This is a genomic window from Pseudomonas sp. 37 R 15, assembly GCF_900004865.1.
GTDB lineage: Bacteria > Pseudomonadota > Gammaproteobacteria > Pseudomonadales > Pseudomonadaceae > Aquipseudomonas > Aquipseudomonas fluorescens_AM.
This window is the reverse complement of the sequence record NZ_CVTV01000053.1, coordinates 4,871-62,541: the sequence shown is the minus strand read 5'-3', so window position 1 is coordinate 62,541 and position 57,671 is coordinate 4,871. Positions and strand designations below refer to the sequence as shown.

General features: G+C 60.2%; 42 protein-coding genes. 7 read left to right on the top strand and 35 right to left on the bottom strand.

Features of this window, described 5'->3' with window-relative positions; translation table 11 throughout:
- Positions 1-150: 150 nt before the first annotated feature.
- From BFQ04_RS28760 to BFQ04_RS19735, 24 genes are all read right to left on the bottom strand, one after another.
- On the bottom strand, positions 151-825 hold the full coding sequence (locus BFQ04_RS28760; RefSeq protein WP_083217924.1) for a hypothetical protein: 675 nt from the start codon (positions 823-825) through the stop codon (positions 151-153).
- A 161-nt stretch (positions 826-986) separates the two neighbouring features.
- Entirely contained in the window at positions 987-1,661 is a 675-nt protein-coding gene (locus BFQ04_RS19830; RefSeq protein WP_065949937.1) for a hypothetical protein, read from the bottom strand.
- Between the two features lie 497 nt (positions 1,662-2,158).
- Positions 2,159-2,872: a transposase gene (locus BFQ04_RS28755; RefSeq protein WP_083217923.1), complete on the bottom strand. Its 714-nt coding sequence runs from the start codon at positions 2,870-2,872 to the stop codon at positions 2,159-2,161.
- Between the two features lie 562 nt (positions 2,873-3,434).
- The gene (locus tag BFQ04_RS19825; RefSeq protein WP_055002011.1) at positions 3,435-3,665 is read right to left on the bottom strand and encodes a hypothetical protein; all 231 of its coding nucleotides are present in this window, start codon (positions 3,663-3,665) and stop codon (positions 3,435-3,437) included.
- A gap of 413 nt (positions 3,666-4,078) precedes the next feature.
- On the bottom strand, positions 4,079-4,435 hold the full coding sequence (locus BFQ04_RS28750; RefSeq protein WP_164420254.1) for a hypothetical protein: 357 nt from the start codon (positions 4,433-4,435) through the stop codon (positions 4,079-4,081).
- A gap of 956 nt (positions 4,436-5,391) precedes the next feature.
- Complete coding sequence (locus BFQ04_RS19820) at positions 5,392-5,916, bottom strand: hypothetical protein (protein ID WP_024673397.1); 525 nt, start codon at positions 5,914-5,916, stop codon at positions 5,392-5,394.
- The gene (locus BFQ04_RS29720; protein WP_218187753.1) at positions 5,916-6,473 is read right to left on the bottom strand and encodes a hypothetical protein; all 558 of its coding nucleotides are present in this window, start codon (positions 6,471-6,473) and stop codon (positions 5,916-5,918) included. The genes BFQ04_RS19820 and BFQ04_RS29720 overlap by 1 nt, the downstream gene beginning before the upstream one ends.
- Before the next feature lie 241 nt (positions 6,474-6,714).
- Positions 6,715-6,870, bottom strand: coding sequence for a hypothetical protein (locus BFQ04_RS29715; protein WP_175413251.1), 156 nt, complete (start codon positions 6,868-6,870; stop codon positions 6,715-6,717).
- Complete coding sequence (locus tag BFQ04_RS19810; RefSeq protein WP_065949936.1) at positions 6,867-7,142, bottom strand: hypothetical protein; 276 nt, start codon at positions 7,140-7,142, stop codon at positions 6,867-6,869. The genes BFQ04_RS29715 and BFQ04_RS19810 overlap by 4 nt, the downstream gene beginning before the upstream one ends.
- A gap of 65 nt (positions 7,143-7,207) precedes the next feature.
- Positions 7,208-8,074: a hypothetical protein gene (locus BFQ04_RS19805; RefSeq protein WP_065949935.1), complete on the bottom strand. Its 867-nt coding sequence runs from the start codon at positions 8,072-8,074 to the stop codon at positions 7,208-7,210.
- 18 nt (positions 8,075-8,092) lie between these two features.
- Positions 8,093-18,466 carry a hemagglutinin repeat-containing protein gene (locus tag BFQ04_RS19800; RefSeq protein WP_083217931.1) on the bottom strand — a complete coding sequence of 3,458 codons (10,374 nt, stop codon included), beginning with the start codon at positions 18,464-18,466 and terminating at the stop codon, positions 8,093-8,095.
- A 31-nt stretch (positions 18,467-18,497) separates the two neighbouring features.
- Positions 18,498-20,219, bottom strand: a complete 1,722-nt coding sequence (locus BFQ04_RS19795; protein ID WP_065949933.1) for a ShlB/FhaC/HecB family hemolysin secretion/activation protein — start codon at positions 20,217-20,219, stop codon at positions 18,498-18,500.
- A gap of 562 nt (positions 20,220-20,781) precedes the next feature.
- The gene (gene pgaD, locus BFQ04_RS19790) at positions 20,782-21,264 is read right to left on the bottom strand and encodes a poly-beta-1,6-N-acetyl-D-glucosamine biosynthesis protein PgaD (protein WP_065949932.1); all 483 of its coding nucleotides are present in this window, start codon (positions 21,262-21,264) and stop codon (positions 20,782-20,784) included.
- Positions 21,265-21,266: 2 nt separating this feature from the next.
- The gene (pgaC, locus tag BFQ04_RS19785) at positions 21,267-22,607 is read right to left on the bottom strand and encodes a poly-beta-1,6-N-acetyl-D-glucosamine synthase (RefSeq protein ID WP_065949931.1); all 1,341 of its coding nucleotides are present in this window, start codon (positions 22,605-22,607) and stop codon (positions 21,267-21,269) included.
- Between the two features lie 2 nt (positions 22,608-22,609).
- Complete coding sequence (gene pgaB / locus BFQ04_RS19780; RefSeq protein WP_065949930.1) at positions 22,610-24,613, bottom strand: poly-beta-1,6-N-acetyl-D-glucosamine N-deacetylase PgaB; 2,004 nt, start codon at positions 24,611-24,613, stop codon at positions 22,610-22,612.
- Between the two features lie 12 nt (positions 24,614-24,625).
- Entirely contained in the window at positions 24,626-27,106 is a 2,481-nt protein-coding gene (pgaA, locus tag BFQ04_RS19775) for a poly-beta-1,6 N-acetyl-D-glucosamine export porin PgaA (RefSeq protein WP_065949929.1), read from the bottom strand.
- 506 nt (positions 27,107-27,612) lie between these two features.
- The gene (locus tag BFQ04_RS19770) at positions 27,613-29,109 is read right to left on the bottom strand and encodes a YdgA family protein (protein WP_065949928.1); all 1,497 of its coding nucleotides are present in this window, start codon (positions 29,107-29,109) and stop codon (positions 27,613-27,615) included.
- Between the two features lie 253 nt (positions 29,110-29,362).
- A complete protein-coding gene (locus BFQ04_RS19765; protein WP_065949927.1) occupies positions 29,363-29,995 on the bottom strand; it encodes an NADH:ubiquinone oxidoreductase subunit N in 633 nt (210 codons plus the stop codon).
- An 81-nt stretch (positions 29,996-30,076) separates the two neighbouring features.
- Positions 30,077-31,519 carry an efflux transporter outer membrane subunit gene (locus BFQ04_RS19760; protein WP_065949926.1) on the bottom strand — a complete coding sequence of 481 codons (1,443 nt, stop codon included), beginning with the start codon at positions 31,517-31,519 and terminating at the stop codon, positions 30,077-30,079.
- Positions 31,516-32,406 (bottom strand): efflux RND transporter periplasmic adaptor subunit, encoded by an 891-nt coding sequence (locus BFQ04_RS19755; protein ID WP_065949925.1) that lies wholly within the window; start codon positions 32,404-32,406, stop codon positions 31,516-31,518. The genes BFQ04_RS19760 and BFQ04_RS19755 overlap by 4 nt, the downstream gene beginning before the upstream one ends.
- Complete coding sequence (locus tag BFQ04_RS19750; RefSeq protein WP_065876857.1) at positions 32,403-32,612, bottom strand: DUF1656 domain-containing protein; 210 nt, start codon at positions 32,610-32,612, stop codon at positions 32,403-32,405. Before BFQ04_RS19750 ends, BFQ04_RS19755 begins: the two co-directional genes overlap by 4 nt.
- Positions 32,609-34,687, bottom strand: coding sequence for an FUSC family protein (locus tag BFQ04_RS19745; RefSeq protein ID WP_065949924.1), 2,079 nt, complete (start codon positions 34,685-34,687; stop codon positions 32,609-32,611). Before BFQ04_RS19745 ends, BFQ04_RS19750 begins: the two co-directional genes overlap by 4 nt.
- Positions 34,684-35,103 (bottom strand): MarR family winged helix-turn-helix transcriptional regulator, encoded by a 420-nt coding sequence (locus BFQ04_RS19740; RefSeq protein WP_065949923.1) that lies wholly within the window; start codon positions 35,101-35,103, stop codon positions 34,684-34,686. Before BFQ04_RS19740 ends, BFQ04_RS19745 begins: the two co-directional genes overlap by 4 nt.
- A 260-nt stretch (positions 35,104-35,363) precedes the next feature.
- Complete coding sequence (locus BFQ04_RS19735; RefSeq protein WP_065949922.1) at positions 35,364-35,624, bottom strand: hypothetical protein; 261 nt, start codon at positions 35,622-35,624, stop codon at positions 35,364-35,366.
- Positions 35,625-36,003: 379 nt separating this feature from the next.
- On the opposite strand from BFQ04_RS19735, the gene BFQ04_RS19730 reads away from it, so the two are divergent.
- Positions 36,004-36,282, top strand: a complete 279-nt coding sequence (locus BFQ04_RS19730; RefSeq protein ID WP_032878500.1) for an antitoxin — start codon at positions 36,004-36,006, stop codon at positions 36,280-36,282.
- Positions 36,279-36,572, top strand: coding sequence for a type II toxin-antitoxin system RelE/ParE family toxin (locus BFQ04_RS28745; protein ID WP_083217921.1), 294 nt, complete (start codon positions 36,279-36,281; stop codon positions 36,570-36,572). The genes BFQ04_RS19730 and BFQ04_RS28745 overlap by 4 nt, the downstream gene beginning before the upstream one ends.
- Positions 36,573-36,576: 4 nt before the next feature.
- Here the strand turns inward: BFQ04_RS28745 and BFQ04_RS19725 are convergent, their stop codons facing one another.
- From BFQ04_RS19725 to BFQ04_RS19715, 3 genes are all read right to left on the bottom strand, one after another.
- The gene (locus BFQ04_RS19725; protein ID WP_065949921.1) at positions 36,577-38,073 is read right to left on the bottom strand and encodes a Fic family protein; all 1,497 of its coding nucleotides are present in this window, start codon (positions 38,071-38,073) and stop codon (positions 36,577-36,579) included.
- A 97-nt stretch (positions 38,074-38,170) separates the two neighbouring features.
- Positions 38,171-38,416, bottom strand: coding sequence for a DUF2789 domain-containing protein (locus BFQ04_RS19720; RefSeq protein WP_065949920.1), 246 nt, complete (start codon positions 38,414-38,416; stop codon positions 38,171-38,173).
- Positions 38,417-38,447: 31 nt separating this feature from the next.
- On the bottom strand, positions 38,448-40,028 hold the full coding sequence (locus BFQ04_RS19715) for a glycosyltransferase family 39 protein (RefSeq protein WP_065949919.1): 1,581 nt from the start codon (positions 40,026-40,028) through the stop codon (positions 38,448-38,450).
- Positions 40,029-40,219: 191 nt separating this feature from the next.
- On the opposite strand from BFQ04_RS19715, the gene BFQ04_RS19710 reads away from it, so the two are divergent.
- The 4 genes from BFQ04_RS19710 to BFQ04_RS19695 all read left to right on the top strand — a co-directional run bounded on the left by BFQ04_RS19710 (position 40,220) and on the right by BFQ04_RS19695 (position 44,772).
- On the top strand, positions 40,220-42,382 hold the full coding sequence (locus BFQ04_RS19710; RefSeq protein WP_065949918.1) for an outer membrane assembly lipoprotein YfiO: 2,163 nt from the start codon (positions 40,220-40,222) through the stop codon (positions 42,380-42,382).
- Positions 42,379-43,083 (top strand): DUF3142 domain-containing protein, encoded by a 705-nt coding sequence (locus BFQ04_RS19705; protein WP_065949917.1) that lies wholly within the window; start codon positions 42,379-42,381, stop codon positions 43,081-43,083. Before BFQ04_RS19710 ends, BFQ04_RS19705 begins: the two co-directional genes overlap by 4 nt.
- A gap of 98 nt (positions 43,084-43,181) precedes the next feature.
- Positions 43,182-43,541 carry a helix-turn-helix domain-containing protein gene (locus BFQ04_RS30480; RefSeq protein WP_065949916.1) on the top strand — a complete coding sequence of 120 codons (360 nt, stop codon included), beginning with the start codon at positions 43,182-43,184 and terminating at the stop codon, positions 43,539-43,541.
- Complete coding sequence (locus BFQ04_RS19695; protein WP_083217920.1) at positions 43,519-44,772, top strand: type II toxin-antitoxin system HipA family toxin; 1,254 nt, start codon at positions 43,519-43,521, stop codon at positions 44,770-44,772. The genes BFQ04_RS30480 and BFQ04_RS19695 overlap by 23 nt, the downstream gene beginning before the upstream one ends.
- A 57-nt stretch (positions 44,773-44,829) precedes the next feature.
- On the opposite strand, the gene BFQ04_RS19690 is transcribed toward BFQ04_RS19695, so the two are convergent.
- The 8 genes from BFQ04_RS19690 to BFQ04_RS19655 all read right to left on the bottom strand — a co-directional run bounded on the left by BFQ04_RS19690 (position 44,830) and on the right by BFQ04_RS19655 (position 56,088).
- Entirely contained in the window at positions 44,830-46,272 is a 1,443-nt protein-coding gene (locus BFQ04_RS19690; protein ID WP_065949915.1) for an efflux transporter outer membrane subunit, read from the bottom strand.
- On the bottom strand, positions 46,269-47,327 hold the full coding sequence (locus BFQ04_RS19685; protein ID WP_065949914.1) for an HlyD family secretion protein: 1,059 nt from the start codon (positions 47,325-47,327) through the stop codon (positions 46,269-46,271). The genes BFQ04_RS19690 and BFQ04_RS19685 overlap by 4 nt, the downstream gene beginning before the upstream one ends.
- A gap of 15 nt (positions 47,328-47,342) precedes the next feature.
- The gene (locus BFQ04_RS19680; protein WP_065949913.1) at positions 47,343-48,878 is read right to left on the bottom strand and encodes an MFS transporter; all 1,536 of its coding nucleotides are present in this window, start codon (positions 48,876-48,878) and stop codon (positions 47,343-47,345) included.
- A gap of 238 nt (positions 48,879-49,116) precedes the next feature.
- Positions 49,117-50,037, bottom strand: coding sequence for a LysR family transcriptional regulator (locus BFQ04_RS19675; protein ID WP_065949912.1), 921 nt, complete (start codon positions 50,035-50,037; stop codon positions 49,117-49,119).
- A 60-nt stretch (positions 50,038-50,097) separates the two neighbouring features.
- On the bottom strand, positions 50,098-50,964 hold the full coding sequence (locus BFQ04_RS19670) for a TauD/TfdA dioxygenase family protein (protein WP_065949911.1): 867 nt from the start codon (positions 50,962-50,964) through the stop codon (positions 50,098-50,100).
- 214 nt (positions 50,965-51,178) lie between these two features.
- Positions 51,179-52,543, bottom strand: coding sequence for an HlyD family type I secretion periplasmic adaptor subunit (locus BFQ04_RS19665; protein WP_065949910.1), 1,365 nt, complete (start codon positions 52,541-52,543; stop codon positions 51,179-51,181).
- Positions 52,533-54,689 carry a type I secretion system permease/ATPase gene (locus tag BFQ04_RS19660; RefSeq protein ID WP_065949909.1) on the bottom strand — a complete coding sequence of 719 codons (2,157 nt, stop codon included), beginning with the start codon at positions 54,687-54,689 and terminating at the stop codon, positions 52,533-52,535. Before BFQ04_RS19660 ends, BFQ04_RS19665 begins: the two co-directional genes overlap by 11 nt.
- A gap of 40 nt (positions 54,690-54,729) precedes the next feature.
- Positions 54,730-56,088 carry a TolC family outer membrane protein gene (locus BFQ04_RS19655; protein WP_065949908.1) on the bottom strand — a complete coding sequence of 453 codons (1,359 nt, stop codon included), beginning with the start codon at positions 56,086-56,088 and terminating at the stop codon, positions 54,730-54,732.
- 338 nt (positions 56,089-56,426) lie between these two features.
- On the opposite strand from BFQ04_RS19655, the gene BFQ04_RS30075 reads away from it, so the two are divergent.
- The coding region (locus BFQ04_RS30075) for a retention module-containing protein (protein ID WP_256544594.1) at positions 56,427-57,671 on the top strand (1,245 nt) is incomplete at its 3' end.

Below are 57,671 nucleotides of genomic sequence, written 5' to 3'. Positions count from 1 at the left end.
CTTGGAAATATTGGAGCGGGCTCTGCGTGATGAGGTGCGACATCAAGCGCAGAGCTAAGGGTGAATTTGTCGGGATCCCTCAGGGTCTGACCCCTATTCCCAAGAGCAAATTTTCTGAACTCTAAAAAATGCAAAAGCGTGGTACGCCCCCTATCTCGCCCCAACCAAAAGTTCTTTTAATCGCTCTCCAGTAGTAGTTATCTCGCTAGTTGACAGCAACGTATAGCTAACAACAATCAACACACCTCCAGCCAATTCCGAAGCATTCTCAACGTGCCCCTTGAGACACTTAATAATCTGTTGAGGGCTTTTCCCAAATGCGCGAAGGCATAATTTCTCATCAAAATAATTAGCCGCATTTATACGAAAAACGCCATCTCTCCCGTTAATGTCTCTTTTTGTAGCATCGCATGCAGCTAATACTGCCGGCCAGTCGCTTCTAGTGACAGACCAATCATGCAGTGAAGCTCTATAGGCACCAAAAGCCTCTACATACGCAGGGAAAATTTTTTTCAATAAGTCTAAATAATCAATTTCAGCATTCGAAAACTCAATGAATAGAGAGTCATCAAATTGAGCATCATCTTCTAGATATTTCTCACTTCTAAGAGAATATGCAATTCGGCCTTTTATCCCCTTTGGGAGAAACTTATCTAAAGAAACAGAAACAACAAGCTCGCCTTCAATATCGGGAACTTCTACAGCACCGGCCAAATCCCATGGCTTACCTAAGCCTGACAATTTTTCGAGAAAATTTTCGTGCCGCTTTTCAATAGGCTCTGAAAGTTTTGGCCTATGACGAAACTCAAGCTTATACGTAGTCATTAGGGTGCAACCCTCACCAGTGAAAAGGGACAGATTTGCTGGACTCTAAAAAACGCAACAACGTGGTCTGACCCCTATTTCCCCTTTCCAAACGCTATTCTGCGAGGACCGAATATCATCAGCCGCATGAAGTGTGGCACTGCCTCCCCCCTTTGCACCATTCAACTCCTCAATGCTGGCAACGACAACACTTCATCGTACTGTGGCCAGTCTTCCCTCGCGCGTTTGAGCACACCTTGCATCAACTCGTCCAACTCAGGCACCGGTTGCTCGGGCGGCAATTGGTCAAAGGGCGCGGCCAGCAGCGGATGATCAATCTTCTGCGGATTGGCTAAACCCTCCCACTGGCGCAGGCGCAGGATATAGAGAATTTCCACCGGCACGCGTTCCAAGTGCCAGTCCTGATTGAAGTCGTAGGAATTCTTCTGGCTCTCTTTGCCGGTTTGCCAGGTGTGGCGGTCACACGCGGCCAATAGGCAGGGCATCAGGTCGTCGGGGCTGGGAGTGCGCCACTTGGCCAACAAGGCTTCGTAGATGGGTTCGTCGTAAGCATAAGCAGGCCATTGATGCGAGACATCGCCCACCCAATCGGCAAACACACGCAGCATAAAAGCTTGGGCGCGGCGGTGTTGCTCTTCGTACTCAATCACTAATTGATGCCCACGGTTGAGAGCCGCATGGGTGAGATAGCCCTGATGGATGACGGCATCCTTCCAGCCTAGGATCGCCATGGCGGCCATCATATTGCTGGCGGTTTGGATGCTGTAGTTTTGGCGGCGTCGATCATTGCCTGCCGCTTTGGCAATAATGTCGAACTGACCCGCCCAGAAGAACAACTGCCAAATTCCTACTTGGTAATAGCGCAGCCAATGGGCCAATTCCAGAAGCCATTGCGGATTATCTGGTGCGGTTGCCAATACCTTATGGGCTCGTGTGACGGCCATCCATTCGGAGGTACTACGCGTAACGTTGTCACTATTCGGTACAGGCATTGATGGCTTCGCAAATGCATCGCCGCGCTCAACATATTCACGGATGCCATTCAACTCGTATTCATCTGAGACGTGTGGCCCCTTGGCTATGCGCCCCAGCACACTTTTGTAGGAGGGCCATTTCGGGTTTACGCCCGAGCGCTCGAACTGAATTACTTCTTGGTCCATGGTTCCACCTTAAATTCTGCTACACCTGTTTTACTGGGGGCGGGGACACCGACTTTGACTGTTACACCTTGAACCTTGGCTTTTCCTGAATCCAAAGCCGCTTGCAAAGCATCGCGTAAAGCAGGATCGGAGTCGGCAATTGATTTATTACCCGGGAAATAGGGAAATAGGGGTCAGACCACTATTCTTCTATTTTTTAACTCAAACTTTTTCGGGCGTCCTGACACACCCGGTGAAACTCTTTTACCTAATACCTGCGCAATCTCTGATGCGAACTTCTGATCCCCCAAAACGTAATTACCGTTCGTAGAAGATCGAATTTGTTCTATCAATTCAGGTGAAAGCCGATCCATGAATATAGACCGGTAAGCTTCGGCTCGTTGCGCGGCGCCGCTACCTAACTCGCTATAGACTGCATGCGGGCTTATAAAGCCTGATAACTTGCCCTGTGCGTTTGCCGTATAGCTGGTCCAGCGATAGTCGCCCGGATGAGCAACCATACCCGCTCTGACCGGGTTCATTTCGATATATCGATAGCAAGCTAAAACATAGTTTTCTTGTTGAACCAAACAGGAGCGGAAACGACCTTCCCACAACGTGCCCGTTCGCTGATATGTTCGATTGACATATTGAACGTAGCGCTGCCCCAGCCCCTTCATAAGTAGGCCAGCCCCCGCGCAGCAGGTGGGAGTCAACAATAAATGAACATGATTTGTCATCAAGCACAATGCGTGAACTTTACAACCGTACAGCTCAGCAAGCACGGCTAATGTATCAATGTAAAAAATATAGTCTTTATCTGAATAAAAACACGCAGCCCGATTGTTTCCCCGCTGAATAATATGCAACGGGATATCCGGCAGTAAAACCCTGGGACGGCGAGCCATATAAACCCCTAATTGGATAAGAGCTTACAGTTTAGCCGTCGATCACTAGGCCGACAAAATAAAATAATTACAAAAAAACAAATCATGCTTTAAAAGAGCAACTCTACCAAACTCTAAAAACGCAAAACCGTGGTTTACCCTATTTCCCCAAAAAATAAACTATATTTTTAAAGAGCAACTTCACTGAACTCTAAAAAACGCAAAACGTGGTCTGACCCCTAGTCCCAAGTGTATAGCAGCACCTAGAAGACCGAAACCGGATAACTAATTGATACATATAGAAAATACCCACCTCGCGAGAGGTGCGTGTTGTGTATTGAGATTTTGCTCCTGTTAAGGAGCGAAAATTCATGCTGAAAAAGGGCGTATTGAGCAGGTAGACCGTAGGTCGTCAGGTTGGTAGACAAAAAGGAGACAAAAGGACTACAAAAAGGGTACAGCTTGAGTACAAGAAGACTACAGGATGAGTGCAGGAAGGCGGCAAAAAGGGTGCACATAGGGTGCAAAACACCGGCGCAAGGCCGGTGTCGATAGTGCCTGATCAAGTTGGGTATATTGGAAACTACATCTGTCGAATATCAGATAAAAAATCATAAAATTCTTTTTCTGTCATCTCAAACTCTGGCCCTTCGACCATTGCCATTAGTGACAACAACGCAATGTCTAAATCTTTTGTGAGAGAAAGGTTTGGATCTTGGTAAATATCAAGTGCCTCTTTTGATATTTTAAAAATATCAAATCCATCAGCAACCACTCTTCCAAGTCTGTCAGCCACTATGTCTTCCATGCTCATTGCTGCCCCCAACTCTTTAGCTCTGCTCCGGTCGGAGGGTAGTGCTGAGCATCAACCGGCTGCCCATTAATACTTTTCGGGTGGACACGGATTACTTCTCCTGCATGGTCATAGCTTTCCATCCATTGCCTCGTACTGCCCGTTTTAGGATCAAACTCCGTGGCGAAAGAAGCACCCCGAGTAGGTCCTTCTGTCCTTGCAGGAACCTCTTGTGTGTAGTAACGAATACGGCCATCAGGCAGTGTTCTAGCGGAAATAGGGGTCATACCACTATTTTTCAAACCGTGGTCTGACCCCTATTTCTCCACTGCGTGATGAGGTGCGCCATCAAGCGCTGAGCTTAGGGTAAATTTGTGGGGATTGCTCAGGGTCTGCCCCCTATTTCTCCCAGCCTAGCACTCATCAGAAAGTCTTTACTCTTCATCCCAAAAATCTCCGGGAGGCGCATACTCCCCACCCCGTAAGACAGCGCACCAGCCATAACTTCTATAAAACATCTCAAGATCAAGGATCTTGTAAACGCCTTCATTAATTTTATGCAATGTAATCAAACCATTAGCGAAATGCGTATATCGACCGCCCGCCCCCGCAACGGCTCTTAACTCCAGCTCTCTACGATCCCATTCTGATACCACCCCAGATGACTCAGGAACCGTATCCGAAAACGAAATTTCAAATTCTTTTGAGACCTTGCAAAAGCAGGGTATTCGTTCCTGCCTGAGTAATTCATTCGTGATCATGTTCTCAGGGAAGTCGATAATTAATTTCACTTAAGTGCACTCCGAGGAACAACAACCTCACCTGAAAAGTTTCTTTGAAAGGTACTGATGGGACTGAAATATTGGGCCCCGTGCGGATCGCGAATAGCTACAACGGAGATTCCATTTCTAGTTGTAACCCCATCCACCACAACAAAATGGGAAAAGTCCGTACCTTTCGTGTTGTCAACAATGCGGACAACCACCGGAGCTCCATCACCGGTGTACCTAGCCAAATCAGCAATATTTCTGTTCCCAAAGGCACTTGCAGGAACGCCTTCAGAAGTCATCAGGCTCGGGGAAATAGGGGTCAGACCACTATTCTTCTATTTAAAAGAGCAACTCTACTAAACTCTAAAAACGCAAAACCGTGGTCTACCCTATTTCTCCAAAAATAAACCATATTTTTAAAGAGCAACCTCACTGAACTCTAAAAAACGCAAAACGTGGTCTGACCCCTATTTCCCTCAGATAAATGCGCGCCTTTTCCACTTTTTTAGGCTCAGCACGCTTTTATGCCTAATCCGATAGGGTGTAAGAAACATCTCCCGAGTCGCGCCAAACTCCATTCGCAAAGCTTATCGGCCGCTGTGGATAACATACCAACACCCCTTCGACGAACTGACGAAACGACAAGTCAAGTCGCGTTATCCAACGCATATTGTCGATTTCCAACAATCGCCAGTTGTCTCCACTGTCGAAACCGAAAGCAGTCCCGGTGCTATCCCAGCCGAACAGCCACACCTCGCCCTTAGCACCCGATTCATAGGGTCCGTCTTTATAAAACCCATCATCACCAAAGTACTCTACCGCGGGACATAATGTGTGCCTGCGGAAATAGGGGTCAGACCACTATTTTCCAAACCGTGGTCTGACCCCTATTTCTCCACCATTTCTAAACGCATAATTATTGTTTAGTCTCTGGCAGTGGTTTTAATGGCGCGGACACATCCTGTGCGCTCTTAAAACTACGACTGCCAGAATGTCAGACAGACGCCATATTCATCGAGAAGATCGTCAGCAATTTCAAACTGAAATACCTTCTCTGGAAAGGCATCGGATAACGCGCGCTTCCAATATCTAGTGATCTGTTCAGCAAATAAATGACAAAGACGATAATCTTCTTCCGACAGGCCCACTTTAAATACGGGTCGGCCCGGTGCATCCTCCCACTTTGAAAAGAACTGATTTATTGAAAAAATATTTCTGTATCGTTCAACGTCTCTACGCGATGTACTTTGTTCCAACATACTAGATTCGGTCTCAACCAGCCCGTTCAAATGAAATTTTTGCGGATCGTATTGCTGAGCGTTAGGCAGCCAGAAAATGTGACCACTGACCTCAATAAAATCAGGAGAGAGCAAACCTAGAACAGAAATTGCCTGTTCTAATGAAACCAAGTGCCCTACATATGAAAAAAACTCCCCGGAGCCAATATCTGAAACAAACAGATTCAACGACTCTTTAGAAATATTACCCTGATAAACTTTCATCATTTCAACCCTAAGCTATCAAGAACCGACTGAGGAACATTTCCCTCAAAAGCTTTTGTATCACTTCCCTTCTTGGGGAAATATGTTCCATTCGGAGCTTGGTTCCATTCGACCACCTTAATCCGAGAGCTAGACACATCATATAGCGCACGCCCCTCAGGACCGTAGACAACAACATGCCCATTTCCAAGATTTGCATAAGAATCGGGAGTTTGCCCTTGCAACGGATACTGAACACCACCACGCGTTCCCGTGACCGTCACATTCGTTTCCCTGAGTCCCTTGGTATAATCTAAATCAATAGTATTACCGGCAGAGTCCGTAATGAACCTGGGTGTATTGGGAGCGCCAGTAGTTGCTTTTGCACCCGCGAAATCCGCATCGTTAGCAGCAGCCTTACCAGCATCTACAAAGCCAGTTTCTCCAGAAACCAGCCCTGAAGGAGTTGCTTTCGCGCCCCCCAACTCTATTCGAGCAGCGACCTTAGCCGTAACCTTCTCCGCCAGCAAGGCGCCACCCTTCACCAGCCCACCGCCAGCTGAAAGGACCGCAGCCATATCGCTGATCAGCCTTCCAGTTTCAACCCCGGCGTTAAAGGAGCCACTGGGCCCGGCTTCTTCATACTGCGCTTGCAGTCGGTCTATGCGATCAATATACGGCTGCTTGACCGCGTCCCAAACACCACCGCTCTCCACTACAGCTTTGAGCGCCGCATAGGTCTCCTTGAGGCTGCCTGCAGTGGGCCCCAGCTGGGGAAATAGGGGTCAGACCACTGTTTTTCAAACCGTGGTCTGACCCCTATTTCTCCTGCACAAGCGTGACAGCTTGCCCTCGAATATCAATAACGACTTGCTGCTGCATTCCTTGCGGTAAATTTTCAGCTCGCTGGAGGGCTTGGTTGGAAACATTACTAATCAATCCGCTTTGATTTTTTACAATGTTGTAGTTTTTCACTTCAACGCTGCATACGTTACCCACACACCAGTCTGGACGGACACTACCTGAAGTGCCATAAGGGACTTCTTGCCCATTTTTATAACTGACTTGTGGGCGAGCTCCCGCACCAAGATCAGCGCCAACATCAATCTCAGATTTTTGGGGTGTAGGACGAACAGCTGTCCCGGTAGAGGCGAGATCATCTGCCTTTCCAGCAGCACCGCCAGTAGCTTTTGCATCAAGAGCGCACCTTTTGCATCAAGTGAACTGCTATCCAGCCACATCAACATCTACGAAAAACGTGGTCTGTCCCCTATCGCTTATCAGGGTCGCTCCCGATTGTTCTATCTGTACTTTAGCTGAAGAAATTTCTATAGGCTGTCTCAACCCTTACAGAAATGTCATCAGGCTTGAAAGCCAGATTCTCCAATGCAGCCACTTCAATAGATAACAAGGGATTCGCAACTGCAAGTGACTTCAACCCGCACTGTTGGCGAACCTTAAAAATTGCGAAAACCTCCAAAGGCAGCAAATCAAAAGGTGGGTTTTTGAACTCCGGGTCCCAAGCCCCGCCCTTATCTTCGGAGTTAGCTAAGTGATATTGGCATACCTCGTCCAGTACACCGGCAAGCCTTTGCTCATCTGCCCAACTGTCTATCACTTTCTTGTAAATGCCGAGATCCATAGACTCAATCAGGGCAGGTGTATTCCCACCCGAATAGACAGAATAGAGCCACAGCATGAAAGGTTCGAATCGACGCTCTTTGAGATAGCCGGGATCAACAGCTCCATCAACAGTTAACATCCCAACAAGCACATCGGCGACCGACTCCGCTAGATCATGCCTATCCGCAGCAATGAAACCTGCAAGTAAGCAACCTGCATTGCTCAACTGATTGGTCAGATTCGGGGCGTTTCTAATGCCTTGAAGAAAGCTCGTATTAGAAAAGGTCTTAGCTCTGAGCATTAGCACCCAATAGCGGTAAATCATCGCGCGGGATACTTCCTCCCAGCCAGAAATATCACCGGCACAAATAGAAACCTCTCCCTGTATACCGTGACAAACTGCAAGTATCCCCAATGAATCAGATACATTGCCCAACCCCTCCAAGGAGTCACAGGCAAGATCCTCTTCAAGGTACTCAAGCTCTTGAGCCAGCATCCCATCCGACTGAGACAGCCAGTGCCGATGCTGCTCTAGGATTTCTTCTATTTTTTTCATTCTGGTACGCCCCATCAGTCAATTACGCGCCCAAGGTGAGACCCGCAATACTTCACCCTGTAGGTCAACGCCGATCAAATTACCACTCACATTTTCAGGGGCACGCCTGAACTCCCGAAGCATCTGCCTAGCCTGCTGCTGCTCTGCCACGCTGATGCTCTTGTAACGACCTTGTCGACTAGCTGCCTGACCCAGAACATCCTCGATGAACGTTGTCATGTTCTGCTGTCGTACAGAAAGATCTCCCACATTCCCCGTTCGCGAAGTTTTTACTTCAGTGAACGCGAGGCGGCCATCCGGTGTACGGCTGACAATGTCGATACCGTTACCACTGCGGTTCTGCACAGCGAAGATGTCAGTGTGGTTGTTGTCACGCAAGAAGACCTTGGAGATATCTTCACCTAGGTCACCAACCTGCTGATTGGTTAGCTTCGAAAGATCTTTACCTCGGGTGGCTGAAAACAGATCAAGTGTCGTACCCGAAGTAACGGCTCCACCTGTCTGACCTAGCCCTTTTGCATCAAGAGCGCCACCTTTTACAGCCTCAACATTCCGCGCCGCCGCAGCAGCATCCGCAGTAGCAGCTACCTCCTTCACCCCAAGACTGCCAAAGCCTCCCACACCTAACGCCCCACCGCCAGCCATCGCGGCACCAAAAGGCACCTCTGCTGCTGCTATGGTCAGTTCGGTACAAGCTACCGGGTTCATCCCACATGCATTTAACAGGGCTGGACCAAGCAACATGCCTCCTGTCACTGTTCCGATTACAACAACACCACCCACCAACGTATAAGCAAGGCTTTCACGGCGCTCGGCATACATTTGCGCCGAGCACGCCTCTGCGCTCAGTCCCGCACAGTTTTGCTCCTTGTAGCGCTCATTTTCAGCCTTGATGCGCTCTTCAGCCTTTTGTTCGAGCGTCTTACCCTCAGCTAATGCACTGGCAATATCACCCATTGAGTTGTTCTCAACAGCATTGTTGCCAGCCTTTGCACCGGCAAGTGCACCGCTCAGGTCGCCTCCTGCAAGCCCGCCTGCCAAACCCGATGCCAATGTCGAAAGCGCCGATACGGTCTGTTTCTGCTTCTCGCTCAAATTCTCGGTTTTAATACCAGGATACAACTGCGCCGCAATCAACTCCCCCGTGCCAGCTCCAGCGGCACCGGCAACCGCCGAGTTCCCTTGGGCCTGTGCAACTACAGCACCCAATACCACGTGGGCCATGATTCGGGCGGTATCGTTGTCCCGCGCTGACTGCTTGATGATGTTCGCCAGATAGGGCGCCGACGCGCCTGCGAGGGCGGAGCCGATGTCCCCGCCTGCCAGTCCTTGCAAAGCTGCCGTCACCGCTTGAGCGGCACGTTGATAATCGCCCCCCGTTCCGTACGGCTGCATCACCGTACGGGTCACCTGTGCGGCGATCTCTTTATCCGTCGGCTGGGTATTGCCCTCACGGATAAGTTTGTCTCGCGCAGCCGCTATCGCTTCGGGATCTTTTTGAGCATTGGCCGCGTTAATGGCACCTTGAGTGCGTGTGATATCCGCCGCTTGAGTACCGATATCCGCAATCAACTGCACCTGCCGCAGCCGTTTCTGCTCTTTCTCCTTATCGAAGATGGGGCTGATGGCGCCGTTGGCGTGTTCAACATCGTGGCTCAGCGTTGCCACGTCCTGCTGCTGTTTGGCAGGGTCGCGGATGTTGAGGGTGCCGTTGGAAATGGCCGAGGACGTGGTGCCGCTGTCACTGTCGCCATGATTGAACGCGATCAAACTGCCGCTGGGCATGTTGCTGATGAACGCGTTGGTGCCATCGCTGCCACTGCTGACGCTGGCGCTCTGCAACTGGCTTGTGTAGTCAGCCTTGTTCTTTAAAACGCTCCAGCCCAGGGTGCCGGTGTTCAGGCGGTTTTTGTCCGGCGTGGCCGTGCTGGCGATCACGCTGCCATCGAGTTGGGTATGGTTGCCCACATCGATCTGGTAGCCGCCCTTGCCGCCGAACAGGCCGGTCTGCTCCTGCACACTCTGGTATTTGGAGTCGATCTTGCTTTTGCTGATGCTCAGGTTGGCGCTGGCGCCGCTGCCGATGATGGCAAAACTGACGCCCCCACTGACATCCGTTTGCTTGGACTTGTAGTTATCGGTGTCCTGCAGGCTTTGCAGCGTGAAGTCGCGACCCACGGTAGCGGTGATTTTGTCTGCGCTGACTTGCGCGCCTTTGAGGGCGGTGTCTCGTCCGCTGATCAGGCTGACCTGTTTGCCCGCGTCCAGCGTTGTCTCCGTCCAGGTGGTGCCGGTGCCCTTCTCGTTGCCGGTGCCCTTGTTCGCATTGGCGAAGATACTCAGGCCACTTTCTCCGGAACCCACGCCCAGACTGATGCCAATCGCTCCACCGCTGCTGCTGTTTTTGCCATCGAGCTTTTGATTGTTGGCCGCAGCCTCCAGGCGAATATCACGCTCCGCAGCCAGCGTCATTTCATTGCTGGCCTGGAGCTTGCTGCCTTGAACGCGGATATCACCGGCGTCTCCCGGCGTGCCATTCCCCTGCGCCACGATGGTGAGGTTATTGCCCGCCGTCAGGTTGCTGCCCTGGCTGAGGGTTTGTTCCTGCGTCTGTCTGGAGTCGGACTTCTGCGACCCCAGGGAGATGCTGATACCTACAAACTGCCCAGCGTTGGCGCCGGTCATGCCGCCATCCTGCTGCGCCGCTTGCCACGCCTGCACCCCCGTCAAACCCGCCTTCACACCTTGCAGCGCCGAGAGGCGGCCGTCGTCCTCGCTTTTGGCTTGCTTGGCAGTTCGGTAAGCGGAGTCCACCGCGCTACCCACGGTGCCGGAGAGTGCCAGGGTCAAACCACTGGTTTTGCTTTTGGCCGTCTGTTCGCTGCGGTTGTTGTTTTCGGACGCCAGGATGCTGACATTTTGCCCAACCAGGCTGATGTCTTTACCGGCAACCACGTCAGAGCCTTTGATGGTGAGCTCTTTGCCCGCCCGGATATCCACGCTGCCCAGCACGCTGCCGATGTTGCTGGCCCGGGTGGTTTCGGTGCTGCTGTTGAGGGTGTTTTTATTGCTGCTTGAGCCCAACGTAACGCCGATGCCGCCGCTGCTCATCAAGCCCGATTTTTTGGTCGAGGACGAATGGCTTTGTTCAAAGGTTTCCGTTGCCCCATCAATCACCACATTACGCCCGGCAATCAGGCTGGTGGCGTTCGTGGACACCACGTCACTGGCGCTCGTGCCGATGTCGCGACCGGCACGCACGACCACCGTGTCGGCGCTGATGGAGGAACCCTGTTGGGTAATCTGGTTACTGCTGTCGATGCGCGTTTTCTGGCTGCTGGACAGCAACCCTTTGCTGGTTTTGGTCTTGCGGTAATAGCTGTAGTCGCTGTCTTGGGCGGCCTTCAGCGTCAGATCATTGCCCGCATAGAGGTAGGCTTCCTTGCCCGCGCTCGCGCGACTGGCGCTGACGGCGAGGTCGTTGCCTGCACTCAGGGAGAGGTTTTCGCCGGCCACCAATGAGGTGCCTACCTGCTGAACGTGATCCTCTTTGCTGGTGACCTTCTTGGAATTGAACGCCGAATGCTGTTCATTCGCCGCCGAAGCCAGGTTCACATTGCCCTTGGCCACCAACGCCAGATCACGCGTGGCATTCAACTGGCTGCCGATGGCGCTGATGTCCCGTGCCGCCACAATCTGGAAGTCCCGCCCGGCTTCTACCACGGTGCCGTACTGGGTCACGTTGCTGCTGCGTGAGTAGGTGCTGACGCTATTGGCGTTACGTTGTTCGGCAGTGACGAGGTTCACGTCACGCCCGGCCTGGATACGGGTGTCGGTACCGCTCTTGAGTACACCGCCGGTGCTGTTGATGTCGCGACCGGCTTGCAGGGTCAGGCTGTTGGCGGCTTCGATGCGCGCGGCGTTGTCGACGAAGTCGGTGCGTTCGGTGCGATAGCCGCTGCTGCTCTGGTGGCTGGTGACGGTGCGTTCGTTGAGCACATCGCCATTTACCGCAGCGGCGCTGACGTCGCGCCCGCTGATGATGCCGCCGGCGCGGTTGGTGAGGCTGTTGCCGGCCAGCAGGTCGAGACGGTTGCCCGCTGCGATGAGGCCGCTGTTGACCATGTTGCGCCCGGCGCTGGCGGCCAGGTTATTGGTGGCGCGCAGGGTGCCGACGTTGGTCAGGTCTGTGCCGCTGACCAGGCTCAGGTCGCTGCCGGTGATCAACGCGCCATTGGGCGCCAGGCGGTTGTTGGCCTGGGCCAGGTAGAGCACCGGCACCAGCACTTGCTGGCCGGCGACGGTGGCGTTTTCCATCCACACGATGTCGTGGGTCAGGGCCGCGACTTGTTCGGCGGTGAGGCTTACACCGACCGACAAATTGAGCGCCTGACGGCTGCCGATGGCGTTGTCCATCAGGTACTTGAACATCGCCGTGTCGCTGGTTTGGCCGTCGATGAAGCGCTGGCCGGTGCGGGCAATGACCGCTTGCTGAATCAGGCGCTGTTCATAGAGGCCATCACCCAGGCGTTTTTGCGCCTGGTCGGGGTCGTAGCCGAGCTTGGACAGCATGTAATCGGAACTGAGGAACTGGCCGAGATTGGTCAGCTGCGGGTTGGTTTCGATCAGGTATTTCTGTGGGTTGGAGACGAACTGGCTGTCCGGCAGGCCTTGCACGCGGTTGATGGTGACACCGTCGGCCGAGGTGCCTGCGGCGGGTACGACCGGCCCGGAAGCCGGGGCTCGGTCTACGCTGCCGCCGCCCAGGCTCCAGCCTTGCGGGCCGGTACTGGCCGGCGCACTGGCGCTTTGGCCGCTGAGGCGGAACAGGCCGCCCTGGCCGCTGGGCAAGGTAAAGCCGGGCAAGCTCAGCGGGTTGATCTGCTGCTGGGCCAGGTCCGGAGGCAATTGCGCGTTGAGGGTGACGCGGGTCGAGTAACCGTTGGCGGCACTGGCGCCGGTCGCGCCGGTGGTGGTTTTTGCACCCGCCCCGATGTAGGTGTAACCCGGGCGCACCACGCTGTTGTCGATACCGGCCTGCGCCTTGACGTCCACCGCGCCGCCAGCCTGAATCACGGCAGCATAACGCTGATCATCGCTGGCGATTTTGGTGACCTTGCCGAACTGCGTGCGCTCGATCTCCATCATGCCGATGAAGTTGGCCACCGTGGCCTCAAGGCCGCCGAGGTCATTGGGGTTGTAACCGGCGCTTTTGTACCAGTATTTGTTGGTAAGTGCGGCGGCTGCATCGAACCAGCGTCCAGGGTGCTTGGTGCGCTCTGACGTGAACAGACGATAGGTCTCGGTCTCGCCGGTTTCGATGCCGGTGTTGACCAGGTTGTTCAGGCGCGCCGTGAAGTTACCGCCGGCCGCGATCGAGCTGCTGCTGTTGAGCAGGTCGCCGCCCGCCAGGGTCATGTTGCCGCCGGCGGTGATACTCGAACCGGCACTGGCGGCGGTCACTTCCAGTTTGTCGCGGGTCAGCAACTCCCACACGTAGTTGCGCGGGGTGCCGCCTGCTTTGCAGTCACCGGCGTTGACGTACTTGATGCACGCGCCCTCGGTGGCCGAGGCGGTGTAGACACCCGCGTCGTTGACGGTCAGTACCGCACGTTCGTTTTTGATCGTGGCGGCGGTGAGGGTCAGGTCACCATCACTCTGCATGCTCGATGAGCTGTTGATAATGCTGTCGGCCAGGCCGCCCTTGCCGTCGCGATCGACACTCAGGTTGCCCATGCTGTAGAGGTCGCCGTAGCTGTTGTTCAGCGACGCCACGCGCAGGCTCATGTCGGCGCCGCTGAAGATCAGGCCGTGGTCGTTGAGCAATGCGCCGGTGTTGACCGTGAGCGTTTGCCCGCTGCCGAGCGTGGCGTAGTTGTTGAGCGTGCCCGCGTTGATCAGCAGGTCGGTGGCCGAGGTCAGGCGGCCGCGGTTGTTCAGGGTGCCGCTGAGGGTGGCGCGGGTCACGCCACCGCCGGCGATGCTGGCGGTGTCACTCAAGTTGGCCTGGGCGGCGGTCAGGTTCAGTTTGCCCAGGCTGCTGATGCGCCCGCTGCTGTTCAGCGCGCCGCTCAGGCTCAGGTCAAGGTCGCCGTCGCTGGCGATCAGGCCGTTGGTGGACCAGTTGCCACCGCTGCCGATAAAGCGCCGGGCGCCGAGCAATTGACCGGTCGCGGTCTGTTCGAGGCTGTTGACGTTGACGGTCAGTTGCCCGGCCTGGATCACGCTGCTGTTGGTCCAGGTGTCCTGGGCGATGGTCAGGTCGCCACGGGTGACCAGGCTGCCGCCTACATCATTGAGATTGCGCGGCGCGATGCCGAAGGTGCCGGTGCCCACATGCAGCACATTGCCGCCGAGGTTCTGCAGGCGGTCGGCGTCCAGGCTCAGGTTGGTGTTGGCTGTTTCCAGCACGCCGTCGCGGTTGTCGAACAGCCCGCCAATGGCGAACTCGGTGGTGCCGCTGTTACCCAGTGCGCGCAGGCGGCCGGTCTGGTTGTCCAGGCTGGCGGCGCGGACCTTGAGGGTGGATTCGCTTTCGATGATGCCCAGGCGGTTATTCAACGCGCCGCTGAGGTCCAGGTCGATCTGGCGGGCGGCAATCTGGCCATCGTTGTCGCCGCTGTTATCGAAATCGTGGCCGACCACGCGCATCAGGCCTTTGGCATAGAGCCCGCCGTTGCGGTTGTCGAAGTTGCCGGTGGTGACCAGGCCGTCGCCGGCCTGGGCGGAAATACGTCCGCCGTAGTTGTCTACGCCACCGGCCTGCAGGTCCAGGGTCTGGCCCTGCATCACGCCGCCCTGGCGATTGTTGGTGAGGTCATAGCCGTTGCGCAGCACACCGACCACTCGGGTCTGCAGCAAGGCCTGGAGGCTGGCGAGGGTGCCGCCCCGGTTGTCGAGGCTGGCCGCGCCGGCCTTGAGGTTGCCGGCCTGAGCGATCAGTTTGCCGCTCTGGTTGTCGACCGCATCGACCACATCGAGGGTCAGGCCGCCCTGGCTTTGCACCGCGCCTCTGGCGTTGTCGAGACGGTTGGCGCTGAGCGTGAGGTCAGCGTTCTGGCTGTAGATCAAGCCGTCGTTGCCGTTCTGTACCAGACCGCTGGCGGTGATGCTCAAGCGCTCGTTGGCCGCCAGCGTGCCGCGATTGCGGTTATCCAGGCCGCCGGTCAGCAGCGTCAACAGGCCTTGGCTGGCGAGTTGCCCACCCTGGTTGTCGATCTGCGCGGCACGGCTGATCAGCAACGGGCCAGCGCTGGCCAACTTGCCGTTGGTGTTGGTCAGGGTCGCCAGCAGGTCCAGGCGAGTGGCAGCGCCGCCGCTGATGGTGCCGGCAGTGTTGTCCAGGTTCTGCGCGGTCAGGTTCAAGGCCGTGCCGCTGTCGATGGCGCCGCCGTTGGCATTGTTCAGCAGCCCGGTGACGTTGAGGGTTTGCTCGGCAGCGCTGGAAAGCGCGCCTTTGTCGCTGTTATCCAGCTCGGCGGCGCTGACCGTCAGCGCTTTCTGGCTGACCAGCGCACCCGCGCCGCTGTTGAGCAGGCGACCGGTGAGCGTGGCATTGAGGTCGCCGTAGCGGCTCGACAGGGTGCCGCCGTTGCGGTTGTCCAGGCTTGCGGCAGTGGCGTTCAGGCCTTGCCAGCCGGACATCAGCCCGTTCTGGTTGATCAGCGTCTCGGCGTTGAGCACCAGCAGGTTATTGCTGATCAGCTTGCCCGCGCTGTTATCGAGGGTGCGACCACTGAGGGTCAGGGTCTGCGCGCTGGAGAGTTCGCCGCCCTGGTTGCTGAGGTCACGCAGGTGATTGATGCTCAGGTTGCCGGCGGTGGTGATCAGGCCACCGGTGTTGTTCAGGTCGCCGGTGGCACTGCCGAAGTCCACGGCAATCGCGCTGCCCAGCAAGGAGCCGCCCTGGTTATCCAGGCTCGCGGTATTGATGCTCAGAAGGTTGGCCGCGTTGATCAGGCCCTGGGCCTGGTTGGTCAATGGGCCGCTCACGTTGAGCAGGGTGTCGCCACGGCTGGTGAGGGTGCCGCCGCTGTTGTCCAGGCTGGCAGCGCTTGCGTCAACCGCAGCGGCGGCAATCATGCCCTTGACGTTGGCCAGGGCCTGGCCGATGCGCAGGGTCAGGGCGGCGTTGCTCAGCAGTTTGCCGCTGCTGTTATCGAGGTTGTCGGCGGTGAGTGTGAAGGCCTGGCTGCTGGAAATCTCGCCGCCCTGGTTATTAACGTCCTTGAGGTTGTTGAGCATCAAGAGCGGGCCGTTGATCAGCCCGCCCTGGTTGTTGAATTGGCCGCGATTGAGTTCAAGGGTCAGGCCGGTGGCGCTGGTCACCTGACCGCCTTGCTGATTGTTCAGGTCGCGAGTGTCGATGCGCAGCGCATTACGCGCGCTCAGGGTGCCCTGTTGGCTGTTGTCGACACTTGCGCTGGTCAGGGTCAGGGTGCCGTCCGTCACCAGGCGGCCGCCCTGGTTGTCCACCGCGTCACGGGCGGCGATGCTCAGCGGGCCGGCGCTGGAGAGCGCGCCACCACGGTTGACCAGGGTGCCCGTGGTCACGGTGAGCAGCCCTTCGCTGCTGATCAGGCCTTGGTTGCGGTTGAGCAATTGATCGACGTTCAGGTTCAGGCCAGTGCCAGCCACTACCAGGCCGCCATCGCTGTTATCCAATTGCGTGCCGTTCACCGCCACGCCCGCACGGCTGGACAGCTCGCCGTTGCGGTTGTCGATGTTGGCGACGTCGACCTGCACGCCGCCGGTGCTGGCGACCAGGCCTTTCTGACGGTTGTCGAGGCGATTACCGGTGAGGTGAAGAACGCCCTGGCTGGTGACGCGCCCGTTCTGGTTGTCGAGCGTGCCGGCGCTGAGGCTCAACGCCTTGCCCGCCGTGACCAGGCCCGCGACGTTGTCCAGGGTGGTCACCGTCAGGTTGGCAGTGTCCAGGCTGGAGATTTCGCCGCCGGTATTTTGCACCGTGCCCAGCGTGGCAGTCAGCGGCCCGTTACTGGCGATCAATCCGCCCTGGCCGTTCTGCAGCGCGCCGGCGTCGATAGCCAGCGCGGTGTTGCTGAGGACTCGTCCGTTGTTGCGGTTATCGAGGGCAGCCGCCGTGACGCGAGTGCCTTGCCGGGCGCTGAGGGTGCCGCCCTGGTTGTTCAAGGCCTGGGAATCGACGCTCAAGCTGCGGCTGGCGATCACGCTGGCGCCATTGTTGTTGACGGCCTGGCCGCGCAGGCTGACATCACCTGTGGAGTTGCGGGTGTTATCGGCGTTGACGCCGGCTTCGATGATGTCTGCGTTGGTCAGCGTGCCGCCGCTGGACAGTGCAATGCGGTCGCGTGCGGCCAGGCTTTTGCGACTGTTGAGATCGCCCTGGGTTTGCACCTCCAGGGCGTTACCGGCATACATCGGTCCCTGGGCGTCAAGGCTGGCGGCTTTGACATTGATCGCGCCGCTGGCAGCGGTCTGCGCCATGCTCAGGCGCCCATTGGCATCGAGCTGGATATCGCCACCGCTGGCGGCCAGGGTGCCGTCGAGCTTCACGCCCACGCCGGCTTCGGTGCCCACCAGTTTGATCGCGCCGGCGTACATGCCGCCCAGCGCCGATGAGTCAATCGCCAATTCGGGCTTGGCGCTGCCGTCGTCGGCGCGAGCGGTGGTTTTCAGGCTTTGTGCATCGACGTCGTTGCGCCCGGCGATCACGTTGAGTTCGCGGGCGTTGATTTGTGCGTTGATCTTGGCCGAGCGGGTGATGATGTCGAAGCGGTCGACGTTGCTGGCGTTCAGGCCTTCGCCATCGATGGTCACCGCGCCGCCATCGACCTGGTAGCTTTTCAGCTGGCCGGTCGGGTCGATGATGGGTTTGCCGGTGGTGAGGGTGACGTTGGGGGTGTTGATGAAACCGCAACCGGCGCAGGTCACGCCGTACGGGTTGGCGACGATAACTTTGGCCGACTGCCCCGCCACTTCGGTATAGCCGCGCAACTGGCTGGCGCTGCCGCCGTTGACTTCGTTGAGGATGACGCTGGCCGCGCCGCCCTTGAGGTTGGGGTTGCCGACGATGATCCCGCCCAGTTGGGTGTTTTGCAGCGCGCCGTTGGCGTTGTTGAGGATCACGCCGTTGGGGCCGACGTTGTACTGCTGGAACTGGTTATGGGACAAGCCTGCGCCGTTGGGCGTGGCGATGTTCACCACCGGCACGCCATTGCCCGCCGCGCCCACGGTAGTGCCCGGCGCGCTGACCACAATGCCCTCGGCCTGGGCCAGCAGTGGCTGCCAGAACAGCGCGTTGGCGAGGATCAGCGCCAGCCCGCGCTTGGGCAGGCCGAAGAAGGCGTTTCGCGGCTTCAGGGTGGCGGAAGGTTGGCGGGCCAGGAAGGCAAATTGTCGAACGTCCATTTTCAGTTTCTCGCTGCGGCGCAACGTTGAATTACAGGAACAAATCCAGGCGGAAGTAGATCGGCGCTTCGCGCTCGGTGACGACGCCGGGTCTTTCCAGCGAGTGGGCAAAGGTCACGCTGGTGCTGACGTTCTTGCCACGGGCGAACAGCTCCAGGGAGTTGCTGGACACGCGGCCATGAACGTTGTCGTTGTAGCGGTCGTTGCGGATCACGCCCTGGTCGTAGCCGACGCTGGCGCCGTACTCGAAGAAGGCCGGGCGCATCCAGTCGAGGGTCACCGGGCGTGCCCAGCGCACTTCGTTGCGCCAGTAGCCGCCGCTGTCGCCGGTCAGCAACTGATCCTTGAAACCGCGCACCGAAGCCGAGCCGCCGAGGCTCATGCGCTGGGGCGAGAACAGCGGGTCTTCACTGCGCTGGCCGGTGGCCAGGCTGCTGAAGCTGAACGACTCGCCCCACAGGCTGAACGGTTGCAGGTAGCTGACGGTGGCGGTGTATTTGCGGTAGCGCGAGTTCGGCTGGCGGCGGCCGAAGGCGTCGCGCTCGTCCTGCGACTGGGCGTCGAGCAGGCCGATACCGCTTTGCATGCCCAGGTCCAGGTTGACGAAGGCCGTGCCGATACGCCGCCCGTGGTTGACGCCCAGTTGCAGTTCGCTGAGGCGGTTGCTGCTGGGCGCGGTGCGCACGTCGAGGATGTAGTTGTTGGTGCGCAGGTGCGCCAGGCCGACGTTGACCGAGGTCTTGCTCACGTCATCACGGTGGATCACTCGCTCGGCGCGCAGTTGGTGGTTCTGGTTGTCGCCGTCCTGCTTGTATTTGAAGTCGTCGGTCACGCCGAAGGTGCGGTAGTCGCTCTCGCTGTAGGTGTAGCTGAAGTTCCACCAACCCCACGGCACGTTGTAATAGAGCATGGTGTTTTTCGAGGTTTTCTGGTGGTCGCTGATGGCGTCATGGCCGCCGCGCAGAATCAACTGGTCGCCCAGGCCCAGCGGGCTGTCCCATTCAAGGCCGGCGCCCCATTGCTGTTCACCGGTGCTTTTCTGGCCGTCGTTATTGCGCGACAGGCTGGCGCGCCAGGGCTTTTGCGCGGTGTTCTTGACCACCACGTCGCTGCCGCCTACCTGGCTGCCGGGGGTCAGTTCCATCTGCGCTTGTTTGGACGGCAGGCGGTTGAGCTGGTCCACCAGTTGCTCGATTTCACGCAGGTTCAGCGCTTCGCCGACCTTGCCAGGAAACGCCATGGCCAGTTCGCGTTCGGTCACGGTGCTGCCTTCGGCGCTGCGCAAGGCTTCGAGCTTGCCTTCCACCACCAGCACTTGCAGGTGGCCGGTGGAGAGGTCTTGCTGCGGCAGGTAGGCGCGGCTGGTGACGCGGCCTTTGCCGAGGTAGTAATCGGTGATGGCCTTGAGCAGGTCGTTGAGCTGGGACACGCCCAGGCATTGGCCGACGTAGGGCTTGAGCAGGCGCTCGCGCTCGGAGGCCGGCAGGCTGTCGGCGCCTTTGAGTTCGATGTCCTTGATCGGGAAGCAACGGGTGTCGGCGGGCGCGGTGGGCGCCTCGGGTTTGGCCGCTTTGCCGGGCAGATCCTTGAGTTCTTCAAGGCGCCGCTGTTGCTCTTCGAGCAGGCGGTTCTGCCGATCGCGGATCAGGTCCTGGTCCCCGGGCGTGGGGGCAGCGAATGCAGTGTTCAGGCTCAGGCAAGCGAGCAGGAAAGTGCATAGAAGAAACCGAGTCCGTGGCATTGGCAGAGGCATGTTCGATCCGTCGAAAATCAAAGGCCGGCAAGCTAACATCGAACGTTCAGCAGACCAAGACGCGGGGGCTGTCGGGTGTTCGAGCGTGTTTGCGGTCAACCTAATGATTAGTAACAAAAAATAATTATCGAACAGTTTCCGGCCTGACCACTGATACGTTTAATCCGACCGGCGGCAACTGTTTCGAGCGTGATTCGACTAACAAGCCGCGATCGCCATTATTTAGCCATCAGGTGTTATCGAGTTAGGGTTAGTACCGGGGAGGGGAGGAAAGTTCGCGGCGGTTTTGTGATTTGGATCCCATTTATCGGAAATCCAATCAGTTTTTTTGAACCCGTGCGCATTCACAGCACTGGAGGTATCAATGTGGGAGGGGGCTTGCCCTAATGCCAGTCAGTTAGGTTTTTTGTAGGAGCGAGCTTGCTCGCGAAAAACTACAGGCACCGCGTTCATTCAGGAAGCACGCGTTATCGTTGACGTTTTTCGCGAGCAAGCTCGCTCCTACAGAGGGCGGCATTAATTCAAGCCCCCTCCCACATTGGGTAGTGCAGCACTGAAGATATCAGCCAAGGCCTTTGTCTTTTTCCGGGCCGGGCACCAGGGCCAGGCCAGGGCGTTCGACATCGCGGGACACGTGGGATTTCACTTCCCCCACGCCGCCCTCTTCGTCGTTGTGAATCACCAGCACGCCGGGGCGGCGCAGTTGTTCCAGGTCGCCCTCGCCCAGCTTGAAGCTTTCACTCAAGTGCTGGTCGCTCAGGGCATTCGCCTCGGCGCGACGCTGGGCGAATTTGCGCCCTTTGCGTTGCTGGTAGCGCGCCCAGGCAATCAGGATCACGGCGTTGAACAGCGCGATCCACAGGTAGGTTTGCAAGGTGTTGAGCGCGGCGAAGATCGGCGCTTCCAGGCGCGGGCCGCCGTGGGTTTCGAGCATGGCGTTCATGCCCCGGGCCAGCAGCCAGACCAGGCCGGCCCAGGCCAGCAGGGTAAGCACCACATCGATAATCCACATCACCAGGTTCTGGCGGGTTCTGACCAGTTTCATCGTCACGCCTCCTCTTGGGCAGGTTTGATACCACGGTCCGGGCTGACCCAGCGGGCGCGTTTCTGGTGCTGGTTGAACAACACCTTGGGAAAGCTGACCAGGGTGGTGAACAGGCTCACCAGCCAGAACACCATCGGGTACCACACGGTCCAGAACAGGGTTTTCCACAGGTCTTTTTCGTAGCGCCGGTCAATCAGGATGCTCACCGCGAACTGCAGCAGGCACACCATCGCCAGCACCAGTCCGGTAAACGCCGGCGGCACCAGGGAGTCGACGGTAATCGCCTGCGGTAACACCATGAATTTGCCCAGGCCCCAGAACACCACCGAGAGCAGGAAGGTGAAGGCCCAGCCGGTGGACAGGCAGTATTCGAACAGCAGCGGCCACAGGTAGCGATGGCGCCATTGCCAGATGCCACGGATATTCTTGAACAGCACTTCAGCGCCGCCCTGGGCCCAGCGCAGGCGCTGTTTCCACAGGCCGCCGACGGTTTCGGGCATGAGAATCCAGCACAGCGCACGCGGCTCGTAGAAGATCGCCCAGTGATCGAGTTGCAGCTTCCAGCTGACATCGATGTCTTCGGTGATCATGTCGGTGCTCCAGTAGTCGATGCGGTCCAGCGCCTTCTTACGGAACGCCACCACCACACCCGACACCGTGAAGATGCGCCCGAACACGCGCTGGGTACGCTTGATCAGGCCGATGATCGAGGAGAACTCGCCCACTTGTACCCGGCCGATCAGGGTCGAGCGTGTGCGCACACGCGGGTTGCCGGTGACGGCGCCCAGGCGCGGGTTGTCGAGCATCGGCGCGACCATATAGGCCGCCGCGTTTTTGTCGAGCAACGCATCGCCGTCGATGCACACCAGGTATTCGCTGCGCGCCGCCACCGCGCCCATGCGCAGGGCCACGGCCTTGCCCTGGTTCTGCGCCAGGTGCAGCACGCGCAGGCGTGGGTGTTGCAGCGCCAGCGCGTCGAGTACTGCGGCAGTGTTGTCGCTGGAGCCGTCGTTGACCGCGATCACTTCGATGTTCGTGTACACCTGGGCCAGGGCGGCCGCCATGGTGTCGGCGACGTTATCGCCTTCGTTGTAGCAAGGGATGATGATCGAGATCAGCGGGTTGCCGGCCAGGGTCGGCGCCGGCGTGTCTTCCTGCCATGGCCAGTGGCGTTCCCAGTGCAGCCAGAAGTACAGGCCGCCGGCGATCCACAGCGCGGACATGAACAGCGGGTAGAAAAACACGAAGTCCATCAGGAACTGCCCGGTGACCAGGAAGATCAGGCCCAGGGGCACACCCAATACCAGTGCCAGCACGAATATAGCCAGGATTCTGTCGAACATGATCAAGGGTTCCACTGGTTGGAAAGGGCCGGACGTATCGTCTTCAAGTCCGGGGAGTTTTCCAGGAAGTTGTCCGGGTAATAGCCAAAGCTCTTGACCCCCTGGCGTTTGAGCACGCCCATCCATTGCGCCAGTTGCTCTGCGCTGATATCCGGTGCGGCTTTGGTGCGCCAATCTTTGGCTTGCAGCTCGAAAACGGTTTTTTCCATAGCGCCGGGGCGTGCCTTGACCGTGGCCACCAGTTTTTCCAGCCAGGCGTTGGAGTCTTTCAGCGATTGGCCTTCCATCAGCGGCATGGCCATCGGCGCGGTCCAGTCGTAGGCCTGCAGGAAGTCATCGAGGTTCTGCGCGAACCAGGCTTCGCTGGCCGGGTTGAGCATCGGTTCGGCGAAGATATTGCGCGCGGTCAAGATCTGCGGGCCGCGTATGGCGCGGAACTTACCGGTCAACTCGTGGGTGAAGTCGATCAGGTAGCGGCTCTTGAAGCGGGTCCAACGCTGCATCACGGCGGGGTCGGCGCGCAGCGCGGCGATGTTGTCCGGCAGGCCCTGGGCGGCGTACGCCTTGAGGGCTGCGGGGCTGGCGTCTTCAAAGTCGCTGAGCACCGCGTCATCGTGATACAGCACGCCATCGATGCCGCTGTTGCTGGTGCGTGCGAGGTCTTCGTAAATTTCGCCGATGACCTGCCGCACTTTCGGGTCAAAGGGCGACAGGCGCTGATATTGATCGGGATCGGGCGCCACCTTGCCGGTCTGCGGGTCCCAGCGGGTAACGCGCGGCAACTTGGAGTCGAGGGCGAAACTGAGCACCGGCATCCACGCAAACACACTGGCATGGGCACGGGTATGCAGCTGCCAGGAGACGCGGTTGAACAGGTCGGCACGCATCGGCAAGTGGCGGTTGGGGAAGTACAGCGAATGCACCAGGCCGTCGCCTTTGGGGTCGGCGTAGGCTTGCAGGAATACCGTGACAGCTCCCATGTCCACCACGCGCTGAACCAATACATCCAGATTGCGCGCCTGTTGGGCCGGGTCGGGATCGTAGACGTGATCCAGGTCCACATGCAGTACGCGCAACGGCGCCTTGGCCTGCACCGAAACCATGCTGCTGGCGAAGTGTTCGCCGTCCGGATCCGAAGCTACCAGAAAGCGCGGGCTGTTCATCAGCTTGTTCGAGTCATCCAGACCGTCGTCCAGGGTCAGCGCCATCTCATAGCCGTGCTCTCCCACCACGGCCAGGGTAGTGCCGTCGGCCGCACCATATGGCCATACCCACACACGAGGTGCCTTGCCGGTGACGGTTTTGATCTTGTTGGAGATCCCCACCACATCAGCGCGCATCCGTGCCTTGAACTGGGCTTCGGTTTCATAGCGTTGGGTCGCCGGGTCAAAGCGACGCGTGGTGGCGGCCGGCTCGAGATTGCCTTGAGGGTTGGCGAGTATGCCTTTGTGATTGGCGTCGGTATGGGCGGCGATTTCCACCAGTCCCGACTGGGACACTTCACGAATCTGCTGCCAGGTCAGGAAGTCTCCCCGCGGACGCGGCGTACCGGCAAAGTCCACCGGCTGGTTCAGCGGGGTGTCGATCCAACTGCCGACCGGCGCCAGCACAGCCGGCCAATTGTAAGCCCGCAGAATCGGCATCACGCGGGTGTAGAAGCTTGCGTAGCCGTCGTCGAAGCTGAGCATCACGGCTTTGGGTGGCAGTGTCGGCCCACCTCGGCGTGCGGCGAGGACCTGGTTCACGCTGACCGCCTGGTAACCGTTCTCGCGCAGCCACGCCAACTGCTCGACCAAACGTTCGGTACGCACTGCCACCACCGCCTGGTCGGGATCGTTGTCCGAGACATCGTGGTAGGCAATGCCCAGGAAGTGGTTCTTCGGCCACGGCGCTTCGCTGGCCAGGGTCGGCCGCTCGGCAGGTGGGACGAATGGCGCGGGTTGCTGGGCACAGGCGGCAGCCAGCATTACACCCAGAACCAAAAAACAACGGCTGAGGAAGGTCATGGTCAGGCTCTTTTAGAAACGGTAAGTGAGGTCGAGGAGCAGGCGCAGGTCGCGCTCGCGCTCTGCGTCATAAGGTCGGCTGACCAGACTCAGGTTGGCGCCGGCTTCCAGTACGTCATTCCAGCGAAAGCGCTGGCCATAGCCGATCAAACCGACACCGCCAGTGGAGTAATCCTTCTGGCTGTAGGTACCCGCACCCAGCTGGAACTGCTGACTCCACTGGGTTTCGTAGCGGTGATAGAGCACATGGTTGACGGTAACGGTGGGCAACACGCTGAAGTCGGACTTGGGGTTGAAGTAGATCGTGTCTTCCTTGCTGTTGCGGCTGGCGCCGACTTCCAGGCCCAGCTCCACTTGTACTTTCGGCGAGCTGTAGATGCCTTCGCGGCCCGTGAGCATGGCCTCGACGCGGTCGTTACCGTCGCTGAAGTGGGAGGGGCTGACGGCCAGTTTCCACTCGCGGCTTTCGTTGGCGCGCCAGCGGATAAAGCCGCTGCCGCCGTTGGCGGTGACGCCTTCATTCAACGCCCGCAGCGGCGTGGTGCTCAGGAGATAGCCAAGGCTGGCGCCGTACTGCCAATGATCGTTGATATCACGGGCAATCGACACGCTTGCGCCTTGTTTTGCGCCATCGCCATAAGAATGGTTGGACACTTCGGCTTCGATGGTCATGTCGCGGGTACGCCGCTCCACGCCCACGCGCTGCCAGCGGTGATGGCCGGTGCCTTCGGCAAAATCGGCAGTGCCGTAGCCAACCCCGGCGAACAGGCGCCAGTCTTCGTCGATGGGCGGGGTGTAGACCACGGTTTCCAAGCCCCAGTCACGGCTGCCCGAAACCGCACCGGCCTCCTGGTTATCGCCGCCGCCGAAGCTTTTACCGGTGTAGGCTTCCACGCGGACTTCGGCCATGTCGTGCACGTCGCGCAGGCGTTTGAGGCGCTGCACCTGGCGGTTGTCCGGGGCACGCGCGACGACGTCATCGGTGAGCAGGTCAAGTTGCCGCCATTCCTGCAGGTCCAGCGCGGTAAAGCCCTGGGACATTTCCACACCGATGTCACGGGGGCTCTGGTTTTCAGTCTCCTTGAGGGACTCTTCAGCGCGTCTTGGCCAGTCCCGGGCGCGGTACATCTCGGCCTGCGCCAAACGCACGCCGATACTCCCAGGTGCTTTGCTGCCCAGGGCTTCCAAGGTGGCTTCGCTGGCGTTCAGGTCGGCGCCATAAGTACCGGCCTGGGCCGCCAGTTGCTGGGCGTCCATCCATTCATCGTTGGGGTTGCCGATGGGCAAGCCCTTGAGTTCCACCCGAGGTTTCTCGGTGTTGGCCAGTTGAGTGGCAACGGCGCGCGCCTCCTCCACCTGGTCGTTTTCCAACAAGGCGTAGAACAAGGCGGTGCTGTCTTTTACATGATCGCCGACGTCGGCGTCCGCCGCGTCAAGTGCCTGGCGGTACAGCGGCGCGGCCTTTTCCGGTTGGCGCAGGTCCAGATAAGACGCTGCCACCCAGCGCACGGCGTAGGTCGGCAACTGTACACGTTGGGCCGTGAGGGCTTCGTATTCGCGGATCACTTCTGCGGTGCGCGCACGGGCCTTGAGCGCACCCAGGCGGTCAATGCGCCAGCGCACTACGTCATCGTGGGCAGTGGCGTCGGGGGTCCAGCGGCTGATCAGTTTGTCGTAATCCTGCAGGGCCCGATCGGCGATGACGTAGCGCTCTTTTTCGGTGCGCGTGGCGAATTCGGCCATGCGCACGCGCTCGGCGGCCAGGTCGCCTTCCAGGCGGCGCTGGGTCACCGCGTCCACCAGGCCCGGACGCCTGGCCGACAGGCGCAGCGCGGCTTCCGGCAGGCGGGCTTTTTGCAGCGCGACGATGTATTCACGCGCCACGTCGGGCTTGTCGCCGGCACGGATAAAGGCCTGGTCGAACTCGAACAGCGCGTCATAGTTCTGGCCGGCGCGGGTCAGCGCGTAGCCCAGGGCCATGCGGCGGTTGGGGTCATTCGGTTGCGCCGCCACTAGCGCGCGCAAGCGTTGCACCGCCTCATTGGCCTTGCCGCCATCGGCCTGGGTGAGCGCCAGGCCCAGTTGCAGGTCGGTATTATTCGGTTCGCGCAGCAACGCCTGGCGATAGACCGCTTCGGCCTGGGCCCACTGCTTTTGATTGCGATAGGTGCGCGCCACCGTGGCCAGTGCCTGGGTGGTCAGGTTGCGATGCTTGCCCTGTGCCTCGTACACCTTCAACACTTCGGCGTCTTGCCCGGCCCAGCCGGCAATCACCAGGTGATCGCTGACCTGGCCTGGGGTCTGGCGCTCGGCGGACAGCTGGCGCAGCTGGGTCAGTGCCGGCGTGAAGTGACCGTTGCGGGCCTGGATGATCAGGGCGTCATAGGCGGGATCGGCCACGGCATAGGCGGGCATCAGCAATTGGCTGCACAGGGCTGCTGCGATGAGCAGCCGCAACCGGCCTGAAGCGCTGAGTGGAGGGATTGGCAACATGTCGTCGGCTTCCTTACAAGGAAAGCTGCAACGATGGGTGATCCTGAGCGATGTGCATCAGGGTGTCGGCGTCTCGGGACCCGACCTAGCTTTCCTGGGGGGAACTATCCCTTAGCCAGGCAGAGGCAAGGGCAATTCGGAACAATTGTTCAGAATTGGCTGACACAGACTCTTTGCCAGGCACAAAACAACTGTGGGAGGGGGCTTGCCCTCGATGGCAGAGTGTCAGTCAGTACATTCTTAACCGACCCACCGCCATCGGGGGCAAGCCCCCTCCCACATTTTCAACTGCATTTCAGGGTTACTGCGCGCCGCTCATGGCACCGGCTTTGGACATCACGAAGCTGAGGCCACACCGCTGTCCGGCTGACAGGGACTTTGCCAGGCACAAAACAAAATGTGGGAGGGGGCTTGCCCCCGATTACGGTGGGCCAGCCACAGATAAGTGACTGACCCACCGCTATCGGGAGCAAGCCCCCTCCCACATTTTCAACTGTATTTCAGGGTTATTGCGCGCCGCCCATTGCGCCGGCTTTGGACATTACGAAGCTGATGAACTGCTCGACGGTCATCTTCTGGCCATTGAAGGTCACTTCGTTGTTGGCGTAGTGCAGCTTGGACACCACGTCGGTGCCCACCAGGGTTGCCAGTTGAGTGCCCACGGCCACACCGCTGACCATCTCGGCCGCCATTTGCGATTGCTGTTCGATGGCTTTCGGGTCGGTTACGCCGCCAACCTGGGCTTGCAGCGCGGCCACGTCGCTGATCATCGGCTTGGACAGGGTGAGGTTGGTGTCCAGCAGCGAAATCATCTGCTTGCCCAGCTCAACCGGTGGCAGTTCCATGGAGGCCGGCTTGGCCAGGTCCAGTACAAGGTTGAACTTGCTCTCGCCATGGGTGGTTTTCAGCGACAGGTTTTCCACGGCCAGTTGCGGCTTGGCGGCCAGCACCTGATTGACGTTGGCTTCGGCCAGGGTCTGTTCGGCTTCGGTCAATTGCAGCTCGGGCGCAGGTTGGCCGGCAGCGGCGGCGGCTTGCACCGGCTGCATCTTGTCCTGGTAGAGCTTGGTCAGCACCAGCATTGCGGGGATGTCGACGTTTTTCATGCTGACGGCCATGGCGGCCGAGCCCACAGGCTTACCCTGGTAACCGATCTCGTCGACCTTGTAGTCGACGCGGCCGGCCAGGTTGTTGTCCTTGGTCTCGCTGGAATCTTTCTGCTCGAAGCCCTTGAGGGTCAGCACAGACTTCTGCGGGCCGAAGGTGACCTTGGTGTCGGTCAGTTCGATGGTGTTCTGGCCGGTGTAGAAACCGAACGTGGATTTGGCCAGGTTGCTGGCAACGGTGAGGCCGGCCAGTTCGGCTTCGAACGCGTCGCCATTGGCATCGACGGCCGCGACCTTGAGGCTGTTCATGTAGCCGTCGGCCTTGACCTTCTGGCCTTCGGCGCTGCTGTCGAAGTCCAGGTTGGCGCCGGAGAAGCTCACCGAGGACTTGTCGTCCTTGAATTCCAGGGGCAGCAGTTCGACGTTGCCGTTGACCGAACGGCTGTAACCGATATTGGCCACGCCTTTGAGCGGCGACACATCTTTGGCGGCAGCGAACCATTGTTCGGTGGTGGCGTTCTTTTCCAGTTCGTAGTGACTGGTGGCCATTACCGGCAACCATTTCAGGGTGACCAGACGCGAGAACGGCAGCGGGCCGTGTTCGATATGGTCGACGAACAGCAGCTCGGGGTTCGGGTTTTGCTCACCGAACACACTGCCCTGGCCTTTGAGGCGGTAATGGGCGGTACTGCTGAACACGCCACGGTCCAGGGAGACCAGCTCCAGGGACACGGTACCGTCCACGCCGGCCATGGAGGTCTGCAGTTCCTTGTTGGCGTTCTGGATCGCGGTTTGCAGAACCGGCTCCAGTTGTTTACCGGTGTACCAGGCGCCGCCTGCACTGACGACGCCAACGGCGACAACGAAACCCAAAAGAACGACTGCTGGCTTATTCATGAAGTGACCTGATCAAATCCTGTGAGAAGTGGGCTGTCTTCCTTGAACCCCGGAGGGGTCCTTGTAGGAGCGAGCTTGCTCGCGAAGAACTCATAGGCACCGCGTTTATTCAGAGTGCACGCGTTATCGTTGACGTTTTTCGCGAGCAAGCTCGCTCCTACAGTAGTGGCCCGTGTGGCCGAAAGGCTGGGGAAGATTAGCACTGGCGGGCGCAAACGGCCCAGCCTTTCAGAGGGATCAGTTCATCAGGAGTTCAGGAGTACTCCAGCTCTATTTCATCCAACTGGTGGTCGAAACTCCTCAGGCGCGCCGTCCAGGTGTAGACCAACACCTCAAACTCACGGTGTATCACCGCGTTGCCGGGGGTGTCGGTCTTGGGGTCGCAGAAGTCCAGCTGGTAGCGCTCACGGGCCATTTGCGTGGCGACATCGGACAATTCCCGCGCGTTATTCAGCCAGTGCCTGCCGTCAGCGACCTGCCGATCCAGCGCGACACATTGCGTCTTCAGCACGTCGAGGCTTTTTTCCAGGGGCGTGCCGGTGAGGTCGCCCATGACTTCCTGGAACGTGCGACCGGGTTGCCAGTAGCTGCCCCAGAAATAGCGGTCGAACACGGTTTCGACACGGCGCAGGGCCACCTTCGTGTCCCAGATTGCGACGCGGGTCTTGCCTTGCTCCAGCAACTTGCGCTTCACGCGTTGGTTTTGATAGGAGGCCCAGGCCACCATGCCGATGGACAGGGTGCCGATCACCAGGCAGGCACTGTCGAGAAAGACCATGGCCTTGTCGAGTTGGTGGGCGAGCATGACCCCGTAGAAATACGCGGCCGATAACAGCACCAGTGCGAAGAGCACGCACCAGAAAGCGGGAGCATAAGGGTTTTTCATTATTGGAATCCCCATGAGCAAACGCGAGCAGTGTCGAGTGAGGCTTCACGACGCCTCACCTGACAAAGCATAGCTATCACCTCACGGTTTGCCGGGTTTTACCCCTTGCGTTCGTCCGCTTTCCCAACCGCCGCCCAGGGCCAGGAACAGGTCGATCTGGCTCATCGCAACCTGGGTGTTGGCCGCCGCCAATTGCGCGCGCATGGCGGTGTAGGTGCGCGTGGCTTGCAGGTCGGCAAGAAACGACTCGCGCCCGGCCTGGAAGAATCGGTGGGTCTGGTCCGCCGCCTCGTGGGCCGAGCGCTCGGCATCGGCCAGCGCTTCACGGCGCTGCAGCATGGCGGTGTACTGCGCCAGGCCGGTCTGGGTTTCGCGGATAGCGTTGAGTACCACCCCGTCGAAATGCGCCAGGGCGCCCTGGGTCGCGGCTTCGGCTTCGTGAATGCGCGCGCGGGCACCGTTGGTCGGCACCGTCCAGCTGATCATCGGGCCAAAGCCCCAGCGATTGGTCGCAGGCTGGCCGAGGTTGTCGAGCAGGCCCACCGTGCCTACCGTGGCACCAATGGCGATGTCCGGGTACAAGGCGCCGGTGGCCACGCCGATGCGCGCGGTCGCAGCGGCCAGCTGGCGTTCGGCCTGGCGCACATCCGGGCGACGCTTGAGCAACGCCGCACCGTCGCCCACCGGCAACAGTTGAGCGATGTGCGGCAACTCGGCGCAACTGCCGGTGCCGGCCGGCAATTGATCGAGGGGCTTGGCCAGCAGCATCGACAGACGGAACAACCCGGCCTGACGCGCCGCTTCGTAGCGCGGCATGTCGGCGCGCAGGGATTTGTATTGGGTTTGCGAGCGCGTCACCTGGGTTTCATCGCCACGGCCGGCGTCGCGCAGGCGTTGGGTCAGCTGGGTGCTTTGGGCTTGCAGGTCGAGGGACTCGTTGGCGATGGCCAGTTCTTCGTTGGCGGCGCAGACCTGGGTATAGGAGCGCACCACATCGGCCACCAGGGTAATGCGCGCGATATCGGCGGCCGCCTGGGCCGCATCCGCGCTGGCCTGGGCGCTTTCGATGCCGCGTTGCAAGGTGCCGAACAGATCGAATTGGTACGAGGTGGTGATGCCCACGCTGCCGATGTTGCCCACCGGGACTTTGTCTGCCAGCAGGAAGGCTTCGCCGGACTCCTGCAACCGCTGCGCTTCGGCCTTGGCCCCGGCACTCCAGCCGCCGGCGGATTCGGCCTGCTGGGTCTGGTAGCGCGCGCGTTGCAAGTTGGCGGCGGCCACGCGCAGGTCGGTGTTGGAGGCCATGGCCTGGCGCACCAGTTCATCCAGGCGCGGGTCTTTGTACAGCTTCCACCAGTCGGTCGGCACGGGCGCCGACACCACGTTATTGCCCTCCCCCGCGATGACCCCTTGCAGGTCGTCACGGTTGACGGCAGCCGTGTCCGGCACTTGGTAGTCCGGGCCTACCGCCTGGCAGGCCGACAGCAACACCCCCAGGGCAGCGGTGGCCAGCAGTTGCTTCATGGCGGGTCTCCGGCGTTGGCCTTGTCATCGATGATCGACACGGTCGCCGTACGCCCGGCGATCATGCGGAAGTCCGCCGGCACGTCATCGAAGGCAATGCGTACCGGAATCCGCTGGGCCAGGCGCACCCAGCTGAACGCCGGGTTGACGTTGGGCAGCAGGTTGGAACCGCTGCTGCGGTCGCGGTCCTCGATACCGGCGACGATGCTCTGCACATGCCCATGCAGGCGGGCGTTGTCGCCGATCACGCGGATATCCACGCCCATGCCGACGCGAATGCCGTCCAGTTTGGTTTCTTCGAAATAGCCGTCGATATGGAAGGAGTTGCTGTCCACCACCGACAGCACCGGCCGCCCGGCGGTGACGAATTCCTGGGCACGCGGCGCGCGGTCGTTGACGTAGCCGTCCACCGGGCTGCGGATCACCGAGCGGTCGAGATTGAGCTGGGCGGAATCCACCGTCACTTGTGCCTCGGCCAGGGCCGATTGGGCACGGGCCACGCGGGACTGGCTTTCTTCCAGTTGCTCGCTGGGCACCAGGTTGCCCAGGCCACGGTTACGCTTGTACTCGCGCTGGGCCTGGGCCAGGGTTTCCTGGCGGTCGGCCACGGCGGCCTGGGCCTGGCGCAGGGCCAGCTTGAAACGATCCTGGTCGACAGCAAACAGCACCTGGCCTTTGGTCACCAGCTGGTTGTCGTGCACATCGACGCGCTGGATCAGCCCGGACACGTCCGGGGCGATCTGCACGATGTCGGCGCGGATGTGGCCGTCACGGGTCCAGGGCGCAAACATGTAGTACATGACCATGCGCCACACCACGACGACCGCAAAGCTCACGATCAACAGCGTCAGGACGACACGGCCGATAGTCAAAAAAGGTTTTTTCATGTCATCAAATATCGACTGAGTGAGTCCACCGCGCCCAGCAACAGCGCGTACAGCCCCACATTGAACAATGCCCGGTGCCAGACCAGGCGATAGAAGTGCATGCGCGTCAACAGCCCGTGCACCACCAGAAACAACAGATAGGTAATGCCCATCAGCACCAGCAGCGTGGGCAGGAAGACGCCGCTGATATCCAGGTCACCGATCATAAAGGCGCTCCATCAGGTAACGGCGCTTCGATTTCCGTGCCGCCGATGAACTCCACGCCGGGCAACAGCGCCAGGCGCAGGCCGGCCAGGGCATGCAGCAGGTGCAGGCGCGTGTCATCGGCGTCTTGCAGGCCCTGGCCGTTGAGGGCGCGGCGCGTGCGGTCCAGGGTCATCAGCAGACCGCTGGGCGCGGGCAAGCGTTCACCGGCCTTGAGGCAGGCCTTGAAATAACCGCCCACGCCTTCCACCACCTGGTTGAGCAACACGCGCGGCACGCCAAGGATACGCGGCGAATACGCGAGCAGATCGAGCAGGTTCAGCGCCACGCGCAGGTCGCGCAGGGCGGTGCCAGTGTCCTGGCCCGTGAGGGCCAGGCGCGGCAGGTGCTGCATGAGGCGATCAAGCATCTGTGCGGCCATGTGCCGGTGTTCGGCCAGGGTGGCCGGCTCGGTGAGGCTGACGATGTCGCGCCAGCTGAAACGGGTCAGGCGCTTGGCCGCCAGTTCGGCACCGAAGGGCCGGGCGATCAGGGTCCATACAAAGGCAAACAGCAGGCCCACGGGCCCGGCCAGATTGACGTTGGCGAAGTTGAGAAAATCCGCGTCGTAGGCGCCCTGGATGCTGATGAACGACGAGGTGTTGACCAGCGTCAGCAACATGCCCAGGTAGAACCGTGGCTGCACGGTCAGGGTGCCGATGCAGATGAACGGCACGGCGAACGCCAGCACCAGCATCGGGAAATCGTGCAGGTTGGGCAGCACCAGGAACAAGTACAGGCTGGCGAACAGCACCGACATGGCGGTCCAGAAAAAGAACCGGTAGATCTGCGGCGCGGGGTCGTCCATCGAGGCGAAAAAGCTGCACGCCACCGCCGCCAGGATCACCGCACTGCCGCCGTCGGTCCAGCCCAGCAAAATCCACAACACCGAGGCGACGATGATCGCGGTGACGGTAGAAAACGCCGAGTAGAACATCAGGCCACGATCAAGAAATGGCGTGAGCCGGCCCAGGCGCCAGTGGCGGTAGACGGCGCGCCAGGTGTCCTGGCTTTCGCATTCAATGGCGGCTTGCAGGCTGCGGCAGTCCTGCCACAGATCGACCCACTCGCCCAGGCGGTACAGGGCGTTGGAGAACAGCAGCGTGTGGCGCTCGTCCAGCGCTTCGCCCTGGGGTTGCGCGGCGTCGATCTTGTCACGCAGCACGCGCCAGCGTTCCAGGGGGGCGGCTTCGGTGGTGCTTTGCAGCCAGGCGTTGGCCTCCTCCAGCAACGGCGTGAGCTGATCGAGAAATTGCGGCGCGCGATGTTCGATGGCGTACACCGCATCGTCCAGGGCATCGATCACCGGCAGCAGGTGAATCATGCGCCCGCGCAATTCCTTGGTGTTGCGCACCGTCTGCGGCCGCGCGCCTTCGTGGGGCAATTGGCCGATCATCAACTCGAGGGTGTTGAAGGTGGCGACCATGCCACCGCGCAGGCCGCTGATGGCTTCAGGCTCCACATCGCGGGTGAGAAAGCGCTGGCTGTAGACCTGGGCGTCGGTAAACCACTTGGCCACCGAGCCATCGAACACCGGCATCAGGCGACGCGGCCAGAACATGGCACCCACCACGGCAGCCACGGCAATGCCGAGGAAGATTTCCTCGGTACGCGCCTCGGCCACATCCCACACCGCCAGCGGGTTGTCCACCACTGGCAGGGCAATCAGCGGCAAGGTGTAGCCGGCCAGCATCAGGGCGTAGCTGTTGGCGGTGCGCAGATGCAGGGAAAGGAACAGCAAGGTGCCCGTCCACAGGGCGATCACCACCACCAGAATGTAGGGTGACTGCACGAACATCGGCACAAAGAACACCGCCGCCGCCGCGCCCATCAAGGTGCCGATAGCGCGGTACAACGCTTTGGAACTGGTGGGGCCGACAAACGGGCTGGAGACGATATACACCGTGGCCATGGCCCAATACGGACGCGGCATTTGCATGAGCATGGCGATGTACAGCGCGATCATCGACGCGGCGAAGGTACGCACCCCGTAGAACCAGTCGCGAGCGGGCGGAAAACCGGTAAAGAATCCGTTCAAGGCGCTACCGCCTCGGCCGCCTCGAAGGCGCGCAGCACGCGCAGCGCGGCTTCCAGATCGGTGGCGGCGATGTCCACCAGGACTTCCTTGCGCAGGCGCACCAGTTGCGCTTCCACCGCCTGCACCAGCTCACGGCCACGTGCGGTGAGGCTCAAGGCCTTGGCACGACGGTCATGGATGTCTTCGGTGCGGCACACATAGCCGTCATTGCAGAGACGGTCGAGCAGGCGCACCAGCGACGGGCTTTCCATACCCGAAGCCTGGGCCACTTTGACCTGATGCACACCGTCGCCCAGGCGGCCGATCATCAACAGCGGCACGGCGCAGGCTTCGGAGATGCCATAGCTCACCAGCGTGGCCTGGCAGATTTTGCGCCAGTTACGGGCGCCCACCACCATGCTGCTGCTGAGGTTCATCTGGAGTTGTTCGAGGGATTGGGACACTGGATAGTTCGCATACAGTTAGTTTGCTAACTATTAATATGGTGGAGGGATGAGTTGTCGTCAAGTTTTGAAACAATTTCTCGATGGGTGGAGCGATTCAGCGGCGGCACTGCAGGGCGAATGTGGGAGGGGGCTTGCCCGATGGCGATGGGTCAGCCACTGATGCATTTACTGACACACCCTCATCGGGAGCAAGCCCCCTCCCACATTTGGATCAGCGTCGGATGCCCGGGCTATTTTTCAGCCTGACCATCCAGGCGACGCTGGATCTCGCCCAGCATGTCCAGGCCATCGCGCAGTGAGACCAATGCGGCAGTGACCAAGTGATGGAGGTTTGGGTTGTCGCTTGATGAGGCGAGGGTCGCCAACAGCTCAGTACCGATACGCACGCGACTGCGAGCTGTTTCGTGGAGCAAATGCGAGGGGGCAAAGGTGTTGAAAGCCAGGACGGGAACGCTGGTGGGGTTGGTTTGAAGCGGCTTGTATTGGTCCATCGATAAACCTCACAGATAAGGATTTGAACCACCTTCTCCCGTCGCCAAACGAATAAGGGTGGCAGCTGTACGCAGGTTGGCGAACCGGTTATCTGTGAAACCCGGCAGATCCGAAGATCTCCCGCGCACAGCCGCCATAGAACCCAATGCCTTCATCCAAGGAAAAACGCACGGGGTAGGAACGCTGTAACGCGTCACAGAATTTCGGATCGCCAAATCCGATCGCCGATGTGCGGCGACGGGGCGAACTATAGGGGGATGGTTGAGGCTGTGCAACCAACATATTGATCTCTACCGTCAGTCGTCTCAGCTTTTTCCAAACGCCATTCGGTAATGATGATGTATATACTTTGTTCATACCATTCCGGAGGAATCGCTGATGTCCAAATTAGCCGTTTTTACAATGAAGCTTGAACCAGAGCTTCGCGACCAGTTCATGGCTGAATGCGAAGCCTCTCATCGTCCTGCATCGCAAATCGTACGCGAAATGATGCGTGAATTCGTTCAGGCCCAGCAGCACTCGCGAGAGTACGATGAGTTTTTGCAACGCAAAGTTGATGCTTCTCGTGCATCCATTCGCGCAGGCCGAGAGGTTTCCAATGAAGATTTGGAAGCTGAATTCGCAGCCAGGCGCGCTCAAGTAGATAGTCAGGGATGAGGGTCGCGTGGACGCCCGAGGCAGGGCAGGATCGTAGAGATATCTGGGATTTTCTGTTTGAGAAAAACCCACAAGCCGCAGCCGACATGGACCGGCGCTTCAGCATGGCAGCACTTGGATTAGCACATAACCCCGAAATTGGCCCAATAGGCCGGATTGCGGGAACACGCGAAATCATTCCGCACCCGAGCTACCGCCTTGTTTATCAAGTTGAGCCCGACGTAGTGAGGATTGTGGCTCTGGTGCATACAGCTCGCCACTGGCCACCAGAAAGCTACATCCCACATTGATGCCTCAGATGGGCGAGGGCTGATTGCCACATTCCTCAATCACCCGCCCCACCTCCTCCTCAATAAACCCAAACACCTCCTCCGCCACGCTGTACTGAAACTGCTTGCGCCGATGCTTGGAAAGCTTGCCCTCGTTATCCAGGCACATCATCACCAGCTTCGACAAATCACTGCCACGCACGTCGTAGCGTTGATTCACTGCCTTGATCACACGGTCGTAGCGGTCGAGGAATTCGGTTTCTTCGCGCAGTTCGACTTCCAGTGCGCGGCGGGCCATTTGCAGGGTGAATTCGACGCAGCGGGTGGCGCCCCAGTAGCGGTAGATCGAGGGGTGACCGATGAAGTCGAACGCCATGTGGTCGGCGTCCAACCAAGTAACGTTCCAGAATTCCCGCGTCGGCTGGGAGAAGGTCTTGAGTGCCTCCAGATAGGCTTGCTCTTCGTGCTTCATGGCGACGGAGACCGGTAGCAACAAGCCATTTCCCAGTGCGCCATAGTGGCAAAGCGTCTGGTGGATCAGGAAGCGAGACAGGCGGCCATTACCGTCCATGAACGGGTGCAGGAACACGAAGCCGAAAGCGGTGACCGCCGCCGCAACCAAAGGATCGACGTCTCGCACGGGCTGGTTGGCGAAGGCCATCAGCTCTTCCATCAATTCCTGGCAAAGCGCGGGGGCTGGCGGCACGTAGCTCACACCGGCTGCGCCGCGCAGCCCGTTGTGCAGGTGGTTCTGTTCGTGGCGAAACGCGACGGCTTTGTCGAAGGGGTTGGAGACGGTGCTGTTTTGCAGCTCGACCAAGTAGTCCTCGGTGAGCAAACGGCCTTCGTGAGCCTGGCGCAGGAGTTGAACGAAGCGACGGGATTTTTCTTCGCTGGGTTGTTCTTTTTCGATGGCAAATGAATCGCGGGTTTCGTGCAGGTACGCCCACTGGATGGCGCGGTCCATCATTTCGGGTGGGAGGGTGGCCATGAAGGATTTGGCGCGGCCCAGTATGTCGAGACTCAATAAGGCGTCAATTTCAGACGTACGCTCGACTGTCGCGCAATAGGCCAATGAGCCCAAACCGTTGAAGTCGATACGCCAGCGGGAATTGCGTGTAGACGGCCCCGTTACGTAGCGTTGCGGATCAAACAGGGGAGAAACTCGGCTGTTGATAGGCTTACTGTAATCGAGCCGTTGCAGCGTCAGGCCTTCCCACAAATAGCAGGCCTTGCGGATGAATACGCCGTTAGGTGCTTTATCCAGCTCTTGCAGCAATTGATCTGCGCTGACCGAGTCAAGTGCCTGAGCGAGAATTGCGAGATTTATACCTTCGTGCTTGAGGGCAAAAAGAATATGGTCGAGCACCGAATCGGCTGCAGGCGCTACCGTTTGGGGAACAGCAAGGCAATCGCCAATCAACGAGATGCGAGTGACGGGCTTGACCATCGCTGAACGAGCAGGCGCAATGGCTTTCAACCCGAGGAGTTGGTGAAGATGGGCATAGCCGACCAAAGACATCGCGCAACCTCATAAAAAGTTCACTTGCGCGATTAAAGCCTAGATTTTTTCAAGCCTCATCACTTTTTTTCAAGTTTTGGCCTTTCTGCTCAGTTTTTTACACCCCTCGCCCACCCCGCAACATCACATTCAATTCATCCACCACCACCGCCCAATCCGCATCCTCCAGTATCTCCTCACGCAAAAACGCCTTCTGACCCTCGCTCCAGAAAAACGCATCCGCCAGTTTCAGCTCAGGCTTGAGCGGTGAATGCACGGCGACGAATTTCTCGATGCTGACCGGGTCATCTGCCAGGCCAAGCTGTTTGAACAAGGCCGGCAGGTTGTGCACTGGCGATTCCATGTGGGTTCCTCATAGGCGTGTTCAAGACAGTCTAGCGGCAACCCTCGGGTTGTGGCGCCGGCACATTGCACAGCACGAACAGACGCGCTCGTGCACCGCCGCCGTCCTGACGGCTGAGTTCGCGCCAGCCTTCGGGCAACGGGGCAAAGTCGTCGGGTGCTTCGTTGCTGCTGATCAGCCACACGCGACGGGTGGTGGCCGGCAATGCGGATAGACGTTCGAGGTAGATGCGTCCGCCATCCTGATCCACCAGCGTACCGAAACCGTAGGCATTCGGTCGCGTCGGGGTGCCGTCGGGTTTGGGCGGTGTGTAGAGTTGAAGTTGAGCGTCGGTCTGGTCGTAATACACGTAGCTGAGGTACCACATCATGTCGCTGAGGACGATACGGTCATCCTCCTGGTAATTGCGATTGACGAACTCTACCGGCACATTGAATTGATCCTGCTCATCCACCTCGAAGTTGTTCTTCAGGCCCAGCAATTCCATGCCGACAAACAGCACTAACAGCGCTGCGCCCAACCATGACAGGCGTGACGGCAAGCGGTCGATGGCAAGCGCAAGGGTGATTGGCAAACCCAGGGCATACACCGTGAGGTAGCGCTCGATAAAGACCGGCGAGATAAACGACACGCCGTACACCAACAGCAATGGCAGCAAGAAAAACAATGCAGGCAAATGGGCCCCGGGGTTGCGCCACGCTGTCACCAAGACCACCGCGACCAACAACAGCGGAAAGATCCAGAACAGCGGTGCCCAGAAATCGACGCCTTCATCCTGCAACACGAACTGCCAGATCATCGAGGGCAGGGACAGCAGGTTGACCGGCTCTTCCCAACCAATGTCCCCGCCTACCTTGAGCTGTTCGACGTGCTGCACCAGGTCCAGAAGGTTCGGCAGCCAGGGCAGGTACAACACCACAATCGTGGCGTTGGCCACCCACCACGCCGGGCGCGTGATCAGACGCTGGCCTGGCGGCTGCAGCCCCAGGTACGCCCAGTGCACCAGCACACACAACGCGGTGAAGTAATGGGTGTAGAAACCGGCGCTCATCAACAGCACATAAGCGGCCAGGTAACGTGTGCGCGCGGGTTGGCGCATCCAGTAGACCAGCGCCAGCGTAGCCCCCAACAGCCATACGCCGAGCAGCGAATACATGCGCACTTCCTGGCTGTAGCGCACCGCCGTCGGCAGCAGCGCCAGCAGGATGCCGGCCAGCAGTGCGGCGCGACGGGTGGACAGTTGCCGCGTCAGCCAGATCCCCAGGCCCACCACGACGGCACCGGGGATGGCGCTCATGCTCCTGATCGACCAGATGCTGTCGCCAAACACTTCGATCCAGCCGCGCAGCAGCACAAAATACAGCGGCGGATGCACATCGTGGCCGGCGTGAAACCACAGGTCGGTCACCGCATATTCGCTGAGCAAGAGGCTCGAGCCTTCATCACCCCAGATCGCCGCCGACGTCAGGTGGTAGAACCGCAGGGCCATGGCCAGCGCCAGGATCGGCACCCACCAGAGGCGGCTGAGCCAGCCGGCGCCCTCCCGGGTCAGGCGATTGAACGCAGGCAAGGCCCGGACTTTTTCATTTTGCTCTACCGCAGACCGACGCATATCGACTCCGTTACGACTGCCCTCTACAGGACAAACACTGCGCATGCGCAAACACCGCCACTTTAGGCCAAAAGCCTAGGGCCCGTTGCTGGAATCAGACAAATCAACAATTTGCGTAGGCCTTCACCGAAGCACTCGTAGGATCAGGCTATGATTGCCCTCCTCCACGGACTCAGGATCAAGGAAACGTTATGCGCATCGGTTTGCTGTCACCTCTGGCTCTGGCCCTGCTGGCCGGTATTCCCCTGGCGGCCCAGGCCAGTTCCGACGACTCGTGCTACCCCGACTGGCGGGTCTCGCGTGACAGTCTCGAACCCTGCAGCAACCAACCCTTTCTCAGCCCGGGCAACGATAGCCGGGTCAACCTGCGCCTGTTGCTGGCCGACAAAAAAGCCGCGCCGCTGACGCCCAATGCCTTGGGCGAGGACGATTTGGCCCAAGGCTTCGGCCCGGTGCCGTTTCCGGTGTATCGCCTGGTGCCGATTCCAGCCGCGAGCGATGAGCCGGATAACCAGGCGGACGATTCACGCACTGCCGAGCTCGACACCCTGCTCCAGCCGCTGGGCGTCAAGCGCGAGGAATACAAGACCGCCGGCGAAGCCTTCCTCAACGGTGAAGGCAGCCGTTGCCGCAGCAACGATGACGACAGCGCCACGGCGTTTATCAGCCAGGTGATCAAAGCCGATATGCCGCCGGCTGAGCGCGACGTATTGGTCAAAGCACGTTTGCAGCTGCTGACAACCTGTGACTGGGACGGCCAGGTGGTGGACGCGCAGTTGACGCCCTCGGCCAACGCCCAACGGTTTCGCACTTATTTGCAGGCCGCCGCTGACTTCTACAGTGGCCGCTTCGGTGACGCCGAGCGCGGTTTCGCCGCCGCCGCGACCAGCGATGCGCCCTGGCTGAAGGAAACTGCGCTGTACATGACCGCGCGCACCTCGCTGAACCAGGCCCAGGCCCAAGCCTTCGACGAATACGGCATGCCGCAGCGCGAGCATGTGGACAAGCCCGCGTTGAACGACGCCGAACAAGGCTTTCTCGCTTACCTGAAAACTTATCCACAAGGCGATTACGTTGCTTCCGCCCGTGGCCTGCTGCGCCGTGTGCACTGGCTGGCAAACGACGATGCCCGGCTTGCCGAAGACTTCACCTGGCAACTGACCGAGGCCACCGACGCCCAGCGCAATGTGAGCGTGGACGAATTGGTCGAAGAAGCCGACCTCAAGTTACTGATGGCCGACAACACGTCGACGAACAGCCCGATGCTGCAAGTGGTCAGCGACCTGATGGCGATGCGTGCCCACACCCCGCCCCTGTTGAGCCGCGCAGACCTCGACAAGCAAAAGAGCACCTTCGCCAACGAGCCGGCGTTGTTCGACTACCTGCAAGCGGCGTATGCGCTGTATGTCGAGCATCAACCCGACACGGCCCTCAAGCATCTGCCGGCGGACGTGCCGTCAACCCTGGACTATTTCGCCTTCAGCCAGCAAACCCTGCGCGCCCTGGCCCTGGAAGCCAAACCAGACTGGGCAGGTGCGCAAGCCCTGTGGCTGCAATTGCTGCCGCTGGCCACGCAACCGCTGCAACGCGACCAGCTGGAGCTGGCCCTGGCGATGAACTACGAGCGCAGCGGCCAACTGGCCAAGGTATTCGCCGCCGACTCGCCGATCAGCGCCAAACAGGTGCGCTACATCCTGCTGCGCAACGTCGCCGGCCCCGACCTGTTGCGCCAGCAGATCGCCAACGCCAGCGACCCGACGGAACGCCAGAGCGCGCAATTCGTGCTGCTCTACAAAGACCTGCTGCACAACCAGTTCGCGACCTTTGCCGACGACCTCAAGCAAGCCTCGTTGTCCGAAGACAAGCTCGGCACCAGCCTGGGCTACACCTACACCAGCGGCCAGACCTTGACGCTGTTCCAGTGGAACGGTGACAAGGCCGAATCCGGCTACGCCTGCCCAAGTATCGCGCAAACCGCCGCGACCTTGCAGGAGGATGCCAAAAACCCGCACGCCCTGAACTGTTTCGGTGAGTTCATCCTGCGCAACGGCCTGGACGGCATGCCGCTGGAACACCCCCGCGCCGCCGGCAGCCTGGGCAGCACCGCCTCGGACTTCAAGGGTGAGACCTTCTCGCGCCTGGACGGCTACAAGCAGGTGATCGCCAACGCCAAGGCACCGAAAACCGACAAGGCCTACGCACTGTTTCGCGCCATCAACTGCTACGCGCCGGCCGGCTACAACAGTTGCGGCGGTGAAGACGTGGCGCCGGCCGTGCGCAAAGGCTGGTTCCGCCAGCTCAAGAGCGGTTACGCCGACACGCAGTGGGGCAAATCGCTGCAGTACTACTGGTGAAGTCGCTGTGGCTGGGCGTGCTGTTGCTGGCGAGCCCGGCCTTCGGCGCCGTCGACGCCCGTGACTACGACGCCTTCTGGTTGTGGAGCGGCGTCACGCCCCAGCCGGTGATCAAGCAGGCCAAAACCCTGTACATCCTCCAGGGCCAGATCAACTCCACGCGCCGCGCACCGCAACGTGGCGTGCAACTGATCGCCCAGGGCATGAGCGTGCCGCGCATCACCCAGGGCACTATCTGGGTGGTCTACCGCGCCCACACCTTGCACTGGCCGGAGCCGGTCTACACCCAACTGCTCGGCCAGGTGCAACGCTGGCGTGACGCGGGCAACCCGGTGATCGGCATCCAGATCGACTTCGACGCCCGCACCCAGTACCTGCACGAATACGCCGCCTTCCTGCGCGATCTGCGCCAGCGTTTGCCGGCCGACCTGCGCTTGAGCATCACCGGCCTGATGGACTGGAGCAGCAACGCCGACCCGGCCGCCATCGCCCAGCTCAAGGGCGTGGTGGATGAAGTGGTGGTGCAGACGTATCAGGGACGCCACAGCATCCCCGACTACGCGGCCTATCTGCCACGGATGAACCGGATGGGCGTGCCGTTCAAGGTCGGCTTGATTCAGGGTGGAGAGTGGGAGGCGCCGGGGTATTTGCAGGAAAGTGAGTGGTTTCGGGGGTATGTGGTGTTTTTGCAGAATCGTTGAGTGTTCCGGCTCGATAAAACCAGTGTTGAGCCGGATTGATGGCATAGCTACCCGAAGATGATATAAGTTACTCTAACGGCATTAATGGGTGATATATCATGCAAAGCACTGGCAGACCCAACCCTCACAAAGGGTACCTCTCAGAAAGAAGCGACGAGCTGATAAAAGGTATCGGAAACGGTATCGAAATAGCCCGCCTTCGTCGTCGACTGAAAATTTCCACAATATGCAGTCGTGCGGGCATCACAAGGCAGACGTATCAGCGGCTGAGACAGGGCGAGGCAGGCGTATCCCTCGGTGTGCTGATGAATGTGCTTAGCGCGATGGACCTGGAGGAAGGTATGGCGAGCATCGCGTCGCCGGAACTCGACCAAGTTGGGATGACCATGAGCCTGGCCCGTGAGCCTGAGCGAATTCGCACTGAAGGAGACCCTGATGTCCTGGAAGCCGATTGGTAATGCCTTTGTTTTTTCAGCTCACTCAGTCGGTGATCCGGTCCCTGTGGGCGAAGTGGCCATGCACGCCAGTGGGTTCGTTTTTCGCTACGCCAATAGTTGGCTCGCACGGCCCGACGCATTCGCGATTGACCCGCTGAACGTGCCCCTGACCCGTAATCAGTATTCCTCGACGCGCATGTTCGGGGTGCTTGACGACGCAACGCCGGACAATTGGGGGCGGCGTGTTCTGCTGGCGACCCACAAACAGCATCCACAAAACGAAGTTGAATGGCTGCTTGCCTCGCGGGGTGCGGGCGTGGGTTGCCTGCTGTTCAGTGCTTCAAGAAATCTGTTGCCGACCCTGCACCAGCCACCGCAATTCGAAGACCTTGAGAAAATCATGGTAGGCCTTGATCGAGTCGAGAAGGGTGAGGTGGACCTGCCCGTGGAAATCGCACGGCTATTTGAGTTTGGCAGCTCCATGGGCGGCGCCAGGCCAAAGGTCACGGTGACTCATGAAGGCAAGGAATGGATTGCCAAACTCGGCCGTAGCGATGATGTTTTCGATCAGCCACGTGCGGAATTTGCCAGCCTTCAAATGGCGGATGCGGCGGGGCTGCCCGCAGCCGGGCACAAGTTGGTAGAGGTCGCCGGCAAACCGGTTTTGATGGTCGAGCGTTTTGACCGGCATGAAGGCGCTGGTCGCGAACACTATGTCAGCTGCAATTCTTTGGTAAGTACCGAGAAGCCGAGAATGCGAGTTGACGCGGTTGACGGTGCCGCTTCCTATTCCAGAATCGCCGACGTTTTGAAGAAGGTCAGCGACGATGCAACGTTGGACATGCGTGAGCTTTACAGGCGTATGGCGTTCAATGTGCTCATCGGCAATAGCGACGACCACCTGAAACAAACCGGACTGCTGTTGACCAGCGCTTCGGGCTATTCCCTCGCACCGGTATTCGACATATTGCCTCACCCCACGCAGCTAGGCTTGCAGGCGCTCATCATCGGGAATGAGGGCAGGGTATCGTCGGTCAGCAATTTGCTCAGTACGCCCGAGCGTTTTGGGTTGGGAATGGATGAAGCAAGATCCATCGTCACTGACGTCTATGCGGTCGTGCGGGAGGCTTCCGGGTTTTTTGAAGCGGCGGGCTGTAGCGGCGCCGATGTGCGCATGCTGTCCAATGTATGCACCCGGTTTGAATCGCAACTGATGGCAGCACCACCCGCCGGCAACAGAGCGCACCCTTGACGGGTGCGCAACTGAAAACGACGTCACGTTCAAGGCTCGCTCGACTTCCCACCGTCATCAGTGAAGCGCTTGCAACGGATACACCGACTCCCACCCTCCTCCCAACGCCTTGTACAAGCCGACCATGGCCAAGGAAACGCCCGTAGAGCTTTCCACCCATTGTTCCTGGGTCGCCAGCAGCGCGCTTTGTACGGTGAGCACATTGACGAAATCGGCCACGCCTTCGACGTATTGGTGTTGCGCGGTGGCGAGCGCGATCTGGTTCTGGTGCACGGCTTCGGCCAGGCTGTCGCGGCGCAGTTGGCTGGCGTTGTAGCGGGTCAGTTGGTCGTCGATTTCATGCCAGGCGCGCAGCACGGTTTGCTGGTAGGAAATCGCCGCTTCCTGTTGCTGGGCTTCACGCAAATCCACCATGCCTTGCAGGCGCCCGCCGTTGAACAGCGGCAGGCTCAATTGCGGGCCGAAGGCGAAGGCGCGCGAGCCCCAGGAGCCGAAGTCCGAGAGTTGCATGGCCTGGGAGCCTAGGCTGCCGGACAGGGTGATGCGCGGGTAGAAATCACCCTTGGCCACGCCGATGCTGGCAGTGGCGGCGTGCAAACGGGCTTCGGCCTGGCGGATGTCCGGGCGGCGCTCGGCCAGTTCCGACGGCAGGCCGATGGCGACCTGGCGCTGGGTCTGCGGCACGGCGGCGTCCTTGGACAGTTGCGCGTGCAGGGCTTGCGGCGGCTCGCCCATCAGCAGGCTCAGGGCGTTGATCAATTGATCCTGGCGCTGCTGCAGATCAGGCAGGCGCGCTTCGATGGCGGCCACCTGGGCGGCGGCTTCGGCCACGTCCAGGTCGGTCGCCACGCCGTCGGCCAGGCGCAGTTGCGAGAGCTTGAGGCTGTGGCGGGCGACGTCGAGGTTTTGCTCGGTGACAGCGCGGGTGTTCTGTACGCCGCGCAGTTGGATGTAATCCTGTGCGGTCTCGGCCAGTACCGACAGCAGCACGGCGCGACGGTCGTTTTCGGCGACGTCCAGGGTGGCATCGGCGGCTTCGGTCTCGCGCTTGACCCGGCCCCAGAAGTCCAACTCCCAGGCAGCGGAAAAGCCCATGTCCCATTGGCTGAAGGCCGAGCGGCCGTTCTCGCCGGAGGGGTCGTTCAAACCTTTGGCGCTGTTGCGCTTGCGCTGGTAACCGCCGCCCGCATCGACGCCGGGGTAACGTTCGGCGGTAGTCACCTGACGCACGGCGCGGCTTTGTTGCAGGCGGCTGCTGGCCAGTTTCAGGTCGAGGTTATCGCTGAGGGCACGACGTGTGAGCGCTGACAACTGTTCGTCGTGGAACACGTCCCACCAGCGCTCCTGCAACGGGTCGCTGCTGGCACGACTGGCCGCCTGACGCCCCTGGGGCTCACTCCATTGGGCGACTTGCGGGCCTTGCGGCCGTTGGAAATCCGGGCCGACGGTGCAGGCACTCAGGCTGATGAGGCTCAAGGTGAGCCAGGCGACATGTTTCATTGCTGGGCCACCTCATGGTGTGGCGCGACCGCCTGTGTGTCGACGCTGGCCTCCACCGACATACCGACGCGCAGGCGCTCGGTCAGCGGCTGATTGGGCTCCAGCACAATCTTCACCGGAATGCGCTGCACCACCTTGGTGAAGTTGCCGGTGGCGTTGTCCGGCTTGACCGAGGCGAAGGTCACCCCGGTGGCCGGCGCCAGGCTCTCCAGGTGACCGTTGAGCAACTCGCCATCGAGGCTGTCGACACGCACTTGCACGGCTTGGCCGGCATGCATGTGCGACAGTTGCGTCTCCTGGAAATTGGCCACGACATAGGCCTCGGCCAGCGGCACGACCGCGAGGATCTTGCTGCCCGGTGTCACATAGGCGCCGACCCGTACCGCCCGCTCACCGACCATGCCGTCCACCGGCGCGACGATGCGCGTGTAGGACAGCTGATAGCTGGCCATTTCCAGCGCGGCCTGGGCGCGCTTGAGCCCGCCGTCGGCGGCATCGCGCTGGGCCGTGAGGATTTCCACTTGCTTGCGTTCGGCGGCCAGCACCGCTGTGGACTTGGCCAGGCGCGCGGTGGCCTGGTCGATGCGGGTCTTGGCTTGCTGGGCGTTCTGCACGGTGCCTGCGCCGACGCCGGCGAGGTGGTTGTAGCGGTTCAGCTCGTGTTCGGCAAACGCCACTTCGGCACGGTCCGCCGCCACGGTGGCCTGGGCCTGGGCGATCACCGAGCTTTGGCGCTCCAGGGTCGCGGTGGCGTTTTTCAGTTGGGCCTGGGCGACCAACGTGTCGGCGTCGGCGGCCTGGGCGGCGGCGCGAAAATCCCGGTCGTCGATCAGCGCCAACAGCTGGCCGGCTTTGACGCGCTGGTTGTCTTCTACCAACACTTCCTTGATGAACCCGGCCACGCGGGGGGCGACCAGGGTGAAATCGGCGGCGACGAAGGCGTCGTTGGTGGTCTGGCGCTGGCGGCCCAGGATACCTGGCGCAACCAGGTACACCAGCACGCCGACGGCAAACACAGCGATAACGGAGACGGCTATTTTGTCTTTGCGTTTCATGAGAAATCCTTGGGTTCAGGTCGGTGCGCGAGGCGGAAAAATCCGCGTGGGCATCCAGAAAATCAGCAGGATCAACGCCACCGCGACACCGGCCATGACGGCATACAGATCCGAAGAGGTGAGCACCACAACTTGCTCGTGCAGGCGGTGCGCCAGGCCCGGCGCGTCGCCGTCGGCCAGGGGCGAGTTGCCCAGGCGGTCCACCAGCATGGTCGAGTGAAAATGCCCGCGCTGGGTGGTCAGCGTATCCAGCACAGCGGTGGCGATCACGGCGGACAGGCCCTTGACGGTGTTGAACCACGCCGAGGCGAACGGCCCTTCGATGGGCTGGATACTGCCGGTGGACAGCATCAGCAGCGGCAACACGGCCATCGGCTGGCCGAAAATCTGCAGCAGGTACCAGCCATAAAAATCATCGCGGATCCACGCCGAGGTGAGGTGCGAACTGCCGATACAGCACAGCACCAACATGCCGAGACCGATGCCCAGCACCCAGCGGCAATCGACCCAGCGCAGGTTGCACAGCGCGGCCACCAGCGGCAGCGCGATCAGCTGCGGCACGGCCATCAGCAGCATCACCGGCGCGGTTTGCAGGGGGCGGTAACCCTGGACCTGAGCGAGAAAACTCGACGGGATGATGATGACCGAGGTCAACACCATCAACACGCCGGCCAGCACGATCAACGCAAACGACAGGTTGCGCAGGCCAAGCATCTGCAACTTGAAGAATGGCAGCGGCTGCGACCATTCATTGAGCATGAACAACACCATGAGCACCGTGCCGCCACTGAGCAGGAAGGTGATCAGGCCCGACTCGAACCAGTCCAGACGGTTGCCTTGCAACAGGCCGATGACCAGCATGCAGATTGCCGGGAAGCCCAACAGCAGACCGCGCCAATTGAACTGTTTGAAACGCTCCAGGCGCAACGGATCCTGCGGCAAGCCGTAGGCCACGGCGGCCATCGCCAACAGGCAGGGCCCGACGATCTGCCAGAACGCCCATTGCCAGCCGACGTATTCGGTCCACAGCGCCGCCAGCGGCGTACCCAGGCTCGGGCCGAAGGTGGCCGTCAGGGCATACCCGGCCAAGCCGTATAACTTGACGTTGGCTGGCAGGAACCGCAGCGCCACGGTCATCAGCATCGGCGGCAACGCGCCACCGGCCAAGCCTTGCACCGTGCGCAGGAGCAGCAGGCTTTCGTAGTTCGGTGCGAACGGGCAGAGGATGCCGAGCAGGGTAAACAAGCCGATGGCACACAGGGTAAAACGGCGCAGCGAGAGCGTCACCGCACACCACGGTGCGAACGCCATCGCGGCCACGGAGGTGGCGGTGTAGGCCGCGACCAGCCAGGTGCCTTCGTCAAAACCGATGTACAGCGCACCACGGATATCAGCGAGGGCGACCTTGGTGACCATCTCGTTGAGGCCGGACACCAGCACCGCCAGCAACACGCCGACCAGGCCGATAATAATGCGCGGACCGAACACCGGTGGGCTGGGCGCAGTGGGTTTGGCTGCGGCCTCGAGGGCGGGAGCAGCGAGGGATGTCATGGACAGGTAACTCGGAATGGGAAATACCCGAGCAGTTTAATCAGGCTCTACCATGACAAAAAGTTACTTGTTGTCAGCTTATAAGTGCGTCAGACGCAATCCACATAATACCGCAGGGCTTAAAATGTGGGAGGGGGCTTGCCCCCGATAGCGGTGTATCAGGTTCATATGGGGTAGCTGTCATACCGCAATCGGGGGCAAGCCCCCTCCCACATTTGACCCGGCATGGCTTGGGATTTCAGCTGGGCTGGGCTTCGAGCCACGTGGCGTGGCAGCTCTCGCGCATGGTTTCGCGCAGCCATTTGTGCGCCGGGTCTTTGTCGAAACGTGGGTGCCAGGATTGGGCCAACACCAGCGTCGGCAATGAGATTGGCAGGGGGAATGCGCGCAGCGGCAGATTCAGGCGCCTGGCGCTGAGGAGCGCTTCCTTGGGCACCGGCAGCAGCAGGTCGGAGTCGGGCAGCATGAACATTGCACCGTGGAAGCCTGGGGCGATCATAGCCACGCGGCGCTCCAGGCCCTGGGCATTCAACGCGGTATCGATGGGCCCACGGGCGATGCCGCGCCGCGAGATACTGATGTGGGAATAGCTGGCAAACCGCGCGGCGGTGATCTCTGCGTCGAACAGCGGATGATCTTCCCGCGCCAGGCCGACGAAGGTGGTGGAGAACAGGTTCTGCACCTTCGCTTCGGGGCTCGCCGGCAGGGTATTGCTCACCCGCAAGTCCAACCGCCCTTCGCGCAGCGCTTCGTCGTCGGTATCGCCTTCGGGCACGAAGCGCAGCTCGCAGAGCGGCGCCACTCTTTGCATGGTGTCGAACAGTCGCCCGCCATACACGCCGATGAAAAAGTCATTGGCGCGCACGCTGAAGCGGCGGCGCAAGGTGCTCAAGTCCACCTGGTCGGCCGAGCGAAACAGCAACGCCGCCTGCTCCACCACGTTGCGCACCTGGCCTTGCAGCTCAAGCGCCTTGGGCGTCGGCACCAGACCGCGGCCGGCGCGGACCAGGATCGGATCGCCGACCGCATCGCGGATCCGCGTGAGGGTGCGGCTCATGGCCGCCGGGCTCAGGTTCATCCGCCGCGCCGCGCCCACCACGCTGCCTTCATCGAGCAAGGCGTCGAGGGCGACCAGCAGGTTCATGTCCGGTAGTTGCATGCCAAGCACTCGTGATTGATGGGGAGTGAACTGGGCGCAATCCTAGCAGGCTTCACCGTTTCAGAAAGGCGCATCGCCCTGAATGGTGGTGCGCAACAATTTGCGGCGCAGATGGCTCGGGCAACCGGCGGCCAGGTGAATCAGCGAGCGGTTGTCCCAGAACACCAGGTCGTGGGGCTGCCACTGATGGCGGTAGATGTTTTCCGGCAGCACGCTGTGGGCGTAGAGCTGGGCCAGCAGGTCGCGGCTTTCGTCATCCGGCAGGCCGACGATGCGGGTGGTGAAGCCTTCGCTGACGAACAGCGCCTTGCGGCCGTTTTCCGGGTGGGTGCGCACGATGGGGTGCACCACTTCGGCCACCTGGGCGAGTTGTTCCGGGGTCAGGGTCGGGCGCCAGTTGCCTTCGAATTTGGTTTCGCTGTAACGCGCAGTGTAGGAATGCGCGGCGCGGCGCCCTTCGACGGCGTTGCGCAGGTGCTCGGGCAGTTGCTCCCAGGCTTTGTGCATGTCGGCAAACAGGGTGTCGCCGCCTTCGGACGGCAGTTCCTGGGCATGCAGCATCGAGCCCAGGCTGGGCAGTTCCTTGTACGACAGGTCCGAGTGCCAGAACTTGCCCGCATCGCCCAGGCCGATGGACTGGCCGTTTTCGATGATGTTGGAGACGATCAGGATTTCCGGGTGGTTGGCCAGCAGGAACTGCTTGAGCACGTGGATTTGCAGCACGCCGAAGCGCCGGCTGAAGGTGATCTGTTGTTCAGGGGTGATGCGCTGGTCGCGAAACACGATGACGTGGTGGTCCAGGTGCGCGCGGTGGATGCGGGCGAAGTCCTGGTCGTTGATAGGTTGGGATAGATCCAGGCCGATGATTTCGGCGCCGACACTGCCGGGGAAGGGGCGGATGTCGAAGGGTTGGGGGGTGGCGGACATTGGGTTCACTTCCGGCGGACAAGGGAGTGAATTTATAGGCCTGGGAATGGAAGTTTAAATACTGTTAGGGCATATCCATATGCATGGGGTGATGCTGATGGCCCTATCGGGGGCAAGTCCCCTCCCACACTTGATTTGTGAACACATTCAAATGTGGGAGGGGCGGTGCGACGATTCGACTTGCCCCCGATAGGGCAGGAGCAGGCAATGAAGATCAACGCTCGTGCAACGCCTCCGCCCGCGCCTTGATGATCGGCTTGAGCAGGTAGCTGAGGATGCTTTTCTTGCCGGTGATGATGTCTACCGAGGCGACCATGCCGGGGATGATCAGCAGCGGCTTTTCATCGGTGCCCAGGTGGCTGCGATCGGTGCGCAGGGTGATCATGTAGTAAGTGGTTTTCTTGTCTTCATCGGTGATGGTGTCGGCGCCGATGCGTTCGAGCTTGGCCTTCAGGCCACCGTAGATGGTGTAGTCATAGGCGGTGAATTTGACCACCGCTTCTTGCCCAGGGTGCAGGAAGGCGATGTCTTGCGGGCGGATCTTGGCCTCCACCAGCAGGGTGTCGTCCAGCGGCACGATTTCGACCATGTCGCTGCCCGGCTGGATCACGCCGCCGACAGTGTTGACCAGCAGTTGCTTGACGATGCCGCGCACCGGCGAGGTGACCAGGGTGCGGCTGACGCGGTCTTCCAGGGCGCGGCCGGTGGATTCGGCCTTGTTCAGTTCGGTGCGCGCTTCATTGAGTTGGGTCAGGGCTTCGCTGCGGAACTTGCCGCGGGTTTCGTCGATCTTGCGCTGCACTTCCTTGATCGCCGATTCGGCGCGGGGGATCGCCAGGGTGGTGGCGTCCAGCTGGCCTCGGGTTTCCATTTCGGCGCGCTTGAGGCGCAGCACTTCCACCGGCGACACCGCGCCCTGGGCCACCAGCGGCTCGGACATGTTGATTTCCTGGCGTTGCAGGGACAACTGGCTGCGGTACTGGCTTTGTTTGGAGGTGAACTCACGCAACTCCTGTTGGCGCTGCACCAGTTGCTCCTGCAAACCGCCAACTTCGTCTTTCAACTGCTGGCGGCGGCTTTCGTACAGTGAGCGCTCGTTGGCGGCCTGGCTGGGCGCGGCCTTGAGTACATCGTCGGGAATGTTCAGCGGGCGGTCGTCCACCTGCGCACTCAGACGCTCGACGCGCAGTTGCATGGCCAGGCGCAGCGCTTCGGTTTCCCCGGCGTTGGACACGAACCGCGTATCGTCCAGGCGAATCAACGGCGCACCGGCCTCGACGATCTGACCTTCCTTGACGTACAACTCGGCGACGATACCGCCTTCCAGGTTCTGGATTTTCTGCAGCTTGGACGACGGAATCGCCTTGCCGTCGCCTCGGGTCACTTCGTCGATTTCGGAGAAACCTGCCCACACCACCAGGAATACAAAGAACGCGATGATGGCCCAGATGGTCAGGCGGATGACCCGCGGCGCATCTTCGATCAGCGCTTTGTTGACCTCGGGCAGCGGCTGGCCCTGCAGCGAGTCGGAACCTTTGAAGTAGCGCCCGACCGCGCTCTTGATGGCGTTAAGCGACACTGATCTGCCCCTTCTTCAACGCTTCCATGACCACGGCTTTCGGGCCGTCCGCGAGGATCTGCCCACGGTCGACCACCAGCAGGCGGTCCACCAGGGACAGCAGCGAGGCACGGTGCGTCACCAGGACGACGGTCTTGTTTTGCACCACGGCATGCAGGCGTTGTTTCAAGCGTTCTTCACCGGTGTTGTCCATGGCGCTGGTGGGTTCGTCCAGCAGCAGGATGGGCGGGTTGAGCAGCAGCGCACGGGCCAGGGCGACGTTCTGTCGCTGGCCACCGGACAGGTTCTGCCCACGCTCGCCGACCTGCAGTTCATAGCCTTGCGGATGCAGGCGGGCGAATTCGTGCACACCGGCCAGTTCGGCGGCTTGCAGGACCATCTCATCTTCGACGTAGCGCGCACCGCTGACCAGGTTGTCACGCAGGGTGCCGGCCAGCAGTTGGATGTCCTGGGCGACGTAGCCGATGTTATGGCGCAGTTCGCTGACGTCGATCTGGCGCACGTCCACGCCGTCCACCAGCAACGCGCCGGAGTCGGGTTGATACAGGCCGACGATCAATTTGGCCAGGGAGCTTTTGCCCGAGCCGCTGCGACCGATGATGCCGATCTTTTCCCCTGGCTTGATCACCAGGTTGATGTTTTTCAGCGCCGGATTCTGTTGGTTCGGGTAGGTGAAATTCAGGCCCCGGCACTCGATGGCGCCTTGCAGGGTGCGACGGCTCATGGGGCGCTCTTCGAAATTGCGCTCCTGGGGCAGTTCCATCATCTGGTCGACCGAGGTCATGGTGACCTTGGCTTGCTGGTAGCGCGTGAGCAGGCCCGACAGCGAGGCCAGCGGGCTCAAGGCACGGCCGCTGAGCATGTAGCAGGCGATCAGGCCGCCCATGCTCAGGTTGCCGTCGATGATCTGGTACACGCCGAACACGATCATGATCACGCCGGCCAGTTGCTGGATCAGCAGGGTCATGTTCATCGACAGGCCCGACAGCAGCTTCACCCGCAGCTCGAGCCGGCTCAAGGTGCCGATGGTCTGTTCCCAGCCGTACTGGCGTTCGCTCTCGGCATTGTTGACCTTGACCGCATCCAGCCCGGCGAGGGTTTCGATCAGGCTCGACTGGCGTTCAGCGGCGAGGGCCATGGTGCGTTCCATGGTCGCGACCAAAGGTTTTTGCAAGGCGTAGCCGATCCCCAGGGCAATCGGGAACGCCAGCACCGGAATCCACACCAGATGGCCACCGAGCAGGGCGATCACCAGGAAGATCAGCAGCGTGAACGGCAGGTCGATCAGGCTGGTGAGGGTCAGGGAGGCAAGGAAGTCGCGCAGGCTCTGGAACTCATGGATGTTCTGCGCAAAGCTGCCGACGCGCGCCGGGCGGTACTTCATCGACATGCCGACGATGCGCTCGAACAAGGTGGCGGAGATGATCAGGTCGGTTTTTTTACCGGCCAGGTCCAGGCACAGGCTGCGCAGGCTCTTGAGCACCAGGTCGAACAGATACGCACCGCAGATGCCCACGGCCAGCACCCACAGCGTAGAAGTGGCCTGGTTCGGCACCACGCGGTCGTACACGTTCATCACGAACAGCGGCGCGGCCATGGCGATGATGTTGATCAGGAAACTGGCGGCGATGGCATCGGTATACAGCCAGCGCGAACGCTTGAGCGTGTCACGAAACCAGGATCGCGCTCGGGGAATCAAGGTGCCGTGATTGACGTCGAACTTGTGCTGCGGCTGGGCAAAGAAGACCTTGCCGGTGTAGTCGTCGACCAGCAACTCGCGCTTGATCAGCACTTCACCGCCATCGCTTTCGCTGAGCAGCACCCGCGCCTGATCGTCGCCCTCCCAGCCGACCAGCACGGTACTGCGCCCGTCCTTGAGCAGCAGCAGCGCCGGTAACGCGATGGTCGGGATCTGTTCGAGCCTGCGTTGCAGCAGCCGTCCCTGCAGCCCGGCGCGCGCCGCTGCACGTGGCAGCAACTCGGCACTCAGGCGCTGCGAAGGCAGCGGCAGGCCGGTGGTGAGCATGGCCGCGCTGGCCGGTTTCTGATGCAGGGCGCAGAGTGCCAACAACCCGTCGAGTAACGGGTCGTCGTGCAGCGTGCGTGGATCATGACTGAGATGAACTCGACTGACTTCGGATTCCACGCGGTGCACTCTCGACTAACAGATGGGGCTATGGGGTGACTCAGTTCATTCCAGGCAGTTGGACTTTGGGCTTCACATCGTTTTGCACGATGGAGGCCATGGGAGCGACGACGCCTTGGCTTTTGAGCAATTCGCCCATGGTCGCCTTGATTCGGTACTGAGTAAATAACTGAATGTTCTTGATCTCTTCCAGGCGACGCGAAGCGGTGAACAATTCGTTCTCGCTGTCGAGCAAGTCCAGCAGGGTACGTTGGCCCAGGCTGAACTGTTGCTGGTAGGACGTGCGCACGCGGGTGCTGTGGTCCACGTACTGCTGGGCCACCGGCAGTTGCGCGTTGGCGTTGTTCAAGGCGTTCCAGGCCAGGCCCAGTTCTTCATTGAGCTGGCGCAAGGCGTTGTTGCGGATGTCCAGGGCCTGGTTGGCCTGGTACGACTTCGATTGCAGGTCGGCCTTGTTGCTGCCACCGGCGAACAGGTTGAAGCGCATGCGCACCATGGCTTCCCAACCGTTGCTGTGGTTGGCGTCGCCGGAGACATTGTTGTCGGCATTGGTGCCAAGCTCGGCGTCAAAGCGTGGATAGAAGCTGGATTTGGCGGCCGCGTATTGCTGCTCGGCGGCGGAGATGTCCGACTCCGCCGAGCGCAGCACCGGGCTGTTGTCGAGCATCTGGCGCCGCGCTTCATTCAGGTCGGCCGGGAGCATGGCCATGAACGGCGCTGGGCGCTCAAGCTGGTCGGGCATCTGGCCAACGGCGCTGAGGTAGTTGGTTTGCGCATCCGCCAGGTTGGTCTGCTCGGTGATCAGGTTGTTGCGGGCCTGGGCCAGACGCGCTTCGGCCTGGTCCTGGTCGGCGCCGTTACCGACGCCGCGCTGGGTGCGCAACTTGATCTGATCGTAAATGCGTTCGTGGTTGCGCAGGTTGTCTTCGGCCAGGCGCACGAACTCACGACGGGTCAGCACTTCCAGGTAGACCTGGGCAACGGTCAATGCGGTGCGCTCGGACGTACCGAGCAGCGAGTAGGCGCGGGAGTTGACGTTGGCCTGTTGACGCCCGACTTCGCTGGAAGTGGCGAAACCGTCAAAGATCATTTGCTGCAGGCGCAGGCTGGACTCGCCGCGATTGAGGGTTTCCCAGTGGTTGCCGCCCGTGCCATTGGTGGCGCGGGTGGACGCGTTGTCGGTGCCTGCACGGCCATAGCCGGCATTCAAATCGACACGCGGCAGATACCCACCCTGCGCCGCACGCAATTGGTAATCGGCGGCGATGCGACTGTTTACACCCGCCTGAATTTCAGGATGCACATCCAGTGCCTGCTGCATGGCTTGGGGCAGCGTCTGGGCTTGTACAAAGCTGGCGGCGAGAACGAACGGTATTGCCTTGAACAGGTGCAGACGCATTAAAAAATTCCCCAGGACTTCTTGTCTCAAATCACAGCGATTGGCGCCGCCGCGTCGGATAATGGCTAGCGTAATGACCGTACGTCGGAAAGTTCAAAAAGCGGAACTGCTTCACACATGTAGGACGGTTCGCCGCATAAATATCAATGTGACATTACGGGGGCGATTGTTTAGGATGGCGACCATAAGGTCAATAGTTTGGCATAAACTAGATAGGTAAAAATTCTAGCCAATAATTTGACGCCAGTAAGTATTCAGACTACGCCCCCTCCTGTTTGGCCCTCCCTCTTGAGCGGCCACATGGAATCATCAGAAACGGATCGCCGGAGAAATATTTAATGAGCAATGTTGTTGCCATCGTCAAAAGCATTGTTGGTCAAGTGTTCGTTATTTCTCCGGAAGGGACACGCCGTGTTCTGGTTGAGGGTGATCGCCTGTTCGCGGGCGACCAGATTGATACAGGCCTGTCGGGCGCAGTGAGCCTGGAACTGGCGGATGGGCGCACGCTGGACCTGGGTCGCGACACCCAGTGGAGCGCCGACATGCCGGACTCCACTGCCGACCTGGCCGCCGCCACCGAACAGGCCGCGCCGTCGGTGGCCGAGCTGCAGCAAGCCATCGCCGCCGGCGCCGACCCGACCACCGAACTGGAAGCCACTGCCGCCGGCGCAACCGCTGCCGGTAATGGCGCGGCGGGCGGCGGCCACAGCTTTGTAGTGCTGGACGCGACCGCCGGGCGTGTCGATCCGACCATCGGCTTCCCCACTGCCCCTATCGGCCAGGGCACATCAACGCTGAATACCTTTACCGGTGCTCAAGGTTCAACAGGCAACGGCAATCTGGCGCTGCAGCCTTCGACCCTGAGCCTGAGCGCCACCCCAAGCATCACCGAAGCCGGGGGCGTACTGACTTACACCGCCACCGTGACCCAGGCCTCGACCAGCGACTTGACCGTCACCTTGTCCAACGGCGCGGTCATTACCATCCCGTCCGGCCAACTGACCGGTACCGTCAACGTGCCCCTGGCGCCTAACGACAGCCCGTACCTCGACGCCAGCCAGATCAGCGTCAACGTCACCGGCACCACCGGCGGCAACAACCTGGTACTGACCCTCGACCCTAACCCGGCCGTGACGCAGATTACCGACACCATCGACACCACCACCGTCACCTTGACGGCCGGCTCGAGTGTGACCGAAGGCGGTCAGATCACCTACACCGCGACCCTGACCAACCCGGCGCAAACCCCGGTAAACGTCACCTTGAGCAATGGCTCGGTGATTACCATCAAGGCGGGTGAGTCGACAGGTACGGTCGTGGTCGATACCCCGGCCAACGACGTCTACGTCAACGGTTCGAGCGTGAGCACCACTATTACCGGCGCAACCGGCGGCAACTTTGAAAACCTGGTGCCGAGCACGACGCCTGCGGTCACCACCATTACTGATGTGGTCGATACCACCACTGTCACGCTGACGGCCGGTTCGACCGTGACCGAAGGCGGTCAGATCACCTACACCGCGACCCTGACCAACCCGGCGCAAACCCCGGTAAACGTCACCTTGAGCAATGGCTCGGTGATT

Coding starts and splice junctions, on each gene's coding strand:
- BFQ04_RS30480 (WP_065949916.1), top strand. CDS start 43,182: ATGCAAAGCACTGGCAGACCCAACCCTCACAAAGGGTACCTCTCAGAA.
- BFQ04_RS19810 (WP_065949936.1), bottom strand. CDS start 7,142: ATGTTGATGTGGCTGGATAGCAGTTCACTTGATGCAAAAGGTGCGCTC.
- BFQ04_RS19820 (WP_024673397.1), bottom strand. CDS start 5,916: ATGAAAGTTTATCAGGGTAATATTTCTAAAGAGTCGTTGAATCTGTTT.
- BFQ04_RS19825 (WP_055002011.1), bottom strand. CDS start 3,665: ATGAGCATGGAAGACATAGTGGCTGACAGACTTGGAAGAGTGGTTGCT.
- BFQ04_RS28755 (WP_083217923.1), bottom strand. CDS start 2,872: ATGGCTCGCCGTCCCAGGGTTTTACTGCCGGATATCCCGTTGCATATT.
- BFQ04_RS28760 (WP_083217924.1), bottom strand. CDS start 825: ATGACTACGTATAAGCTTGAGTTTCGTCATAGGCCAAAACTTTCAGAG.
- BFQ04_RS19805 (WP_065949935.1), bottom strand. CDS start 8,074: ATGAAAAAAATAGAAGAAATCCTAGAGCAGCATCGGCACTGGCTGTCT.
- BFQ04_RS19720 (WP_065949920.1), bottom strand. CDS start 38,416: ATGGAATCGCCAGTGCACAACCTGCCGGCCTTGTTCAAACAGCTTGGC.
- BFQ04_RS19685 (WP_065949914.1), bottom strand. CDS start 47,327: ATGAAACGCAAAGACAAAATAGCCGTCTCCGTTATCGCTGTGTTTGCC.
- BFQ04_RS19655 (WP_065949908.1), bottom strand. CDS start 56,088: ATGCGTCTGCACCTGTTCAAGGCAATACCGTTCGTTCTCGCCGCCAGC.
- pgaB (WP_065949930.1), bottom strand. CDS start 24,613: ATGACCTTCCTCAGCCGTTGTTTTTTGGTTCTGGGTGTAATGCTGGCT.
- BFQ04_RS28745 (WP_083217921.1), top strand. CDS start 36,279: ATGAGGGTCGCGTGGACGCCCGAGGCAGGGCAGGATCGTAGAGATATC.
- BFQ04_RS19760 (WP_065949926.1), bottom strand. CDS start 31,519: ATGAAGCAACTGCTGGCCACCGCTGCCCTGGGGGTGTTGCTGTCGGCC.
- BFQ04_RS19675 (WP_065949912.1), bottom strand. CDS start 50,037: ATGCAACTACCGGACATGAACCTGCTGGTCGCCCTCGACGCCTTGCTC.
- BFQ04_RS19740 (WP_065949923.1), bottom strand. CDS start 35,103: ATGAACCTCAGCAGCAGCATGGTGGTGGGCGCCCGTAACTGGCGCAAA.
- BFQ04_RS19715 (WP_065949919.1), bottom strand. CDS start 40,028: ATGCGTCGGTCTGCGGTAGAGCAAAATGAAAAAGTCCGGGCCTTGCCT.
- BFQ04_RS19680 (WP_065949913.1), bottom strand. CDS start 48,878: ATGACATCCCTCGCTGCTCCCGCCCTCGAGGCCGCAGCCAAACCCACT.
- BFQ04_RS19670 (WP_065949911.1), bottom strand. CDS start 50,964: ATGTCCGCCACCCCCCAACCCTTCGACATCCGCCCCTTCCCCGGCAGT.
- BFQ04_RS19730 (WP_032878500.1), top strand. CDS start 36,004: ATGTCCAAATTAGCCGTTTTTACAATGAAGCTTGAACCAGAGCTTCGC.
- pgaD (WP_065949932.1), bottom strand. CDS start 21,264: ATGAAACTGGTCAGAACCCGCCAGAACCTGGTGATGTGGATTATCGAT.
- BFQ04_RS19695 (WP_083217920.1), top strand. CDS start 43,519: ATGTCCTGGAAGCCGATTGGTAATGCCTTTGTTTTTTCAGCTCACTCA.
- pgaC (WP_065949931.1), bottom strand. CDS start 22,607: ATGTTCGACAGAATCCTGGCTATATTCGTGCTGGCACTGGTATTGGGT.
- BFQ04_RS19765 (WP_065949927.1), bottom strand. CDS start 29,995: ATGAAAAACCCTTATGCTCCCGCTTTCTGGTGCGTGCTCTTCGCACTG.
- BFQ04_RS19800 (WP_083217931.1), bottom strand. CDS start 18,466: ATGGACGTTCGACAATTTGCCTTCCTGGCCCGCCAACCTTCCGCCACC.
- BFQ04_RS19755 (WP_065949925.1), bottom strand. CDS start 32,406: ATGAAAAAACCTTTTTTGACTATCGGCCGTGTCGTCCTGACGCTGTTG.
- BFQ04_RS19690 (WP_065949915.1), bottom strand. CDS start 46,272: ATGAAACATGTCGCCTGGCTCACCTTGAGCCTCATCAGCCTGAGTGCC.
- BFQ04_RS29720 (WP_218187753.1), bottom strand. CDS start 6,473: ATGGCTGCGGTCCTTTCAGCTGGCGGTGGGCTGGTGAAGGGTGGCGCC.
- BFQ04_RS19795 (WP_065949933.1), bottom strand. CDS start 20,219: ATGCCTCTGCCAATGCCACGGACTCGGTTTCTTCTATGCACTTTCCTG.
- BFQ04_RS19735 (WP_065949922.1), bottom strand. CDS start 35,624: ATGGACCAATACAAGCCGCTTCAAACCAACCCCACCAGCGTTCCCGTC.
- BFQ04_RS19770 (WP_065949928.1), bottom strand. CDS start 29,109: ATGAATAAGCCAGCAGTCGTTCTTTTGGGTTTCGTTGTCGCCGTTGGC.
- BFQ04_RS19710 (WP_065949918.1), top strand. CDS start 40,220: ATGCGCATCGGTTTGCTGTCACCTCTGGCTCTGGCCCTGCTGGCCGGT.
- BFQ04_RS19750 (WP_065876857.1), bottom strand. CDS start 32,612: ATGATCGGTGACCTGGATATCAGCGGCGTCTTCCTGCCCACGCTGCTG.
- pgaA (WP_065949929.1), bottom strand. CDS start 27,106: ATGTTGCCAATCCCTCCACTCAGCGCTTCAGGCCGGTTGCGGCTGCTC.
- BFQ04_RS19725 (WP_065949921.1), bottom strand. CDS start 38,073: ATGTCTTTGGTCGGCTATGCCCATCTTCACCAACTCCTCGGGTTGAAA.